Below are 57,671 nucleotides of genomic sequence, written 5' to 3' on the forward strand. Positions count from 1 at the left end.
TTCAACAGTGCATCTCCAATGGTAGCCGATATTCATTTTATCCGTGCTACAGATGGAAAAGTAAACGGAATGAGATCCAACTACCCTTTCGGAATCGTAGGGAACACTTCTTTCACCTCTAAAAACGGATCAAAATTAGGTACATCCGTATCAGCAGGATATTCAGGTACTGTATTTGAGCCCATTGATGCTTTCAAAGGAGATATTGCCAGAATGTTCCTTTATTTTGTAACAAGATATGAAGACAAACTTCCCAACTTCACTTCCGGTGATATGCTTGGTAATACAGCGTTCCCGGGACTACAGCCTTGGGCATTGAATCAATATTTAGCTTGGAATGCAATGGACCCTGTATCTGCGGAAGAAATTGCAAGAAACAATGCTTCTTATACGTACCAGGGAAACAGAAATCCTTTCATTGACCATCCTGAATATGTTACTCAAATCTGGGGATCTCCGGTAATTGATAATCAAGCCCCTACAGCAGCAACCAACGTTGTTGCCAATAACCCTACTTCAAACTCTATCGCTGTAAGCTGGACAGCCGCTACAGATAATATAGGAATAACTTCTTACCAGGTTTATGCTAACGGTATTTTAAAAGCAAATGTTTCCGGTACAACAACATCTACTGTGGTATCAGGATTAGCTTCACTTACTCAATATACTTTCTATGTAATTGCTAAAGATGCTTTCGCTAACTCTTCTCCACAAAGTACAACAGCTACAGAAACTACTCTTGACACTCCAGCCGGAGGTGGAAGCTGTGGAACTGAAGATTTTGAAATGATCACCGGTGCAGCAAACACTTATCTGACAGCCAACTGGACTAACAACGGAATTTCCTGGACTGCTACAGACTCAAGAGTTGACCAGACCATCAACAATAAAGCCATCACCATCAGAAATGGTAATTTAACAAGTTCTACTCTTTCAAGCGGAATCCAGAATTTAACTTTAACAACACAGCTGAAATTCTCTGGAAGCGCAGGAAACATCAATGTTTTTGTAAACGGTGTTAATGTAGGAACTATCCCTTACAGCAATGTTGTCACTACAACTACCCTTAACAATATCAACGTAAGCGGAAACGTTGTCATTAAGCTGACAAACTCTTCTACGACCAACAGAGTTGCTTTGGATGATCTTAGCTGGACATGTTTCGGTACATTAGGAACTGCTGAAACCCAAAAAGATAAATCAGAATTCACCATCTACCCTAACCCAGTAAGAAATAATGAATTATCTGTAAAAGGAGAAAATCTCAGCAAAATTTCAAAAGCTGATATCTATGATCTTTCCGGAAAATTAATTGAAACGATTGCCAATCCTTTCAGATATTCAAATAAAATAAACCTTAAAGGTGTTGTAAAAGGAACTTATATCCTGAAAACAGATAATTTCTCTACTAAATTTATCGTAGATTAATTATTAAAAAATATTTCAAACCAAGGCCGGATTTATCCGGTCTTTTTTTTACTTTTGATCTATGGATTCCAATAAAAAATTAGGATTGATAGGAAAAAACATTTCTTACTCTTTTTCTAAAAAATTCTTCGAAAATAAGTTCCAGAAGCTCATGCTGAAGAACTTCTCCTATGATATTTTTGATCTGAATGAAATCAATGAAGTGGAAAACCTTTTTGCTTCTCCGGATCTTTTAGGATTCAATGTCACTATTCCCTACAAAGAAAAAATCATTGATTATCTTGATGAATTAAGCGATGAGGCAGAAAAAATAGGTGCCGTAAACTGTGTTCTTATCCAGGACGGCAAAAAAACAGGTTACAATACCGATGCTTACGGATTTGAAAAGACACTTCTTTTACATAAAACCCCTTCACAGGACAAAGCCCTGATCTTAGGAAACGGCGGTGCTGCAAAGGCTGTGAAATATGCTTTAGATAAATATAATATTCCTTCTATAACCATTTCCAGAAACACGGAAATCAATTTCGAAAATCTTGATAAAGAAACCGTTGCGAAGCACAAAATAATCATTCAGTGTACACCGGTAGGTACTTTCCCGAATGTTAAAGACTGTCTGAATTTTCCTTTTGACGGGCTTTCTTCCGAGCATCTGATCATCGATCTTATTTACAATCCCAACTATACTCAATTCATCATCAATGCTTCTGAAAAAGGAGCAAAGACCGTGAACGGATATTATATGCTTGAACAGCAAGCAGAAAAAGCTTGGGAAATTTGGAATTTTCAAAAAAAATAACATAAATTAGTGCTTTAATTGGCCTTAAAGCTATATTTAAAGGATATAAACGCCATTCACATAAAAGATTTGCTATGACTACAGAAAACAACCTTTCTGAAAACGAAGAAAAGAACAATCCTAACGAAGTATCTCAGGACACATCAGAAAACACCGTTTCTCATGATGCAAACCGACATGAAGAAGATACAGAGCACCTGGAAGAACATGAAGAGGTAGAAATTTCCCTTACTGATGCTTTAAAGGAAATGGAAAAAATCATCAACACTCCGAACGCCGGTGAGAATTTTAAAAGATTCAACCTGCTGAAGGAAAAAGCAAGTCACTATATCCATGATGAAGTGGAAGATAAAAAGCATGAATATGTAGAAGCCGGAAATCCTGCTGAAAACTTCAGCTATGAGCATCCTTCTCAGACTAAATATTCTGCATTGGTTAATATTTTCAGGGAAAAACATGACAGCTTCCAGAAAGGACAGGAAGAAGAACAGAAGAAAAACCTTGAACACCGTCAAAATATTATCGAAAGACTTAAAAATCTATATACCAGTTCCGAACCGGGAATCAATCTTTTCAAATCCATCCGTGAAATTAAAGAAGAATGGTCAAAAGCCGGTCAGGTTGCAAAATCTGAATTCAAAATTCTTAACAACAACTACTTCCACCACCTGAACCAGTTTTATCAGATGCTGGATCTGAATAAAGAATTTCTGGAACAGGAATACAGCCATAACCTGGAAAAGAGGGAACACATTATAGCCCGTGCTAAAGAGCTGGAAAACGAACCGGTGATTCAAAAGGCTTTAAATGAGCTTCAATACCTTCATAAACTCTGGAAGGAAGAAGCTGAACCTGTTGCAGAGGAATTCCGTGAAAAAACATGGGAAGAATTCAAAGAAATTTCCAACAAAATTCACGAGAGAAAATCTGAGCTTTCTGCTTCTATTGAAAAAGAACAGACTGTAAATCTTGAAAAGAAAAACGAGATCATCGCTGAAATCAAGAAACTTTCTGAGCCATCAGAAACTCCTAATCACAACTACTGGCAAAATGCCATCAAAAGAGTTGAAGATCTGCGTTCTGAATTCTTAAAAACCGGAAGTGTTCCAAGAAAACTATCCAATCAAAACTGGAATGATTTCAAAACAACACTCAGAGGTTTTAATACAACGAAAAATAACTATTACAAATCATTGAAAGGTTCACAGCAAGCGAATCTTGAAGAGAAATTAAAACTGATCCAGACGGCACAGGACAATATGAACAATGAAGAATGGGACATTTCAGTTCCACTATTCAAAAAGCTGCAGGAAGACTGGAAAAAAGTAGGCCATGTTCCAAAGAGTATGACCAACAAAATCTGGGATGAATTCCGTGATGCATGTAATGGGTTCTTCAACAATTACAGAGAGAAAAGCAATACTTCTACAGACAACTGGAAAGAAAATTATAAAAATAAAAAAACGCTTCTTGATGAGCTGAAACTGGTTTCCAATGAAGAAGGCAGTATCGAAAAAATTGAGCAGATTAAAACTTCCTGGAACAACATTGGTAAAGTTCCGAGAGATAAAATTTCAATCAACTCTGAATTCAACAAGACGTTAAGAGAGAAATTGAAAATAAACAAAATCAACGAGCTTGAACTGAAAGAAGAAGGCCTGTCTGAAAACCAGCTTACTGACAAAGCAAGAAAGATCAAAAACCAGATTTCTGATCTTGAGGCTGAAATTGTAAAACTGGAAAACAACCTTTCTTTCTTCAACAAACCATCAAGAGAAAATCCTCTACTAAGAGACACTTACAACACCATTGATGAGAAAAAAGCTCATCTGGAAACATTAAAGCAGAATCTCCACAGCATTATCAGCGGAGATTAACAGATAACAAAATAACTAAAGGCGGAGCAAAGCAATTTGTCTTCGCTTTTTCTTTTTATAAATATGAACAACGACGAACTGTATATCAAAAGATGTATTGAGCTGGCTCAGAAAGCTCTTGGCAATACCTACCCAAACCCTCTTGTAGGAAGCGTGATTGTACACAACGGTGAGATCATTGGTGAAGGCTATCATCATAAAGCCGGAGAGAACCACGCTGAGATTAATGCCATCAATTCCGTTAAAAATAAGGATCTTATTCCGGAATCTACCATCTATGTATCTCTTGAGCCCTGTGCACACTATGGGAAAACTCCGCCCTGTGCATTAAAGATTAAAGAATTAGGATTTAAAAAAGTGGTTATTGGCGCGATGGATTCCCATGATAAAGTCAATGGTAAAGGAAAGAAAATCATCCAGGATGCAGGAATTGAAGCCGTTTCAGGAATTCTTGAAGGAGAATGCATTGAACTTAATAAAAGGTTTTTCACTTACCATGAAAAGAAAAGACCTTATATTATCTTAAAATGGGCAGAATCCGGTGATGGTTTTTTAGATAAAAATTTTAGACCAACGGCTGTTTCTAATACCCTAGTGAATCAGTTTGTTCACCAGTTAAGAGCTGATGAACATGCTATTTTAGTAGGAACCCAAACCGCTTTAAATGACAACCCGAGTCTTACCGTAAGAAATGCAGAAGGAACAAACCCTGTCAGAATTCTGATTGATTTTGATTTAAAAGTTCCTTCCAGTTATAACATTTACAATAATGAAGCAAAGACATTGGTTTTAAATACTGTAAAAGAAGGTACCGAAGGATCTGTTCAATTTATTAAAATCAACAGGGATAATTTCCTGCCTGAACTTATGGAAGTATTGTATAAAGAACAGATACAGTCTGTGATTATTGAAGGCGGCCGTTTTACGCTGCAGCAGTTCATCAATGCTGACCTTTGGGACGAAGCCATTGTCATCAAAAATGAAAATCTGAACCTCGAAAATGGAACAAAAGCACCTGAATTTAACCATACACCAGCTGCAATTGAAAATTTCAGAGACAATACGGTTTCTTTCTTCAGGCTAAAATAAAAGCACTTTGTCACCACTGAATGAAATAATTTCTTTACATTAGTTATACAAAAAAATTACTATGAAAAATTTAAAGAAAGTTTCAAGACAGAGCCTAAAGAAAGTGAACGGAGGAAACGCTCCTGAGTGCTGCTCATTCTATCCGCCTTCATTACAGCATTGCTGTGCAACACCTTCAAGTATGAGCTGTCCACCACCTTGGGCAGATGGAACATTCCAATGCTAATATTATTAAATTATATCAATTAACCAAACAAAAACAGTATCATGAATAACCTGAAAAAAGTATCCAGAGCCAGCATGAAAATCATTAAAGGAGGGGTTTTTGTAACATGTATACTCCCTAATGGCCAACCTACAAGATGTAGAGATCACTGCCCTCAGGATTTTTGCGGTCCGACAAGCTATATGTGCCTGATTCCAATGGATCTGTGTGGAGATGTAATGTAAGAGTGTAATTTTACATTTAAAAATAGATAAGCCGTCAAATTCTGACGGCTTAATTTATGATCATGATGCAGAATACTAAAGCATTTAATATTTTTGCATCATTAAAGCCGGAATACACAATGACGTTTGAATACAAAACCATAGAAAAACCCATAGAAAATACTCTTTTAAAGGAAAAAGGAAGCAAGTTTATAGGATTTGCCTTCCCGGTAATCAATGAAAAGGAATTAAAGAGTGCACTTGAAAAAATAAGGGAAGAACATCCGAAAGCTACTCACCACTGCTATGCCTTCAGAATGGGATTACATGGTGAAAACTACCGTGCCAATGATGACGGTGAGCCTTCCGGAAGTGCCGGATTACCTATTTACAATCAGCTGTTAGCTAACGAGGTCACCAATATTCTTGTGATTGTAGTCCGTTATTATGGAGGAACCAAACTAGGAGTTTCAGGACTGGTAAAAACATATAAGGAATCTGCAAAGATCACATTGGAAGAAGCGCAGATCATTACCCGTGAACTGGAAACAGAGATAGAGATTCAGTTTAATTTTAATCAGCAGAATACAATATTCACCCTGCTTTCAAAGTTCGATGCTAAAGTTTTGAATTTCGATGCTAACGAAAACTGTATCCTTACTGCCTCACTGAAGCTTGCCCAAAAAGAAAACATCTCAGAAAAACTCTCCGAGATGCAATATGTTTCATTTGAATTTAATGATTAATCTCTTCTTCCGCCAAGAAGTAATGATCCCCAGTAAAGAAGCTGTGCCAGAGACCCTAAGGCTGCTACCACGTAAGTTCTTGCTGCCCATTTCAGGCTGTCCTGTACTCCTGCAAATTCTTCTGAAGTTACAGTTCCTGTATCTTTAAGCCATTTCATAGCTCTGTTGCTTGCGTCATATTCCACAGGAAGGGTTACAAAAGCAAAAAGGGTTGTTACGGCAAACATAGCAACTCCAATGGCAAGAACGGTTGTGTTTCCATTGGGATTTTCCATTGTTCTTGATGCTGCCATTACCGCGATACCCGCTATAAGGACAAATTGCATCAGATTGGAGCTTATATTAACAATAGGAACCAGTTTTGAACGTAAATTCAACATAGAGTATCCTACGGCATGCTGTACTGCGTGTCCGCATTCATGGGCTGCCACTGCAGCTGCGGCTGCGTTTCTCTGCATGTAAACCCCTTCAGAAAGGTTCACTGTTTTATCTGCCGGATTATAGTGGTCCGTCAACTGCCCGGGAACAGATATTACCTGAACATCATTGATCCCGTTATCCCTCAACATTTTTTCCGCTACTTCTTTCCCCGAAAGGCCGTTTCGAAGGTGCACATTGGAATAATATTCAAATTTTGATTTCAACCTGGAAGAAACCCACCAGCTCACCAGCATTGAAATACCAATAATGATATAATAACCCGCCATTTTATATAGATTTTGTGTTTAATTTTTATCCATAATGATGTAAAAACTGTGCCAAAGTATAAGATATTATTATTTATATTTGCCCTTAAATTACCATCAAAAATTATGTCTAAGGTTTCAATTATTGAAGTAAAAACAGCCGGTCAGCTCAAGCAATTCGTAAAATTTCCGATGGATCTGTACAAAAATAATCCGTACTATGTTCCATCCTTTATCAAAGACGAAATAAAAATATGGGATGCGAATGAAAATCCGGCATTCCACTATTCCGAATCCAAGCAGTTTCTGGCTGTACAAGACAATAAAGTAGTGGGAAGAATTGCAGTAATTATCAACCATAAGGAGGAAAAAGAATTAGACATCAAAAAAGTGCGCTTTGGCTGGATAGATTTCATTGATGACACTGAGGTTTCTAAAGCGCTGATCAAGACTGCCATTGATTATGCCAAAGAACATAACATCAATAAGATTGAAGGGCCTATGGGATTCACCAATCTTGACAAAGCCGGAATGCTGACTATGGGATTTGATAAACTGGCAACAATGATTGGAATTTACAATCATGCCTATTACCCGAAACATCTTGAAAACCTTGGACTAGTCAAAGAAAAAGAATGGGTAGAATATGAGATGAATTTCCCGAAAGTACTTCCTGAAAAAGTAGAAAAATTCAGTGGACTGATCGCTCAAAAATACAAACTCAGCGTTCTTAAGTTCAAATCAAAGGAAGAGATCCTCCCTTATGTAGAGCCTATGTTCAAGCTACTGGATGAAACCTATAAGCATCTTTCTACTTATACTCCCATTTCTGATGAACAGATCAAAACATACAAAGAGAAATATTTCCCATTCATTGATAAAAATTATGTAATCTGTGTAGTGGACGAAAATCAACAGCTGGTTTCTTTCGCAATTACAATGCCTTCTTACTCTAAAGCTTTACAAAAATCAAAAGGAAAATTATTTCCTTTCGGATGGTGGCATTTCTTACAGGCCGGCAAAAAGAATGACCGGGCCAATTTTTACCTTATCGGGATTCACCCTGAATACCAGAGACGCGGCGTAACGGCTATTATCTTCAAAGAAATTTTTGTAAGGTTTACCAGTATGGGAATCAATTTCGCAGAAACTAATCCTGAACTTGAAGAAAATAAAAGTGTGCAGCTTTTATGGCAGGATTACAATCCGGTAAATCATAAAAGAAGAAGAACCTATTCGATGGACGTGAATAAGTAATGCCGTATCTTATAGAATGTAAAAAGTAACCCCAAACTTTAAACTCTAAACTTTGAACTTTATGAAACCGCAGCTTATTATTTTCGCTATTCTAATTGCTGGATTTATCAGTTATAACTTCTTTTTTCAATCACAGGATGACAGAACGAATACCGTCATCAACATCCTTTTTGCCAGTATTCTCTTCGGATACATCTCTTTTATGGCCTATTCGGTTTTAAGGAAAATGAAGAAATAAAATACGAAGCCGGCTTTTATTAAACCTACATATTTATTCCCCTAAAATATCTCCAATCCATACGATGGAATACATTTTTTGATAGCTGCTACAAAAAAAGGGAAAAAATACATAAAAAAAGCAATCCCCAAAAGCTAATTTTTATTGATTCTAAATTACCGATTTAACTCATTTTCATCCTACTTTTAAGCTGATAAATTTCATGCTTTCTTGTTTATTCGCTAAATTTGCAAATTGAGATAATAATGCAAAAATGAATTTACCTGAAAGTTATATTCCAATCCTTATCCAGGCTGGTGTAGCAGTAGGATTTGTAGCTGTTTCTTTGCTTGGGGCACATTTCTTGGGGCCACAGCAGAAAAAAGGAAACTCTGTAAAAAACCAAAGCTGGGAATGCGGGATTCCTGTAGAAGGAAATGCTAGAACACCGTTTTCTATCAAGTACTTCCTGACTGCGGTATTGTTCGTACTATTCGATATTGAAATCGTATTCTTTTATCCTTACGCAGTAAACTTTAGAGAATTCGGTATGGAAGGATTTCTTGCTGTACTTACATTCGTTGCCATCTTCTTCGTAGCGTTTTTCTATGTTTGGAAACGCGGTGCGCTGGATTGGGATAAATAAATTTTAACATTAAAAGATTGAATTTATTTGAGTCATTTAAAGATTGTAAAGGTCTTGTTTTTAATCTTTAAATATTTTAATCTTTAAATATTTACTAAAAATGTCAGATAAAAAACCAGTAATAAGAACAGATGCACCTGCTCCCGAAGGATATGAAGGAGAAGGGTTTTTCGCAACAAAACTGAGCAGTGTAATCGGGATGGCAAGAAAGTTTTCGCTTTGGCCGTTACCATTTGCTACCTCTTGTTGTGGTATTGAGTTTATGGCTACCCTGAACCCTACATATGATGCTTCAAGATTTGGTATGGAAAGAAACTCTTTCTCTCCAAGACAAGCAGATATGCTGATGGTTTGCGGAACTATATCAAAGAAATTAGGACCAGTCCTGAAAGAAGTTTACACTCAGATGGCAGAGCCGAAATGGGTAGTAGCAGTTGGAGCTTGTGCTTCAAGCGGTGGTATTTTTGATACATATTCTGTACTTCAGGGGATCGATAAGATTATTCCGGTAGACGTTTATGTTCCTGGATGTCCTCCAAGACCAGAACAGATCATTGAAGGGGTAATGCAGGTACAGGCTCTCGCAGAAAGCGAAAGCATCAGAAGAAGAGATATGCCTGAATATCAGAAATTATTAGATTCTTACAACATAAGCAACTAACGGAAATGACAAACGAATTTGTATTAGAAGCAATCACAAGAGAATTTCCGGAATCTGTCATTTCAAGCTCAGAACCTTATGGAATGCTGACGATTGAAGTGAAAAAAGAAGATATCAAGAAGATCATTCACTATCTTAAAGATTCATCTTTGGAATTTAACTTCCTTACAGATATCTGTGGTATTCACTACCCTGAGTTCCCTGAAAAGGAAATAGGCGTTGTATACCATTTGCATAATATGATGGCCAATTTCAGATTGCGTCTGAAAATATTCATGTCCAGAGAAAACATCGAAGTAGATTCTCTTACAGAACTCTATGCCGGGGCAAACTGGATGGAAAGAGAAACGTATGATTTCTATGGGATTAAATTTAAAGGACACCCGGATCTTAGACCTATTTTGAATATGGAAGATCTTGGATACCACCCAATGTTGAAAGAATATCGCCTTGAAGACGGTACGAGAACCGATAAGGATGATAATATGTTCGGAAGATAAAAATAATGCAATAAGCAGTAAGCAGTAAGCGATATGCTTAAAGCCTAAAGCCTATAGCCTAAAGCATTTAAATTATGAAAGATAACTCATTATCTAATATACTAAACCAGTACGAAAGTAAGGAACAGATTGACGGACAATTGTATACCCTCAATCTAGGACCCACCCACCCTGCTACTCACGGGATTTTCCAGAATATCTTGACGATGGACGGAGAGAGAATTCTTCACGCTGAGCAAACGGTAGGATATATCCACAGAGCATTTGAGAAAATTTCTGAAAGAAGAAACTACTCTCAGATCACTACTCTTACTGACCGTATGAATTACTGTTCTGCACCCATCAACAATTTAGGTTGGCACATGACAGTAGAGAAACTGATTGGCGTTAAAGTTCCAAAGCGTGTAGATTATATGCGTGTTATCTTGATGGAGCTGGCAAGAATCGGTGACCACCTGATCTGTAACGGGGTAACCGGAATGGACTCAGGAGCTATTACAGGGCTTACTTACATGTTCATCGAAAGAGAACGTATTTATGATATGTATGAGCAGATCTGCGGAGCAAGGATGACAACCAATATGGGGAGAATCGGAGGTTTTGAAAGAGATTTTACACCAAAGTTTCATGAGTTATTAAAAGACTTCTTAAAAACCTTCCCGCCAAGATTCAAAGAATTCTGTACCCTACTGGAAAGAAACAGAATTTTCATGGACAGAACCATCGGTACAGGAGCTATTTCTGCCGAAAGAGCATTAAGCTACGGTTTCACAGGTCCAAATTTACGTGCAGCAGGAGTAGATTATGATGTAAGAGTTGCACAGCCTTATTCTTCCTATGAAGATTTCGACTTTATTATTCCTGTAGGAACTTCAGGAGATACTTACGACCGTTTCATGGTTCGTCAACAGGAAATCTGGGAATCCATAAAAATCATCAAACAAGCATACGAAAATCTTCCGGAAGGACCATTCCATGCGGATGTTCCTGACTTCTATCTTCCTGAAAAGGCAGATGTTTACAGTAAAATGGAAGCATTAATCTACCATTTCAAAATTGTAATGGGAGAAACTGATGTCCCGAAAGGAGAAGTTTACCACGCCGTAGAAGGCGGAAACGGAGAATTAGGATTCTATCTTGTGAGTGATGGAGGAAGAAGCCCTTACAGACTTCACTTCAGAAGACCATGTTTCATCTACTATCAGGCATACCCTGAAATGATTACAGGTTCTGTAATTTCAGATGCCATTGTAACGATGTGTAGTATGAATATTATTGCGGGAGAATTAGACGCATAATTATAAGATAAAAGAAGAAAGATAAAAGACTTCTTTCTTCATATTTAAATATAAATTGAATTTAGAACACGAATTTCAGAGTCTATTCTCTCTTTTTCTATGTTCTTTAATCTTAGATAAAAAATGAGCGAAACAATAGCTTTTAAACCGGAAAGTTTAGCACAGGTACATAAAATTATCGCAAGATATCCTGAAGGAAGACAGAAATCTGCTCTTCTTCCTGTACTTCACTTAGCACAGAAAGAATTCGGAGGATGGTTAGATGTTCCTGTAATGGATTATGTTGCTGAACTATTAAGTATCCAACCGATTGAAGTATATGAGGTGGCTACTTTCTATACTATGTTTAATATGAAGCCGGTAGGTAAATATGTTTTGGAAGTTTGCAGAACAGGACCTTGTATGGTTTGTGGAAGTGAAAAAATCCTAGACCATATCAGAACCAAACTGAATATTAAGGATGGAGAAACTACTGAAGACGGCATGTTTACATTAAAGCCTGCTGAATGTCTTGGAGCATGCGGATATGCACCAATGCTGCAGTTAGGAAAATTCTTTCATGAAAATTTAACAATAGAAAAAGTAGACGAAATCCTTGAACTTTGCAGACAGGGACAACTTGCTTTAGACTAATAGAAATTTTAAATTCTAAATTTTAGATTTTAAATTATTCACTTAATGTTTAATCATAATTAATGCAAGAAGCCAAAAGCTAATTGCAAGAAGCAAATAACAATGAGTAAAAAACTTTTACTTAAAGACGCACATATAGAAGGTATTCGCTACTTTGAAACGTACCGTAAACAGGGAGGTTATACAGCAGCTGAAAAAGCCTTGAAAATGACTCCTGACGAAATTCTTGAAGAAGTAAAAGCTTCAGGATTAAGAGGACGTGGTGGAGCAGGATTCCCAACAGGGATGAAATGGAGCTTTTTGGCAAAACCTGAAGGCGTTCCAAGACACCTTGTTGTCAATGCGGATGAATCTGAACCCGGAACATTCAAGGACAGGTATCTGATGGAGTTCCTTCCTCATTTATTGATCGAGGGAATGCTCATTTCTTCTTACTGTTTAGGTTCCAATACTTCTTATATCTACATCCGTGGAGAATATTCATGGATTCCTGATATCCTTGAAGAAGCTATTGAAGAAGCCAAAGCAGCAGGATTTTTAGGTAAAAACATCCTGGGAACAGGTTTCGATTGTGAAATTTATGTTCAGAGAGGTGGTGGTGCATACATCTGCGGTGAAGAAACTGCATTGCTTGAATCCCTTGAAGGAAAAAGAGGTAACCCAAGGTTAAAACCGCCATTCCCGGCTGTAAAAGGACTTTGGGAAAGACCAACGGTAGTAAATAACGTTGAATCTATTGCTGCCATTGTTCCAATTATTGATATTACAGGTGCTGAATATGCTAAAATCGGAGTGGGAAGATCTACAGGTACGAAATTGATTTCTGCTTGTGGAAACATCAACAAACCGGGTGTATACGAAATCGATATGACCATTACCGTAGAAGAATTCATCTACTCTGATGAATATTGCGGTGGTATTAAAGACGGAAAAAAATTAAAGGCTTGTATTCCGGGAGGAAGTTCTGTTCCAATCGTTCCAGCTAACTTATTGCTGAGAACAGTGAACGGAGAGCCAAGATATATGAACTATGAATCATTGGCAGATGGTGGTTTTGCTACCGGAACTATGATGGGTTCAGGAGGTTTCATCGTTTTGGATGAAGACCAGTGTATTGTAGACCACACAATGACTTTAGCAAGGTTCTACAATCACGAAAGCTGCGGACAATGTACTCCTTGCCGTGAAGGTACGGGATGGATGTACAAGATTTTAAAGAAAATCGAGAAAGGAGAAGGAAAAATGGAAGATATCGATCTGCTTTGGGATATCCAGAGAAAAATCGAAGGAAACACGATTTGTCCGTTGGGTGATGCAGCAGCTTGGCCGGTTGCAGCAGCAATCCGTCACTTCAGAGATGAGTTTGAGTGGCATGTGAAAAACCCAGAGTTGTCTCAGACACAAAACTATGGATTGGCACATTATGCAGATCCTATCCCGGCTGTTGAAAAAAATGCTTAGTTAAAATGAAGAAGTTATTAGTTGTTGGCTTAATGATGTCAAATTTTGTATTTGCGCAGAACACGAAAAGTGATAGCACAAAATACAATAGATCTGTTGAAGAAGATTTAGCCTATGTGAGTAGCGAGAAGCAGGAAATTAAAGCCGCAAAAAAGGAAAAGCCTTTACCATTAAGCAAAAAAGGGCAGGTTTTCGTATTTTATGGATGGAACAGAGCGGCTTATAGCAATTCTGATATTCATTTTACCGGAAACGGGTACGATTTTCAATTGAATAATGTATCAGCACAGGACAGACCTACAAAATTTGGAATTGTCTATTTTGATCCAAGCTGGTTTACTGTAACGCAGTATAATTTCAGAATAGGATATTTCATTAAAGACAATTTAGCTTTGGTACTTGGAATAGACCATATGAAATATGTAATGGACCAGAACCAGACAGTGGGTTTCAAAGGACATATTTCAGATCCCGAATATGCAGCAATGGTTCAAAACGGGCAGGTTAATCTTGCAGATGAGAAGTTCCTTACTTTTGAACATACGGATGGACTTAATTATGAAAACTTAGGTCTTGAGAAATACAAAAATCTTGTTCATAAGAAAAATATAGATTTAGTATGGTCTTATGGAGCCGGAATCGGATTTATGTTTCCGAAAAGTAATGTAAAACTTTTTGGTAATGAGAGAAGTGACCGTTTTCACGTTGCAGGTATGGGAACTGATATCAGATCCAGTCTTAACTTGGTTTTCTGGAAAAACTGGATGCTGAGAGTAGAAGGAAAAGCGGGTTATATTAATATGTGGGATATTAAAACTACATTGAATAACAAACCTGATAAAGCACGCCAGGACTTTGTTTTCGGACAGATTCTAGGAGGAATTGGATATACATTTAATATTAAGAAATATAAATAACAAAGCCTATTGCTTAACGCATAAAGCTTAAAGCATATCATATGAGCGAAGAAGTTAAAAAATTCAAAATAACTATAGACGGACAGACTACTGAAGTGATGCCTGGTACTTCCATTCTGGAAGCAGCAAGACAAATCGGTGGAAAATCTGTACCTCCCGCTATGTGCTACTACAGCAAGTTAGAGACCAGTGGAGGGAGATGTAGAACATGTCTTGTAGAAGTTTCTAAAGGGTCTGAAGCAGATCCTCGTCCTATGCCGAAATTGGTAGCAAGCTGCAGAACGAATGTAATGGATGGGATGGAAGTGAAAAACCTTACTTCTGAGAAAGCTCAGGAAGGAAGAAAAGCGGTTACCGAGTTCTTATTGGTAAACCACCCGCTGGACTGTCCTATCTGTGACCAGGCAGGAGAATGTCATCTTCAGGATTTAGGATATGAGCATGGTGTAGACAGTACAAGAACAGAATTTGAAAGAAATACTTACGAAGCTGATGATCTTGGACCGAACATCAAATTGAACATGAACCGTTGTATTCTTTGTGCAAGATGTGTGTTGACAGCCAACCAGCTTACAGAAACAAGAGAACACGGTATTCTTTTCAGAGGAGATCACGCTGAAATTTCAACCTATTTAAATAAAGCTTTAGACAATGACTTCATCGGAAATGTTATCGACGTTTGTCCGGTAGGAGCATTAACAGACAGAACAGCTCGTTTTGCAAGCAGAGTATGGTTTACAAAACCAATGAACGCTTCTTGTAAATGTGATAAGTGTTCCGGAAAAGCTGTAGTATGGATGAAAGGTGACGAAATCGTAAGAGTAACTGCAAGAAAAGACCAATGGGGTGAAGTGGAAGAATTCATCTGCGATACATGTCGTTTTGAAAGAAAAGCACTATCAGACTGGAACATCGAAGGTCCTAGACATATCGACAGACACTCTGTAATTTCATTGAACCACTACGAAAAGCCTAAAGATGAGCTAAGAGTTTTAGACAATCCTATGGCTAAAGAAATCAGTGAAAAAGACGAAAAATAAAATTTGAAAATGAGTTAATTTGAAAATGAGGGTTTATTTTGGTGTGACAGTTATAACTTCCATCTTCCAGCTCCCATCTTCTAACTTTTAACATCTATAAAAATAAAAATGGATTTACTTACATTTAAACTTATACTTGTATTAGCACTTTTCCTGCTATCGCTGACGATTGCAGCCTACTCTACATGGGCAGAAAGAAAAGTTGCCTCTATCATGCAGGATAGAATTGGTCCCAACAGAGCAGGACCTTTCGGATTACTGCAGCCTCTTGCTGACGGTGGAAAGTTTTTCTTTAAAGAAGACTTCACCCCTGCTAATGCTGAAAGATTTCTTTTCGTATTAGGACCAGCTTTGGTAATGTTTATTTCATTGATTACAGGAGCTGTTATTCCGTGGGGTAAAAGTTTAAATATTGCAGGTACTTCTTTTGATCTTCAGGTAGCTAACATTGATGTTGGTGTACTTTTCATCATCGGAATGGCTTCAATCGGGGTTTACGGAATTATGATCGGAGGTTGGGCTTCGAACAACAAATATTCATTACTAGGTGCTATCCGTGCTTCTTCTCAGATGATTTCTTATGAATTGGCAATGGGATTAGCACTTCTTTCTATCATTATGATGACGGGAAGTTTAGACTTAAAAGAAATTACAGAAAGCCAGACTACTGGAAAATTATGGGGCGTTATTCCTTGGGGTTCCGGAATGAACTGGAATATTTTCTACCAGCCGATTGCTTTCCTTGTTTTCTTTGTAGCAGCTTTGGCTGAAACCAACAGACACCCGTTCGATTTACCTGAGTGTGAATCTGAATTGGTAACAGGATACTCTACAGAATATTCTTCCATGAAGTTAGGTTTATATATGTTTGGTGAATATGTGAACATGTTTATCTCTAACGCTTTCATGGTAGTTCTTTTCTTCGGAGGTTACAATTATCCTGGTATTGAATGGGTAACTCAGAACTGGGGTGAGAATACTGCAGGAATCTTAAGTATCGTAGCATTCTTAACGAAGACTGTAATCGGAATTCTGATCTTCATGTGGATCAGATGGACACTTCCAAGATTCAGATACGACCAGTTAATGCACTTAGGATGGAAAACATTAATCCCGATGGCATTAGTAAATCTATTGATTACAGGAGCTGTAATTTTAGCATTTGCAAACTAAGAAAATTTGAAAATGAGCTGATTTGAAAATTTGATAATGAAATCAAAGTTTTATCTTTAGCCTATCATATTTCAATCATCAATATTAAATAATTAAGATAGCAGACAAGATTAGTCTAAAATCTGGTGTCTAACATCTAATATCTATAATTAAATGAAACTTACAAACAGATCAAAAGTTGTTTCCAATAAAGAAATGACCCTTGCTGAAAAGATCTACATTCCTGCAATCCTTACAGGGATGGGGATTACACTTAAGCATGCTGTAAGAACCGTGGTAAAAGGTGCTCCCGCAGTATATTCGTATCCGGAAGTACAGAAGCCAAGAACTACCATCTGGAGAGGTCAGCACGTCTTGAAAAGAGACGAAGAAGGCAGAGAAAGATGTACTGCTTGCGGACTTTGTGCGGTAGCTTGTCCTGCAGAAGCCATTACGATGACTGCTGCTGAAAGAACAAAAGAGGAAAAAGGCCTTTACAGAGAAGAGAAATATGCTTCAGTATATGAAATTAATATGCTAAGATGTATTTTCTGCGGTATGTGTGAAGAAGCTTGTCCTAAATCTGCCATCTATCTTACTGATAGATTAGTAGATGTGGAAACCAACAGAGGTTCTTTCATTTACGGAAAAGATAAACTAGTTGAAAAAATAAATGAAAGGATTGATATCACGACAAGACAATCCGAGAAACAAAAAAATGCGGTAAAATAATGGATCAGTTTTTATTTTTCTTGGTGGCGTTTTTAGCAGTGGCAAGTGCAGTTTACTTTGTGTTTGCAAGAAATCCTCTCTATGCTATTTTGTCATTAATTGTTACAATGTTTTCAATTGCAGGAATGTACATTCTTTTAAATGCACAGTTCCTGGCAATTATCCAGATTATAGTGTACGCAGGTGCCATCATGGTACTTTTCCTTTACATCCTGATGATGCTTAACCTTAATAAAGGAGACGAAAGTAAGAAGAACAATACTTTAAAGTTTGTTGGAGTTTTTACAGCAGGTCTTCTTTTAGTAGGTGTGCTGGGAGTTTTCAGAGGAGTACAGGACAAGCACATTGTTGTTGAAAATGTAGACAGAGGTATCGGTCTTACAAAAAATCTGGGTAGACTTTTGTTTAATGAATATGTTTTACCGTTTGAGCTTGCTTCCATCCTAATTCTGGCAGGTATTGTAGGCGCGGTATTAATCGGTAAAAAAGATTTATAAAATTATGGGAGAAGTAAATACATTTATACAAAGCATCCCTTTGGACTACTTCATCATTCTTTCATCAGTATTGTTCTGTTTGGGAGTAATGGGAGTGTTGCTTAGAAAAAATGCTATTGTGATTCTGGGCTGTGTAGAGCTTATGCTGAATTCTGTAAACCTTTTATTGGCAGCTTTTTCAGCGTATAAAGGCAACGGCGACGGACAGCTTTTAGTTTTCTTCATTATGGTTGTGGCTGCTGCTGAAGTAGCAGTAGGTCTGGCAATTATTGCTATGCTGTATAGAAATACCCGTTCTGTAGATGTGAGTATATTTAATAAATTAAGAGGATAAGAATGGAGAATCTAGTATATGCAATAGTACTTTTACCACTTTTAGGGTTTCTTATTAACGGTTTATTCGGTAAAAATCTTCCAAAAATATTGGTAGGATCTTTGGCTACGGCAATGGTTTTCGGATCATTCTGTATCGCTGTAAGTCTTTTCATGAATTTCAATTCTGAAAGCCAGCCTGTAATCGTAAAAGCTTTTGAATGGTTTAGAGTCAATGGAGTTCAAATCAATTTTGGGTTCCAGATTGATCAGCTTTCTTTAATGATGGTGATGATCATTACGGGTATCGGTTCACTGATCCACTTATACTCTATCGGATATATGAGTCATGACAAAGGATTCTATAAGTTCTTTACTTATCTGAATCTTTTCATCTTCTCCATGTTACTTTTGGTAATGGGAAGCAACTACCTTATCCTGTTCATCGGATGGGAAGGTGTAGGTCTTTGTTCTTACCTGTTGATCGGATTCTGGTACACCAACGAAGAATACGGTAAAGCAGCAAGAAAAGCTTTCATCATGAACAGAATTGGTGACCTTGCGTTATTGATCGGTATCTTCATGATTGCTTCACAGACCAATGCTGTAGATTATCTTTCTGTAGCAGAAAACGCTTCAAAATTTGAATTAGACGGAACAGTGATCATCTTTATCACAGCGAGTTTATTCATCGGTGCTACCGGTAAATCTGCTCAGGTTCCATTATATACATGGTTACCGGATGCGATGGCCGGACCTACTCCTGTATCAGCGTTGATCCACGCGGCAACGATGGTAACGGCAGGGATCTATCTGGTAGTAAGATCCAACTTCTTATTTACTTTGGCACCTACAGTACAGGGAGGAATTTTATTCATCGGATTCTTAACAGCTGCTTTGGCAGGATTCTATGCACTTCGTCAGAACGACATCAAAAAAGTATTAGCTTACTCTACCGTTTCACAGCTTGGATTTATGTTCATTGCTTTAGGTCTTGGAGCTTATACAACAGCGATGTTCCACGTAATGACGCACGCATTCTTTAAGGCTTTATTATTCCTGGGTGCTGGTTCTGTAATCCACGCAATGAGCAACGAACAGGATATGCGTTTCATGGGAGGTCTTAAAAAATATATTCCTCTTACCCACGCTACATTCCTTATCGGAACATTAGCTATCTCAGGTTTCCCTTTACTATCAGGGATGATCTCTAAAGACGAAATTTTAGTAGCAGCTTTCGCTAAAAACCCTGTTTACTGGGTAATCTTATTTGTTTTAGCGGCAATGACTGCAACGTATATGTTCAGACTGTATTATTTGACATTCCACGGAGAGTTCAGAGGTACTGAAGAACAAAAACACCACTTACATGAAAGCCCGTCCAATATGACATTACCATTGATCGTATTGGCAATCCTTTCTGTAATCGGAGGTTTCATCAACCTGCCACACTTCATCGGTCACGGACATTATGCCAAACTGATGGAATGGTTAAAGCCTGTTCTTACAGAACAAAGCTACAGCCAGATGGAAGCTACTCTTTCAGGAGTACCTTTCAATACTGAAATGATCTTATTAGCAGCAACAATCCTTATGTTCTTCTCTGTATGGTTTATCGTTAGAAACACTTATGTAAAGAAGAAAAAAATGGCAGTTGCAGAAGAAAGCTATACCGGATGGGAAAAGCTTTCTGCTAAAAAATTATACGTTGACGAACTTTACAACGCATTGATTGTAAAAACTGTTGAAGGATTAGGACGCGGAGGAAAGATGTTTGATAAGGGTATCTTAGACCGTTTTGTAAACTTTGTAGGCGATGGTGCTGAAGACAGCGGAAAAGCCATGAAGCGTGTTCAAAACGGAAATGTAGAGACGTATATTCTTATCATGTCTTTAGCGGTGGGAATTATATTAATTGTTAACTTTTTATTACAATAATAATGTCTTGTTTATTATTAACATTATTACTATTACCTCTAGTAGGTTCGGGATTAGTTTTTGCGTGGAAGAGTAATTCCAGCAAATATTTGGCACTGGGAATTGCATTGGTCCAAATGCTTCTTACATTTTATATACTTTCGGATTTCGATTTTACTCCGACAGTAGATAGTGTATTGCAGCATGAGATCAATTATCCTTGGTCACAATTTATGAAGAGCTCTCTTCACTTCGGTATCGATGGGATGAGCATGCTTCTTTTATTATTGACCAACATTCTGGCTCCAATTATTATTTTATCATCTTTCAACGAAAATGTAAACTACAGAAATACATTCTATGGTTTGATTCTGCTGATGCAGTTCGGCCTTGTAGGAGTGTTCACTTCTTTAGACGGATTATTATTCTATATTTTCTGGGAAGTAACTTTGATTCCAATTTGGTTCATTGCCGGACTTTGGGGACAAGAGAATAAAAGGTTTGAATTCACTACGAAATTCTTCGTATATACATTCGTAGGATCATTATTTATGTTAGCCGGATTGATCTATGTGTACAACCACTCAGCATCATTCGCTTTAACAGATCTATACAATGCACAACTGAATGAAGTACAGCAGACTGTGGTATTCTGGTTTATTTTCTTTGCATTTGCAGTGAAATTACCGGTATTCCCTTTCCATACATGGCAGCCTGATACCTATACCTACTCTCCTACTCAGGGATCAATGTTGTTATCAGGGATCATGCTGAAAATGGCAGTATATGGGGTAATGCGTTATTTACTTCCAATCACTCCGCTTCCGATAGCAGGAATTTCAGGGCAGATTGTGATCATCCTTGCCATTGTAGGTATTGTTCACGGAGCATTGATTGCTATTATCCAGACGGACATGAAGAGAATCATTGCGTATTCATCTTTCTCTCACGTAGGATTAATGGTAGCAGGTATCTTCGCTTCTGCAGTAGTTACGCTAAGAGGAACTTTCAATGTGGAAGGAGCTGAAGGAGCTTTGGTACAGACTTTCGCTCACGGTATCAACGTAGTGGGATTATTCTACTGCTGTGATATTTTATACAAGAGATTTAAATCAAGAGACATCAGACAAATGGGTGGTTTAGCTAAAGTGGCTCCTAAATTTGCTGTATTGTTCCTGATCATTATATTAGGTTCAATGGGTGTTCCATTAACCAATGGGTTCATCGGGGAATTTATTTTGTTGAAATCTGTCTATGATTTTAATGGGACAGCAGCAGTAATTGCTGGTCTTACGGTGATTCTTTGTGCTGTATATTTATTGAGATTCTACGGAAAAGCGATGTTTGGAGAAGGAGATGAAGCAGTTTTAAGTACGGCAAAAGATTTATCAGGAGTAGAGTTTTCTGTATTGGCAAGTTTAGCGGTTTTTGTGATTTTACTAGGTATTTTCCCACAACCGGTAATCGACATGGTGAGTAGTTCGGTGAAGTTTATCTACCAATCAATGGTAAGTTAATTTGATATTTTAAGAAATGAGTGTTTTAATTATTGTTTTCCTAACGGCAGTTATTGCGTTATTTTCAGGAGTTTTTGAACAAGGAAAATTCGCAAGATACATTGGGATTTTGGGATTAATCATTGCATTGTATGTAAGTTTTATGCCGGAATGTTCGTTCTTCGACCATTACAAGCATATGTACGAATACAGTGGCAATACCGCATTATTCACTAAAATATCAATCGTAACAACTTTATTGTTATTCTTCCTGGGAGGTTTTGCGTTCAGCAACCACAGAAGCCACCAGTCAGAATTATATGCATTGATGCTATTTGCATTATGCGGAGGGATTATCCTTTTCGGATATCAGAACTTGGTGACGATGTTCTTAGGTATTGAGATTCTTTCTATTCCATTATATGTAATGGCTGGAGCTAACAAAACTGATCTTAGATCCAACGAAGCTTCTATTAAATATTTCCTTATGGGTGCATTTGCAACAGGTTTCTTACTGTTCGGGATTGCGTTCATCTATGGAAGTGCAGGAAGTTTTGACCTGTACAAGATTCATGATTTCGGAGTAGCTAATTCTGGGAATGTAATGTTCATCTTAGGAGTATTACTGATTCTTTGTGCATTGGCATTCAAAGTCGCTTTGGCACCTTTCCATATGTGGAGTCCTGATGTATATGCAGGTTCTCCTTCATTAATCACAGCTTTCATGGCAAGTGTGGTAAAGATCTCCGGATTCTTTGCGTTATTCAGACTGATGACTCTGGGTTTCACTGGAGTTACCCACGAATGGATCAACGTTTTAGGAGTATTCTTAATCATTACTTTACTTTTGGCAAACGTTATGGGTCTTGCTCAGACGAACGCAAAAAGAATGTTGGCTTATTCTTCAGTTTCCCACGCAGGATATATCGGGTTGGTATTCTTCGGAATGACAAGCCTTTCTACTTATAACCTTGCCTTTTATTTATTTGCTTATTCTTTATCTACCGTAGGTGTTTTCATGTGTCTGATCTGGGTAGAGAAATTAAAGAGAGAAACTTCTTTCGGAGCATTTAAAGGATTGGCGAAAACTGAACCTTTATTAGCAACAGCAGCAACGATCTCTATGCTTTCAATGGCAGGAGTTCCTTTAACAGCTGGTTTCATGGGGAAATTTGCTTTATTCTCCCAGGCTATGAACGGTGCAGCTTTCTTAGTATTGGTAGCTGTATTGGGTTCTGCCCTGTCTATCGCTTACTATTTAAGACTGATTATCGCAATGTTCTTCTTTAAAGAATCAACATTCAAATCATCAGAAAAAGTAACCCTTACTTATAATATCATCGCAGGAGTTATTATTGTTTTGATCGTCATCCTTGGAGTTTTCCCGGATTTGTTTGCAAGAATGTTCGGATTGTAAAATCAGAATTTTAAAATATTAAAAGCACAACTTTTCAGTTGTGCTTTTTTAATGATTAATAATCCCCGCTATCTGTCTTTCCAAAAAACAATAAAGAATTACAATATACGTTGCAGAAAATCCCAAATCACCTGTAAATTATATACAATAAAATAAAATTTCCAGACTAACAATATTCTGCTTTTTTCATAACTTTACTCTAAATTTTCAGCTCTTGTCTAATCTCTATAAAAAAGACTCTCCTTTTCAGGTTTATATATCATTCAAAAAATATTTGGATGTTCTGGAGCATATCCGGTATAATGACAGATTAGAGTATAGAGTCAACTATGCAGAATCTTTGATCGAGAGCACCACAAATTTTAAAGAGCTTAAAGAAGGTTTTCAGGACACTGCTTTTCTTGAACAACATGAAGACCTCATCAGACTGCTTCTTGCTGATCTTTTCCCGACAGGTCTTACCAGAAATGAAATAAAAGCAGCCAGTATCCCTCTTTCCAACATCACATTCAATTATACCGAAAGATTTAAAGATATTCTTAAAGATGCCGGAAAAGACTTTGAAATAGAACTCAGAAACATTACAGACAATGAGTTCTATGTATTCTGCTGCTGCCTGATTCTTCAGAGCTACTTCAAAAAAGATATTAAAAGTACTATCCCATTCTATTATGATATTCCCAATAAACAGGGAATCATGAAGCATTATAAGATTACGGTCAATTCAGATTTCACGGAAATTATCCCTACAGAAGAAGCTAAAATTCCATCTGATGATGTGTTGGATATGCTTTTGGAAAACCTGGATGATTTTAAGTTGTGGAAAAAGTATTTCCCTTCAGAATCCTGGATATTAAAAGGCTTCACTATCATTTCATTAGTAGACTGTACCTCAGAGGTGGCACTTTCTGATCTGAAATCAAGCATGATAGAGATTGATCCTGAAGATTTGAATCCCAATGAAAATCTGACGGAAATTTTCAAATCCTATTTTGATGTTTCGGAGCTCAGCTTCGGACTGATGACTTTTAATAAAAAGGAACAGAAACTGGACAAACTTCCCATTTACGACAGCCTTCTGACCAATCATATCCTTGATTTCTGGATTAACGCTTTCGACGAAGATACCCGTAAGAGTACGTTTAATAATTTAAATCACAATTCAAAACCTGTGGTTGTTTCCAATGTAAACAATCTGGATGAAAATGTAAAGCAGCTTCCTTCCTTTAGTATTTTAAAGGACAATAATGTCAACAGTTTCATGGTAATTCCTATCATGAAAGATGGAGAACTTCTTGCTATCATGGAGTTTACCTCTCCTGTTGCCGGAAGTTTTAATGGTTTAAAACTTAAAAAACTGGAGTTTTTCACTGATATGGTTCTTTTCTCTCTGAACAGATTCTACTTTGAGAAAAACTATCAGATAGAAGCTATTATCCAACGTGAATATACGACCATCCACGACAGTGTGGTGTGGAAATTCAGAAACGAGGCTGAGAAATATTTCACAGCATCTCTTGGTAAGAAAATATATACATTAAAACAGATTGCTTTTAAAAACCTTACTCCGCTGTTTGGTGTTTCGGATATCCGTTCTTCTTCCGAAAAACGTTTTAATCTGATGCTGCAGGATCTTAATCAACAGATCGAATGGCTGAATGAAATTTTAATACTCACCAATTCTGATTCAGAAAAATTTGTACTGGCACTGGATGTTTTTGAAAATGAAATCAACAATGAGATCAAAGCAGATACAGAACAACGTTTTCAGAGATTATTAAGGGAAGAAATTCATCCTTTTTTACAGGGAAAACTGGAAATAAGAACCTCCAGAGAAATAAAGGCAAAAATTAAAGACTATTTTTCACACATCTTCACCTCTACGGATCTGTTTTACCACCACAGGAAAAACCTTGATGATTCTATCACCCTGGTCAACCGAAAACTGGCAGATATGCTGGACGAAAGCCAGGTAAAAGCACAGGAAATTTTCCCACACTACTACGAAAGATTTAAATCTGATGGTGTAGAGCACAATCTTTACATTGGGACAACCATTGCCCCTGAGCTTCATTATACTTCAAAAGTAGTCCACAAACTGAGATACTGGCAGCTGAAAACCATTTGTAAAATGGAACTTGAATTTCAGTCGTTCAAAAAATATCTTCCCATACCGTTGGATATTGCATCACTGATTTTTGTGTACAATGAAAAAATAGACATCCGTTTCAGAATGGATGAAAAACGTTTTGATGTGGACGGAGCCTACAATTCCTATTACGAAATCATCAAAAAACGTCTGGATAAAGCCCATGTGAAAGATTCTTCAGAGCGCATCACCGCTCCCGGAAAAATCACCATCGTCTATTTCGGAATGGAAAACCAAAAAGAATATCTTGATTATATTTCCAAACTTCAGAAAAAAGGAGTATTACAGAATGACGTGGAATTTTTAAGGGTAGAAGATCTTCAGGGAATTACAGGATTGTTAGCGCTGAGGGTTTCTTTTACACTTCCACAGGAATAGAAATTATTTAATCTATAAAATAAGCATCCGGTTTCTTCAATTCGCCTTGGGGAATTCTAGCCTGCTCAAAAATAGAAAATTCAATAGTACGGCAGATACTGTTCAGCGCAAGGTCATTTTCTTCCTCACCAAAAGGCTCACCAATCTCCTGAATAATGGCATCAAGGGCGATAAAGGTATAACTGATCAGCAAAACAATTAAAGGCATCATCCAGCCCAAAGAATCTACCAGTCCGAAAGGAAGCCAGAAGCAGTACAGATATACAGTACGATGCAGAAGAACACTGTAGGCAAATGGTAACGGAGTATTATAAATTCTCTCACACCCTCCGGAAATATTAGAAAACTGATTCAGCTGATGGTCCATAGAGGTCATCACAATAGTATCAATATTTCCTTTTTTATTCTGTTCGTTCAGCCAGTCTGCAATGAACCCAAGGATAATACTGGGAATAAATTTTTTATTCTTCACCTGTTCCAGTTGTTCAGGAGAAAGAAGTCTCTCAAGATGCTCTGTTCCGGATTTATCTCTCAGCTGAAAGTTCAGCGACCAGGAAAATGCAGAGATGAGCTTAATGATTTTCTGTTTTTCTTCTTTGGCTGCAGGAGATGAATCGTTCACTAATGATAAAATCTGTCTCGTTAAAGATCTGGTTTCAATCACAAGCAGTCCCCAAAGTTTCCGTCCTTCCCAGAAACGGTCATAGCTTGCAGAATTACAGAACCCCATAAATATAGCAAGAGCCAGCCCTATCAATGTAAAAATCGTAGGGTTCAGATGTACTTTATAATCAAAGATTCTCCCTTTAAAAATGTAGATAGCCAAGGAAAACAGCGTGATGATACTAAGCTGAACAACAATTTTCTTTAATACAGAGCCTCTCCATATAAATAACATTTTCAGCCAATTCGTTCGCTGTCTGACTATCATTTGTGTGTTTATTGTTTAATTAAAGACTAAGAAAAGCAAATCCAAAAGACAGCACAGAAATTATAATCCCTGCCATAAAGACCTTATAAGTGATAGATAAAAGCTTATATTTCCGATCAAGTACCTTTCCAAGATAATACAGATCTTTTACCATAGAATCATAAATATAATCTCTGTCTTTGATCAGATCTTTCATCGCATTGTGGTAATCATCAAATAGCATTTGGTGAAAATTTCCAAAGAAAAGCAGATTCACTTTTCTGTTGGCAATATCATTAGCAGTGAAGGTTGTTTTGGTAACATTGGGCTTGGTAGACAATATTGCAAAGACAATCGTCAGTACGCTGGATAATAGCAGAATGAAACTTGGAAGGATTAGATGGGCATTCTTCGGGGTATCCAGCTTGGGAACCAGTACAGAAAGACAAACCGAAATAATCACGGCATTTACAGATAAAAGGATATTGGCTTTGCTGTCTGCAATGTCGCTCAGTCTTGTATGGTTGTTAAGCGTCACTCTGAACAATGTATCTACACTTCTGTCAGATTTTTCTTTATCCTTTTTACCTTCTGAATTTTCCTTTTTTTCCTCTTTTTTCTCTTCTTCTTTTTCCAGCTTCTTTTCGATCTTTTTAATGTTCTTCTTTTTCAGAGGCTCCCAGTTTTCTTTAGCATAATCCGTATAAAAAGTATGCTTATTTTTCAGCATATCCAGATTTCCGGCATTCCATTCTTCATTAGAGAAACATCTTACATTCGTCAGTTCCCATTCTTTTCTTAAAGCATCGGAAATATCATTATAGTCATGGCCTGCAAAATGACTGAAATCTGCATCTTTTACAATTTTTTCCAGTAAATTCTGAGGTTCATAATGTATTTTCGTAGCCAGAATCAGTTTTTCTACATCCGCAATATAATTTTCCGGATAATTTTCCTCCTGTAAAAAGGCTTTCATCAGTTCCACGCTCCTTTCTTCGTGGTTCAGGGCACACTCTATATACCCGGTATCATGAAACCATAATGCTACGAGTACTTTCTCCTGATCCTCTTCAGAGACAGGAGTATTTTTCATGATTTCCTCAGCCTTATTAACCGTATAGGCAGTATGGATAAAATTATGATAAAAATATACTGAAGATAACTTATCTTTGAATAAGATTTCAACATAATTTTTAGCTTTTTGTAGAATGCTCATTCCTGAAATTTTGTTAATGTAAATTTATGAATTTATCCTTTAAAACTCATCTAAAAAATACTTCTATTGTTCTTCGAACTGTAATGTCCGCAGGAGTCCTTTATTCCTGTGCTACCTATAACGTACAAAAGGGCAAAAACTTATTTGAAGTAAAAGATTCTGAGATAAAATCTGAAAATGATTTTAAACTTTTTCTGATTGGAGATGCAGGAAACGCAGATGAACCTCAGGCGCAAAAAACACTGAGTTTACTGAAAAGCAAACTGGATTCTGCCGACAGCAACTCTATGCTGATCTTTTTGGGAGACAATATCTATCCTAACGGGATGCCTAAAGAAACAGATAAAGAATATGCTTCAGCGAAAGAAAAACTGGAAAATCAGCTTGCCATAACCAAGAATTTCAAGGGAAAAACATTGGTAATTCCAGGAAATCACGATTGGTACAACGGACTGGAAGGATTGAACACCCAGGAAGGACTGGTAAAAACATACCTTAACGACAAGAAAGCCTTTCTGCCTAAAAACGGATGCCCTATTGATGATATCAACGTTTCTAAAGACATTAAGCTTATTGCGGTTGATACAGAATGGGTTATTGCCAACTGGGACAATTACCCGGGAATCAATAAAAACTGTAATATCAAAACCCGTGAGGATTTTTTCACAGAATTTAAAGATCTGATCATTAAAAATCAGGGTAAAAAAATTATTATTGCTTTACACCACCCCATTATAAGCAGTGGAACTCATGCAGGCTTTAATTCTGCAAAATCACATCTTTTTCCTTTAAAAAGTAAGGTTCCTGTTCCCGGGGTTGCAAGTTTAATCAATATCTTAAGAAGTTCTTCCGGAGCCAGCCCTGAAGACATCAATAACCAGCATTATGCAGATCTCGCCAACAGGCTGAAAAGCATCGTTCAGGATAATGAAAATATTATTTTCGTTTCCGGGCATGATCATAATCTTCAATACCACGAAGACGGAAACTTAAGACAAATCATCAGTGGTGCAGGTTCTAAGACAGACCCCTCTACCATTATAGAAAAAACAGATTTTTCTTACGGAGGAAGTGGTTTTGCTGTTTTGAATTTCAGGAAAGACGAAAGTACAGATGTTGAGTATTTTTCTACAAAAGATGCACAGCTTCAAAAACTGACTCATATTTCAGTAATTTCCAAACCTGACGTATTTGTCAATAATTTTCCCAATTCTTTTCCACAGACCTTTTCCTCAACTATCTACCCGGTACAGCTTACTCAAAAAAGAAAATTTTACCGCTGGCTTTGGGGAGATCATTACAGAAGCTATTACGGAATTCCGATTGAAGCGCCAACAGCCAATCTTTCAGAGTTAAACGGCGGCTATATTCCTTTCAGAGAAGGTGGCGGAAACCAGTCCAACAGCTTACGCCTGAAATCAGCGGACGGCCAGGAATTTGTGATGCGTGGAGTGAAAAAAAGTGCCATCCGTTTTCTTAACAATATGGCTTTCCAGAAAAGTACATTAGGAGAAGAGCTTGCAGATACATTCCCTGAAAAATTCTTATTGGATTTTTATACTACCAATCATCCTTTTACTCCGTTTACCATTGGAAATATGTCTGAGAAACTGAATATTTTCCACAGTAATCCAAAACTTTATTATATTCCTAAACAACAAGCTTTGGGGAGATATAATGAGAATTACGGAGATGAAATGTATATGATTGAAGAACGTTTTTCTTCTGACCCTAAAACATTGGCTTATCTCAACAACGCAAAAGATATCGTTTCTACAGATGATGTATTAAAGAACCTCAGCAAAAGCAATAAATATTCTGTTGACAGGGAATCCTACATCAGAGCAAGATTATTTGACATGCTTATCGGTGACTGGGACAGACATTCGGATCAATGGAAATGGGCAGAATATGAAGAGGGTGACAAAGTAGTTTATAAGCCTATCCCTAAAGACAGAGATCAGGCATTCAGTAAGTATGACGGAGCTGCATTTAAGCTAATTATGAATGTTCCGGCAATCCGCCATATGAAAACCTTTACAGAAGATATCAGCAGTGTAAAGTGGCTTGCTATGGAACCCTACCCGATGGATCTGGTCTTTTTAAAAGGAGCTGATCAGACGGAATGGGAAACCCAGGCAAAATATATTCAGGAACATCTTACTGATGCTGATATTGATGATGCTTTCCATAATCTTCCGAAGGAAGTACAGGACGATACCATTGCTGAAATTCAGAGAAAACTGAAAGTGAGAAAAACAAAACTTCAGAACTATGCCGCTCAGTACTATGATGTGCTGCAGAAAAAAGTACCTCTGGCAGGAACTGTAAATCCTGATAAGTTTGTCATCACCAAAAATGGACATTCGGTACTTGTACAGCAATATAAACTAGGCAAGAATAAAGATCAGAATGAACTCGTTTTCGAAAAAACCTATCATGATTCAAAGACAAAAGAACTGTGGATCTACGGACTGGAAGATGATGATATCTATGAAGTAACAGGAACCGGAAATCCCAAAATGAATATCAGACTGATTGGCGGATATAATCATGATACTTATAATGTTGCTGATGGAAGAAAAGTGAAGATTTATGACTTTAAATCTCAGAAGAATACCTATAACGCCGGTAATGCAACTAAAAATATCACTGATGATTATGACATCAACAGCTATAATTATAAACACCCGAAATACAATTCCGTTGCAGGATATCCAAATCTGGACTACAATCCGGATGACGGTGTCATTGTAGGTGTTCTGGCCAATTATACGGTTAATAACTTCATTCGCGATCCTTATACCCAAAAACACAGCTTAAAAGCTAACTTTTATACTGCTACTGCAGGATTCAGTCTTACCTATAAAGGGATATTTAAAAAGGCAATCTCAGGTTGGGATTTAAATCTGGATGCATTTTATACAACTCCAAGGTTTTCTCAAAACTTCTTCGGGCTTTCCAATGAAAGTGAATATGACAAGGAAGATACAGAAAGAGAATATAACAGAGCCAGAATTTCTAAATTCAACTTTGCACCTTCTATCTCTCAAAAGAGCTGGATGAATCTGAGCCATCAGTTTCAACTGACTTTTGAAGATAATAAAGTACAGAGAAAAGCTGACCGTTTCATTAATCAGTCACCGGATGTAAGACCAGGCGTATTTGACAGCCAGCAGTTTGTAGGAGCCAATTACACATTTGGTTACAAAAATGCAGATAATATGGCTTTCCCTACTCTTGGACTGGAATTTATGCTGAATGCTGATTGGAAAGCAACCCTTTCTGACTTTAATAAAAACTTCCTGACTTTAAAAGGAAAACTTGCCATTGATCACAGAATTGATAAAAAAGGAAAATTTGTTTTTGCCAATGCCAGCAATGTCATGTGGATGAATAACAATAATTTTGAATTCTATCAGGCAGCTGCTATTGGGGGCAATAATGGGATGAGAGCTTTCAGAAACGAAAGATTCTCAGGAAGATCTTATTTTACCAATAATTCAGAAATACGATGGGATTTCGGAAGGGTAAGAAACAATATTGTTCCTGCAAATATGGGAATCCTTATCGGATATGATATCGGCCGTGTATGGAATGACGGTGAAAATTCCAGAAAATGGCACCAATCTGCCGGTGCCGGTGTATGGCTGAGCATTGTAGAAATGATGTCCGCAAGACTTAATTATTTCTATGGCTCAGATGGCGGAAGACTTTCTGCAGGGATAGGAATGAAGTTTTAAAAACAACCAATTTAATGCATTCTATTCATATATTCAAAAACCCCACAGATTTCTCCGTGGGGTTTATTTTATTTTTTATGGTATTGGAAAGTATAATAATACCTGTCCGTTGGTATCGTATTTATAATTCCATATTTTTGTTGATGTTTTTGGAGGAATATTTCCATTAGCCGGATTTAAATTTTCAGTAACAGAGACTTTTTTTCTGAAATTATTAGCAGATAAGCTTTTCTCATACAAATCATTATTGAGCAGATAAAGTTTTTTAAATGGATTTGCAGCATTATCAAAATCAGAATATGTAATCGTAGTCAACTTATTATCTATTCCACCTATTCTTTCTATGAGCTCGCTTTTAATAAGGTTATTGTTGCTATAATAATAGGTCGTGAAATATTCGTAACCACCAGGACCTTCAAATTTCCAGTAAATCTTTTTTAATTTATCCTGTTCATAAGTATAAGTTTTGGTATCAGCTACAGAACCGGGGCCAGTTACATTATTTACGTAATAATGCTCTTGTTTTACAGGCCTGTTATTCTCCATGGTAAAACGATACTCATGATAGCCTTGAAAGTTGACTCCTTCCAATTCACTTACGATAACTTTATTATTGCTGTAAGACAGTGTAGTAATCTTATCGGGGAAAAACATATCCTCCATCTGCATAAATATTTTATAAAATCTTCCTTTGACATTGGTTAAATTTCCATTTTCAAAGGTAAATTCATAAAATTCTTTAGGATTAGGTGTTCCGACACCATCTACCCCATAAGCATAAGCTTTTTCAGTTTGTATAACTGGAGGCGGTGGTGGAGTGTCTGCCGGGATGTCATCACTGCTGCTGCATGAAAACAGACTTAATGCAACTGAAATGTAAAACAATTTTTTCATGGTTGGTTAGTTTATTTTTTATAAAAATATACAATTTAGTTTTAAAAAGATATTCATTAAGTTCTCAATATGAAAGACAACTCATATATTGTCATTATCCTTACTTTGCAATACAAACGTCAATTAACTTTGTAACATCTGACATTCATGATCTGTTAAAATGGAAAATATAACAATACCTGCCCGTTGGCATCGTAATTATAAGTCCATTTTGATTTTGATATTCCAGGCTGAGGAGGTATGCCTCCAGGATACTCTGCATATTCAATAACTGATTCCTTAGCTCTAAAATTATTTTTTGATAAACTTTTTTCGTAAAAGTCATCATTGACCAGATATAATTTCTTAAATGGATTTTTAGCATTGTCAAAATCTGAATACACGGTAGTTGTAAACTGCTTATTCTTACCTGATGTCTTTTCTAAAGTTTCGCTTTTAGAAAGGTTATTATTCCCATCAAAATAATACGTGGCAAAAAGTTCCTGATATCCTCGCTTTGTATATACATTTATTGTATTGGCTCCATAGGTATAGGTTCTTGACATTTCCAGTTCGGCATCAGTTCCATTCTTATAATACTGTTCAGCCTTAATGGGTCTGTTATTTTCCATCAGATAAGAAGTCGTTCTATAACCAGAAGTTGTTTCTGTTTCAAGGTAATCTATCTGTACCTTATTGTTTGTATAAGTTAACTGAGTAATTACATTAGGATAAAAAAATTGGTAATTAGCTGATACATTATAGTTTCTGCCAAGCATTTTCTTTAAAAGTCCATTTTCATAGAAAAACTGATAGTATTTTTCAGGACTGGCAAATGTTGAGCGCTGGTCCATCTCAAAAATATACCCTTTATCGGGTTGTAAATCTTCAGTTTGAATTTCAGTTACAACGTCATCATTAGTACTGCAAGAGAATAGACCTAGTACTAACAAAATATAAAAAAATTTCTTCATGGTTATTTAAATTGAATGTAAAAATAAGAAGAAGATATCTAAAAAGAAAACGTATACACATTTCCCCCTTCATCCTTCCCTTTCTCATCAGCAATCATTACTGTTTTATCATCCAGAAAAACAATAGCTTCCTTCTGGGAATTATGGTTCAGTGGAATTTTCTGAATTTTTGCAGCACTGAAATCGTTGGCTGTAAAGCCTGTAAGAACGTGTACATTTTTATGCGTCAGCAATACAATTTTATCCTTTGTACTGTTGATCGTAGCTGAAGTAATGGCTGCATCATTATAACCACCCTGAAGTTTTAGTCTTCCTACCAGCTTTGCTTCAAAATCACCTTCTTTATTAGGTACCTGGAATACAAGGAAAGTTCCATCAAAACCCTTACTTCTGTTTTTTGTGAATAAGTAGAAGTTGCCATCCATTTCTACAAAAGCCTCACAATCGTACAACAGGTTCGATTTTTTTGGTGGAAACTCCGTCTGCCCCTGGTAGTGGAATTTTGTAGTCTGAACGACCTTTGTTGTTGTCTGTGTACTGTTGGTAAGATCAGTTTTTAAAATCGCAAGATCGGTACGGTTATTATCATTGTTGCCAAAATCTCCAATATAAATATTTCCCTGAGCATCTGATATGATGTCTTCCCAGTCTGTATTTTCTATATTTTCTACAGGAACTTTTGCCAACATTTCACCTTTATCATTGATGCCGTATACTGCATTTTTATTCCCTCTGTCTTCTATCACCCAAATGATCTTCTTATCTTTTGATAAAGCAATTCCGGAGACTTCCTTCAACTTTTTCGGTAAGGAAAACTGGACTTTTAGCTCATCCTCGTTAGTTGGAGAATTCTGAGCTTTTGGATTGCAGCTCAATAAAAGTAAAGCAGGTAATATAAGAAAACGTAACATATTTATTTTTATTTTTTTAATTGAATATAAGAAACATTAATTGTTCCAATCAGAAGTTATGAAAGTTTTTTGGCCTTTTCCCACAGAACATCCATTTCTTCCAGAGACATATCTGCCAATTTTAAATCCTGTTCTTCGGCAAGTCCTTCCATCTTTTGAAATCTTGAAATAAATTTCAGATTGGTTCTTTCCAGAGCAGAATCGGGATTAATTCCTGAAATTCTTGCATAATTGATCAAAGAGAAAAATACATCACCCAGCTCCTGTTCTTTTTTATCCAAATCGGTTTCAGCATGAAACTCCTGAATCTCTTCATCTACTTTTTTCCAGGCATCTTCAGCATCATGGAATTCAAAACCGATTCCTTTTACCTTATCCTGAATTCTGTAGGCTTTTACCAAACTCGGCAAACTTTTCGGCACTCCTCCTAAAATGGATTTGTTTCCTTCTTTTAATTTTAATTTTTCCCAATTCTGTTTCACCTCTTCCTCATCTTTCACTTTAGTATCTCCATAGATATGAGGATGACGGAAAATCAATTTTTCATTAAGGGAATTGATCACATCTGCGATATCAAAGCTTTCTTTTTCTGAACCAATTTTAGCATAAAAAACCAAGTGAAGCAAAACATCTCCAAGTTCTTTTTTTATTTCCTGCAGATCATTCTGTAAAATTGCATCTGAAAGCTCATAGGTTTCTTCAAGGGTAAGATGGCGAAGTGACTCTAAAGTCTGTTTTTGATCCCACGGACATTTCTCACGCAGATCATCCATGATATCCAGTAATCTTCCGAAGGCCTCTAGTTTCTCCTGTTTCGTATTCATAAGTAATGGAAAATTCAATCTTATACAAATGTAAGGGATATTTTGGGTATGTGGTAGTGGTTTGGAATGAAAGTTAAGAGTTTGCAGGTATGGAGTACAAGAACGGATCGAGATGATATGTTTAATGTTTAATGTTTAATGTTTAAAGATAAAGACGAAATTTGAACTCAGTAGAAAATTTCCCTAACCCCTAATCCCTGCTACCTATAATCTGTTACCTCCCACCTAACAAACAAAAAGCCCTGTCAGAAAATTTCCTGACAGGGCTTCGTATTTTTAATTCAAATTGAATGAATTATCCTTGTTTTCTGTGTGTACTTTTTGGAGCTGATTTTGCAGCTGAAGTAGCTTTTACTTTTGGTGCAGCAGGTTTTTCTGCTTTTGGAGCTTTTTTAGCTTCTTTTTCAATGTTTAGTTCTTCCGCCGGCTCTCCATCCAAAGTTTCAGGTTCTGCCTTTACAAAACTATCAGGAGTAATATATCCCGCTTTATGAAGAACATTGTACCACTGAGCCAATTTCTTGATATCAGAAGAATATACTCTTTCTGTATCATAGTTAGGTAAAGATGCCAACATAAAATCTTTCAGATCTGCATCAGAAGATTTGTGAGAAATTGTTTCTTTGTAATCGTTGTTTTTAGCAATATTTTCAAAAACCTCGAACAAAGGAACTTCTTTTTCAAATGTAAACATGGCAATATTATCCAACAAACTTACCTGGCTTGAGTTTCCAATACTTACTTTTTTCTTACTGGTAACATCTTCAATGATGAATCCGTTTCTTAATTGAGAAACTAATTTGTAAAGTCCTGGCTTTCCAGAAATTGAAATTATTTTTTCTAACAGCATAATTTTATTTTTTGTAAATTCTGCAATCAGCTCTAAGCTTTTTGCTTTATATTATTTCTTTTATCCTTATTTAAATTATTTTGGAAATCTCATTTTGTAACCAATGTTTACGTCACCCTGAGAGATTTTTGTCAGCTTACCTTTTACCAGTTTCTTTTTCAGAGCACTCAGATGGTCAGTAAACAATACCCCTTCAATGTGGTCATATTCATGCTGAATTACGCGGGCTCTAATATCGGAAAAAGTTTCTGTATGTTTCACAAAATTTTCGTCATAATATTCAATAACGATTGTTCCTTTTCTTTTTACATCTTCTCTTATATCCGGAATAGAAAGACAGCCTTCATTGAACTTCCATTCTTCACCGGATTCTTCAAGAATCTGAGCATTAATAAATACTTTTTTGAACTCTGCCAACTCATCTTTAATGTCTTCATAATCCTCATCTTCGGCAAGAGGTGTCACATCTATTATAAATACACGGATATCCAAACCGATCTGAGGCGCTGCAAGACCTATGCCATTTGCGCTGTACATCGTTTCAAACATGTTATCTATCAGTTCCTGTAATTCGGGATAATCTTTGTCTATATCTTTTCCCACTTTTCTCAAAACAGGATCCCCAAAAGCTCTTATCGGTAAAATCATCTTAATCTTTGTTCTAAAAAATTCTGCAATATGATGGTTGCACTTACTTTATCTATTAATCCTTTTTCCTGCCTCTTTTTTTTGTTTTTTCCACTTTGAGAAATAAAAAACGAAGCCATTTTGGACGTAAATCTTTCATCAAAACGATGGACTGCAATATCCGAAAATTCTTTTTTAAATTCTTCAATGAATTTTAAAATATCGGTTTCTACTTCCGAAACGTTTCCTTTCAAATCTATGGGAAGCCCAACTACTACTTCATCTACCTTATTCTCATTGAAATATTTTTTCAAAAATTCCATTAAAGAACGGTTCTCTACAGTCTCCAGCCCACTGGCTATAATCTGCATATCATCTGTTGCAGCGATACCACAACGAGCCTTTCCGTAGTCTATTGCAAGGATTTGTCCCATAAGTCTGCAAATTTAGTAAAATTTACTGATTTTATTCATAACGCAGTTTTTTTATATAAATCATGTTTTATTCCATTATTTTTTTTATAATTTTAATCTTCCAAAAAACAATTATATGAAGAAACTCATCCTCGTAAGACATGCAAAAAGCGACTGGCCGGAGGAAACGGAGGACTTTGACAGACCATTGGCAGACAAAGGTTTGACAGACGCTATGCACATGTCCAGATTCCTTAAAAATAATAATATTTCCATCGACCATTTTGTGTCAAGCCCCGCGGTACGTGCACTGAATACATGTAAAATTTTTAATCAGGCGTATCAGCTTAACTGCTCTACCGATGAAAAATTGTATAATCCATCGGAAAGGAGTTTTGAATCTGTAATTTATGACCTGGATGATACCCTGAATTCAGTTGCTTTTTTCTCACATAATAATGGAATTTCCAATTTTGCCAATTCCATTTCTGAAGATATTTTTCATTTTCCCACGTGCGGAGTCGCTGGTTTTGAAGTAGACTGTGAGTCATGGTCAGAATTTGACGGTGCCAAAAAGAAACTTCTGTTCTTTTATGAACCGGGGAAAATATAATCTTACGTCTCTGTTTTTTTATGCAGTTCTATTCACCCTTCTTTTTTCATGCCAGAAACAGAAGAAATCTTATTTTGAATCGATAGCACTGAATGATATAAAACTCCCGGCTTCTCCCAAACCCGGAAGCTGGCGGTATAACCATGATGAGCATTTCCAGACATTTGAAGATTTTCAGAAATTAAAAAAAATAAATCTGTACCGTAAACAATATTTTTTTACAGACAAAACATTCTCCTCCATCGGAAAGGTAACATTTTTTTGATAGCCAGTGAGTTTTGGCTGAAGCCATCATCAGGTGTAAACATAAAAAAACGGGCTAAAGCCCGTTTCTATTGAATTATATCATTTTTAGAAAAAATCTGCATTATCAGCTCAATCTGCGAGAAAACAAAAAGAACAGACCAAAGCCTGTTCTCCATTGAATATTTTCTACAATTTTATATTTTACTTCTTTTTCAAATCCAGATCATCAAAATCAAAACTAAAATCTGTCACATCAGAAATCGCCTTCAATGTTGCAGATTCTGCCTTTCCGTTTTCGTCATAACTGAAAATAATATAAGCATCTGCATCATAGCTTCTGTCATCCCATTTGATAATGAAAGAATTGTTGGAATATGGAAGCAGCTCCCCTTTCAGTCTTGGAGAATTTTTACATGAAATTCTGTATGTATTTCCTTGTGGTGTAATTTCCACATCACCAAACCACACATCATTATAAATTCCTGTAAACTGCTCTGCTTTTGGCTGAAGAGATTTCTCTTTTTTGAATGCTTCTGATTTTGCAAAGGCATCTTTCTTTTGTTTATTAAAGTCTGCTTCCATTTTAGACATTCTGTCGCCATATGTTTTCAGCCAGTTTCTGTCTGCTACACCAAGGTAAGAATCTTTCACCGTATTGGTAATGGTATTGAATGCAGCTCCGGACTGCTGGTTCGTCAATACTACAATTCCCAGCTTCATATCCGGAATTAAGGTAAACTGGGTAACAGTTCCGATGAGCCCGCCGGTATGCTGTACCTGCTTATGACCTTTAACATCGCTCAGGAACCAGCCCAAACCATATCCGTAGAAGCTTGTATCGTATGGATTTTTTGCTGCAACTCTATCAGGGATCTGAAGATTCCACAGTTGCTGAACATTTTTATCTGAAACTAATTTTTTACCGTCCTTGGTGGTGAAATTATTCAACAGACATTCTGCCCAAGCTGTCATATCCTTAATATTACTCATAATTCCCCCTGCCGCATTTCCTGTTTCATTCCAATCGTGTGGAACGGCAATTGCTTTTCCGTCTACAGGAGCGTGAGCATCAATTTTATTCGTTACAGCCTTCGCTCTGTTATAGCTCCCGAAACTTGAAGTCATTCCTACAGGTTTCATAATTCTTTGTTCAATAAATTCTGCCCAGCTTAATCCGGAAACTCTGTGAATTACTTCTCCGGCAACAATAAACATGATATTATTATAATCTAATTTTGTTCTGAATGGATTTTCAGGTTTCAGGTATCTTACATTGTGAACAATATCATTCACCGTTAAATTACCCCCTTCCGGAAAAAACATAAGATCGCCCTGTCCAAGGCCCAATCCGGCTCTGTGTGTAATAAGATCTTTTATCGTTACATTTTGAGAAACGTATGGATCATACATTTGAAACTCAGGAATATATTTTGAAACTTTATCATCCCAGTTCAGTTTTCCTTCATCTGCTAAGATTGCTAATGCTGTACACGTAAAACCTTTAGAATTGGAAGCAATTCCTACCAATGTATTATCATCCATAGGCTGTTTGGTCGTAAGAGAACGTACCCCAAAACCTTTGGAATAAATCATTTTCCCATCTTTTACAATTCCTACGGACATTCCCGGAACATCAAAAGTTTTCAGGGTATTTTGGATCAACTCGTCCAGTTTTTTTTCTTCAACCTGCGCATTGGCCAGTCCTACGGTCAAAAGAAAAATGAAAAAAGAAAGTTTCTGTTTCATTGTTTATTTTAATTTTCCCAAATTTACTAAATATTAAGTGATGCTAATTTTAGCATGATTAAAAGTTCACTTATTTTACTGATAAATCTGTTGTATTCATGAAAAAGCTTATTTATATCTGTATTTTCTCCCTTTTCGCAGTCAGTGGTATCAAAGCCCAGGACAGAACTTCCAATCCTTTACTTTTACAAACCTGGAATCTCAGTAAAATGGATACCTATATCTATACCTATGAAAAGCAGGATGGTTTTGAGGCAAGAAGAGAAGGAATCCGATTTCAGAAAAATGGAAAAATCACAGGAAACCTGATTAAATCTACATTAAAATATGATACTCTGGAAGAACCGGCTACAAAAAATGAAAAACCAGACCGCTACATCGGGAGCTGGAAAAAAGCTTCAGATTCTACAGTAACTTTAGTATTTCCTTCCAATACGAATATGACCGGTACTTTTGTTATTTCAAAGCTTACGGAGAATCAACTGAAACTTAAAAAGGTTTTCAGTGCGGATATAGAAAAGAAACTGGATTCTATCCGAAGAACAAAAAATATTACCGACTGATACTCTTAAATCATCCATTGAAAGTAATCAGCTCTGATAAGTTTATTAAAGCTTCTTATATTTGCAGTCTTAAAAAAATTTAAAATGGCAGTAAACAGATTATTGGCTTTCTTCTTATTGATGATAAGCTGTAATTTATATTTTTCTCAGGACATTACCATCAAGGATGATAAAGTTTTGTTAGATGGAAAGCAGATTCTGAAAGCTGAAAAAATCAATGTAGCCCAATATTCATTTTTTTCCATGAAGGATGATGAAGAAATTCTTCTTTACCGGTATATGGATAATGAAACACCAAGCTATGTAAGTGATGATTATTTTATTCTGAATTTTCTGTCTGAAAAAACAAAAGTAGAATCAACAGATATAGCTAAAATTGCCAATTTTATGAATTCTAAAAAGGGAATGGAAAAACTGGTAAAATGGTTATTAAAAGAAAGAGTGATCAATAATAACGGAGAACTGAATCCCGACCGTGTAGCGATATTCAAAGATAAATACCACGAAAATATTACAGAAAGAACCCTAAGATAATGACAAAGATCCTTCTCCTTTCCGACTCGCATTCTTATATTGATGACCGGATCCTGGAATATGCTTCTCAGGCTGACGAAGTATGGCATTGCGGAGATTTTGGAAATCTTGACGTCATTGAGCAGCTGGAAAAGATAACCCCCCTGAAAGGAGTGTATGGCAACATTGATGATGCTAAAATCCAGGCTGAGTTTCCGGAAGTCAACCGTTTCTTTTGTGAAAAGCTGGAGGTTCTGATGATTCATATCGGAGGTTATCCCGGCAAATATACCCCGCTTACTAAGAAAGAAATTGCAGAAAAAGCTCCTAAATTATTTATCTCAGGACATTCGCATATTCTGAAAGCAATGTATGATGAGAAAAACAACCTGCTGCACCTTAATCCCGGTGCCTGTGGAAAACAGGGCTGGCATAAGGTAAGGACAATGATGCGCTTTGTGGTAGACGGTGAGGAAATCAAAGATCTGGAAATTATTGAACTTGGACCGAGAGTGTGATGATTGAGAGAGTCTGAGCGTAAAGGAGTTTGTCTTCATACGTTTTACTTTCTACCTTTGCACCAATAATTGGCTCAGAGAAGTCTTGAAAAATATGAAAATCGGCGATAAAGTTTCGGTAGTAGATGAAGATTTAAGCGGAGTGGTAACTTCCGTGAAGGGAAATATTGTGGTTTTTAAAGATGAATATGGTTTTACCCACCAATATCCCAAAGAAAAACTGGTTCCGAAGGATTCAGATCTTTATGAAAATATCAGAGTGGTAAGAAAAGCTGAGCCTAAAAAAACCATTTCTAAGAAACATCAGAAAAATCATTTGGTTTTAGACCTTCATTTTCATAATTTGGTAAAGAATCCCAATGACTATGACAGTTTTGAAAGATTGTTTATACAAAAGGAAAAACTGATTGAGGTGATTGAGTTTTGCAGAAAGAACAACCTGAAGAGGCTGGAAATTGTTCACGGCATTGGTGACGGGACTTTGCAGAGGATGGTTCGGGATGTATTGGAAAGCCAGGTCAATATTGATTTTTATAATAAGGAAATACTTCACCATCAATCGGGTGCGGTAATGGTAGAATTTCACTAAATTTGCAGCAATTGAAATATGAACGTACTTAATTTACTTTTTACCAAAGACGGACTGATCTCCCAGATTGTTAAAAACAAAAACATTCTGGAGGAAAAATCTTATTTCGTTACTGAAGAAACCCCAGCCAATATTATTGAGCAAAAGCTGGACGAAGTTCTTATTAAGCAGCGCTATGATGAGATCCAGGTGATTTCAGCGTTTAATCATTTTACCCTGATGCCTGAAGGTTTTTCTGAGCATGAGGCCGGATTTGATCTTATAGCCTTCAATGCTCCCGCAGATAAAGAACGGGAAGAACTGATGCTTTCTATCAACAAAAAATTCAATATTCAGTTTTATTATACTTTCCCGAAAAATTATTATAAAAAAATAAAGGAGCTGGCAATACCGGTTCATTTTAATTTCTCCGGAGAAAAGTTTCTAAGTTCAATTAATAATAAAACCAGCAAGGAAATTCACATCAATCTTTATCATAATCAATGTGAGTTTTTTGCGATTGACAATAAAAAAATCATTCTTTATAATAACCTCGATGTCAACTCAGAAGTAGATTTTCTTTACTTCATTATGTTTACATTGAGTAAGATAGGTTTTGGAATCAATGAAACCAGCTTTTATGCTTATGGAGAAACTACGGAAAATGAAACATTCATTTCCGAGCTTCAGAAATTTGTTAAAAACCTGAAAATTGTTTTTGACAATATTCCAAACAAGAATTTTATACTTAACTAGATTGCAGGCTGCAGGTAATAAGGGGTAAAGCCCAAACAAAATCACCTGCCATCTATAATCTATTACCTAAACCCTAACAAAAAATATGTTCAGAATAATATCAGGCAAATGGAAAGCCAAGAAAATTGCCGCCCCTAAAAACTTTGATGTAAGGCCTACCACCGATTTTGCGAAAGAGGCTCTATTCAGCATTCTGGAAAACAAATACGATATGCAGTCGATCTCCGTTCTTGATCTTTTTGCAGGAATTGGCTCTATTACCTTTGAATTTGCTTCCAGAGGATGTCAGAATGTTACTTCTGTAGAAATGAATCCAAAGCATACAGCATTTATCAATTCTACAGCTTCTGAGCTTGACATGGCACTTCAGATCAATGTACAGAGAGGTGACGTATTTGACTGGCTTAAAAAATTCAGAAATAAAAAATCTTTTGAGATCGTTTTCTCTGATGCTCCTTTTGAAATGGAAGAGAAAAAGTATTACGAACTGATTTCTCTGGTTTTAAACAATAAATACCTGAAAGAAAACGGAGTTCTTATTGTGGAACACCAAAGCCGTATGAAGCTGGAGCATCCCAACCTAATAGATACCCGAAAATACGGAAATGTGAGTTTCAGTTTTTTTGAACCGAATAAAGAAGATAATCAGGAACTTTAATTCCTGATTATTTTTTTTGATCTTTCCGGAGCTGTTCTTCCCCAATCTGTAATTGCTTCCAAAACGGGAAGAAGAGTTTTTCCAAAGTCTGTTAAGGTATATTCTACCATTAACGGAGGTTTTTCTGTAAATACCTTTCTGTTAATAATATCATCTTCCTCCAGCTGCTTCAGCTGAAGACTGAGTGTCCTTTCCGTAATGGTAGGGATTATTTTTCTTAGTTCATTATATCTTTTCGCACCGTCTATCAGGTGAAATAAAATCACAGCCTTCCATTTTCCGCCTATAAACCTCATGGTAACACTGGTACAGCATGGGTATGCTTTATCATCTATTGTATACATTTTTATACTATCCTTTTTTACCGTTATTGCAAAGTTAATAAACTTAAATTAATTTTGTAACTATAAAAATGATAGTATAAAATTATGAACTTTTTAGACCAAATGAAAAAAAGGTATACTGTAAAAAAGTATAATCCTCAAGGAAAAATCAGTGAAGAACAGATTGAAGAACTTAAAGAAATCCTGAATCTGAGCCCATCATCCATCAACAGCCAGCCATGGAATTTTATTTTTGTAAATGATACAGAGCTGAAAAAACAATTAGGTGATAAATCTTACTTTAATAAGGAAAAAGTCTTGGATAGCAGCCATATCATTGTCTTTCAGGTGATCAAAAACATCGAACACTTTGAAAAGCAGATCGAAGAAAATCTTCCTGAAGGATCTGTCAACTATTACCGAACTATGGTAAAGCCTAAGGGAGAAGAAGCTATAAAATCCTGGCTTGGACATCAGGTATATTTATCATTAGGAGTGCTTTTATCCGCCTGCGCAGCAATGGGAATAGATTCTACTCCAATGGAGGGAATTGAGCCTGAAGAGTATGATGTGATTCTTAAGAATGAAAAATATGAAACATTATTTGCTGTAGCAATTGGAAAAAGAGATGATGCGGATGCTAATCAGCCTAAGTTCAACCCTAAGAAAAGACTGAATGCTGAAAAAGTGATTGTGGAAGCGTAAATTTAAATTAAATACGAATCTCACAAGTTACTTCACAAAAGACATTCATAAAAAAGTCTGCTTCTCACAGAAGCAGACTTTTCATTTATAATACTTTCAATTCTAAATCGATTGTTTTCCCGAAAAACTTCTTAGAGATCTTTTCAAAGTTCTTGGTTAGATCAGAAAGATAGAAGTGATAATTCGGTTTAGGGTTGTTATCATTTAAAAGATTGTACTTATCCAGAATAATCTTCAGATGATTGGCAACAATATTCGGAGAGTCGATGACACGAACTCTGTTTCCGTAATACTGTTTAATTTCATCAATTAAAAGAGGATAATGGGTACAGCCTAAAATAAGGGTTTCGATGTTCTTTAATTTACTGTTACTTAAATAATTATAAATAATAGCATGGGTAATAGGATGATTTTTAAATCCCTCTTCAATGGCAGGAACCAACAATGGCGTTGCCAGTTCATCTACTTTGATCCATTTATTATGCTTTCGGATACTCTTTTTATAGAGCCCGGAATTCACAGTAGCTTTGGTCGCAATAACTCCTACATTATTGTGGATTTCATAAGATACTTTTTCAGCGACAGGGTTGATAACGTCTATCACAGGAACTTTTCCCGCAACAGACTGCATCACTTCATTCAAAGCATTAGCTGTTGCCGTATTACAGGCAATTACAATCGCTTTACAGTTCTGCTGCAGCAGAAAATTGGTAATCTTTGTAGAGTATTCAATGATGGCTTCCTTGGATTTTTCTCCATAGGGAAGGTGTTTTGTATCTCCAAAGTAAATCAGATCTTCGTGAGGAAGAAGTCTTTTGATTTCTTTGGCAACGGTAAGGCCTCCCACCCCACTGTCGAAAATTCCGATAGGCTGGCTTGGTGAAAGATGTGAATAATCTTGTTTTTTAGTTTTCAAATGAACTGAAATTTTATACAAAAATAATGAATTTTATGGCATATTCGTATACATACGGACATTATACAACAAACAAATCCGAAGCAATTCCGTCAGCCATAAACCAATGTTTCTCAGGAATTTTTAAATGGTCATTTTCAATAATTAAAATACCTTCTTCAATTTTCGTCTTGATTTCTGTCTGAAAATGTTCCAGTAATCTGTCTGAAAATTTATTTCTTAAGCTTGAAAGGTCTACCCCCCAGATAGTGCGCAGACCAATCATGATCATTTCATTGAACTGATCTTCATTAGAAAGAATTTCCTCCTCTTTGGCCAGCAGTTTATCATTAAGCTTTTTAATGTATTGCTGATTATTAGCCACATTCCAGCTTCTTACATCAAAGCCGTTATAAGAATGTGCTGAAGGTCCTATCCCCAGATATTCCTGATATTTCCAATAGGAAGAATTATGACGGGAGTAGAATCCTGGTTTGGCAAAATTGGAAACTTCATAGTGTTCAAAGCCATTATCTTTTAAAAAGTCAGATAAATAATAGAATTCTCTGTTCTGTTCCTCTTCTTTCGGACTTTTTACCTTTCCTTTTGAAATCCAGTTTTCCAAAGCTGTTTTGGGTTCTACTGTCAGAGCATAAGATGAAATATGAGGAACCTCCAATGCTATTGTTTTGTTCAGATTTTCTTTCCAGATCTCAAGATTGGAGGTTGGTGAACCGTAGATCAGATCAATACTCAGGTTTTCAAAGCCAAAATCCTGTGCCCGTTTGATGGAACCTTCTGCTTCTGATGCAGTGTGGGCTCTGTTCATTAATTTTAAATCTTCTTCAAAAAAACTTTGGGTGCCTATAGATAATCTGTTCACTGGTGTTCCGGCTAATTGCTTTAAAAAACTTTTATCCAGATCATCCGGATTTGCTTCCAGCGTAATTTCAATATCTTTTTCAAAACTGAAATACCGTAACGCTTCATCAATTAAGGAATTGATTTCGTCCACGGAAAGAATAGAGGGTGTTCCCCCACCAAAATACAGGGATTTCAAAGCTCTGTTATGCAATTCATCTTTTCTTAGCAGCATTTCGGTTTTCATTGCACGAAGCATATCATCCTTGAAATTCAGGGAGGTTGAAAAATGAAAGTTACAATAACTGCATTTTTGTTTACAGAACGGAATGTGAATATATATCATAAAAAAAGCTCTGAAATTTTTCAGAGCTCAAATTTATTTAAATTAAATTAATTAGTATCTAAATCCTCTAGCATTAATAAAGTTGTCAAAGTTATAACCCAGACCAATCATGAAGCTGTTTCCACCATAGCTTTGGATATCAGATATTCCAAGGTTATAAGTTGCTCCGATCATGAATTTGTTGAATCTCACTTTTACAATTGGAGAGATACTCAGGTTCTGATTATCAAATCTGTTCTGAACCGTTCTGTAGCTTACCCCGAAAGAGAATGCGTTGATATCATTAGAGAAAGTCGCCATTAGGTTCCAGTCGATCATTCTCGTTGAGTTCGTATTAAGGTTAATTAATGCTGATGGTGCAATTGTAATATTATCAGCAATATTCCAGTTATATCCTAAGTTTAAGAAGAATTTAATTGGAGAAGGCTCGTAGTTGTTTACGATAGAAGCATCATTACTTAATGCAATATCATTTACGGAAACACCCCCGAATAACCCTCTATAGGTAGCAGCCAAACCGAAGTTTGCATACACCATGAAGATGTTACTTTCTTCACCTCTCAATAACGGGTCACCTCCTTCTTCAGTATTAATTTTAGAATAATCAAAGTTCATGTTATAGAAGTTAACACTTGTACCAAAAGAGAACTGGTCTTTTCTGTCTCCTTCACTACTTAGAGGAATAAAATAAGAAGCACCAGCTGTGATTCCCCCTGCAGAAATAGGTCCGTTACTATCTCTGAACACGGAAATACCAGCACCTACTCTATCAAAGATATTCGCATTAATCCCGATTGACTGTACATTCGGAGAATTGTTGAACTTTGAAAATTGTTGTTGATAATTGGCGTTGAGCTGTACGTAATCTGTCTTTCCGTATTGAGCTGGGTTGAACAGGAACTCACCATCCAAAAGATATTGCTGATAGTATGGTAGTGATTCTTGTGCTTTGTATGCATTTGACAAAAGAGCTAAACATACGATAGCATATAGTTTTCTCATAACAAATCTTGATTTCAATTCAACAAATATAAAAAAATTCTCAATATATTTTTAGTTTTCCAAATAATTTCTCCATTTTTTTACAGCATCCGCCATATCTTTGGGCATTGGGCTCTCAAAATATAATTCCTTTTTTGTCGTTGGGTGTATAAATCCGAGGGTATGTGCATGAAGGGCATGTCTTGGCAAAATTTCAAAAACATTTTTAATAAATTGCCTATATTTTGGAAGATTTACTCCTCTTAGAGGCGTATGTCCTTCATATCTTTCGTCATTAAACAAAGTATGCCCGATATGTTTGAAATGCGCCCTGATCTGATGGGTTCTTCCCGTTTCAAGTTTACATTCTACCCATGTCATGTATTTGAATCTTTCGAGGACTTTATAATGGGTTACTGCATGTTTTCCATGGCTGCCATCTTCATAAACAGACATCTGCATTCTATTTTTAGGATGTCTTCCGATATGGCCTCTGATTGTACCTTCATCATCCTGAGGGTTCCCCCACACAAAAGCCCAGTATAGCCTCTTGGTAGTTCTGTTGAAGAATTGCTTCGCCAGAAAACTCAATGCATACTCATTCTTAGCAATCACCAGCAGTCCGGAGGTATCTTTATCAATCCTGTGAACAAGCCCTACCCGGTCAAGATCAGACTTTGCTCCATTCTTTTCAAAATGGAAGGCCAGCGCATTCACCAATGTACCGTCCCAGTTACCGTGTCCCGGATGTACTACCATTCCAGCTTCTTTATCTACCACTACAAGATCATCATCTTCATAGATAATATTAACGGGGATATCTTGTGGAATAATAACATTGGCTCTAGGCGGATGGGCAAGCAATACGGAGATCTGATCTCCCGGTTTCACACGGTAATTCTGTTTTACAGGAGTTCCGTTCACCACAACGTTTCCGGCTCTGCAGGTCTGTGAAATTTTATTCCTTGAAGAATTCTGTCTGTAGATCAAAAGGAACTTATCAATTCTTAATGGCTCCTGTTTATTGTCAACAGTGATATTAAGATGTTCATACAATCCCTTATTTTCCTCATCAATATCGATGTTTTCAATACTGTTGGAATCTAATAATTCTTCATCTAAAAAATCTTCGTTATCTTCTGACATTGTTTTATATTTTTTACACAAAAGGCCTCAACATTTTGCAGTTGAAGCCTGTATTTTTGATATTAATCTGATTTTATTCTACGACTACCTTCTTGGCTTTTGGCTTTTGAGCAGGCTGTTGTGTCGTTGTTGAAGCAGCCGGTTTAGCTGTATGTCCTGTAGCAGGGGCAGTAGTAGAAGTTTTAGGCTTCTCAGTTGCTGATGCTGCAGGTTTAGAAGTCACTGTCTGCGTCTTAGGAGTCTCAGTTTTTGGCACTTCAGGTTTTGGAGTTTCTCTTCTAGGTACCGGAGCAGGTACTACAGGAGCATCATAACTTGGTTCATTATGTACTTCTTCATATCGTACCGGAGGAAGTGAAGTATCTACCTTCATACGGTAAATAGAATTCAGCTGCTCTATTTTCGCTCTTAATTCTGCCGGAGTTTTCTTGCTGGCCCAAAGGTCAATCTGCATTCCCTGGTCACGCACATCTCCTGAAGCAGGATCCTGATAGTAAATAATATCGGATTCGTCATTGCTTCCATCTTCATGCTCTACCAATCCAACTTCAAACATACTTTTGGTAATAACAGATCTCGCTTCTTTCACCGTAAGTCCTACTACATTTGGAATGGAAATGTTTCTCATAGGCCCTGAACCTACTACTACATCGATAATAGAAAATCTAGGTAAACGCGCTCCCGGATTTACAGCATTTCCTTTATATAAAATTCTTAAAAGAGCATCCTTCTGAATACTCGGTTCATATATGGTATCTCCAATTTTAAGACCCACCTGATCCAGTCTCTGGAAGGCCAGCCCTGAATATTTATTGATAACATCCGGAACGGCAATGGGAGCCCATGTTCTCGGGTTTACTGTAAGGTGTACAGTTCTTCCGTCCTTTACACGGGAACCCGGTGCAGGATAAACCTGAAGAACCTGGAATGGTCTGAATTTAGGATTATAGTTGGCACTGTCTACTTCATATTCTAATCCTGTATCATCTAAAATTTTAACAGCGTCATGTATAGATTTATTAACAATATTAGGAACAGGTATTTCCTGACCGTGATTTGTATGGTGTTCCAACCAGCGGAATGTGAGCCATACCAACCCTGCAAAAACACCGATGGCTATTACTAAATTCAGTAAAACTTTCCAATTGAAAAGTGATTTAAGCATACTTAAAAATACTTTAATTATAACCGCAAATATAGCTAATAATTTTAGAATGGACTTTTTATTTAACACAATTCATTTTTGATCTTAAAATTTGCAGATTTCCCATATTGCATTGCATAAAATGTTTAAATTTGCCTTAATTGATACTATATGGTTATGAACAAAAAAAGTGTTGCCGTAGTAATGGGAGGCTATTCTGATGAATATGTTGTTTCTTTAAAAAGCGGACAATTAATTTATGATTCTTTAGACAGAAATCTCTATGATGTATATAAAGTAGTAGTCCTTAAAGATGAATGGTATTTTTTAGGAGAAAATGATAAAAAATACGAGATCAACAGAGGTGATTTTTCTGTAACTTTAGATAATGGTGAAACCTTAAAATTTGATGCCTGCTTCAATATCATCCATGGCACTCCGGGAGAAAACGGAATTCTTCAGGCATACTGGGATGCAATAGGTCAAAAATATACAGGATGCGATTTTTACCAGAGCGCTCTTACATTCAATAAAAAAGATACTCTTGCCGTATTATCAAAGTATGGAATTCCTTCCGCGAAAAGCATCTATTTAAGAAAAGGCGAAGAAATCAATGTAGATGAGATTGTATCAGAATTGAGTCTTCCGTTATTTGTAAAACCTAACCAGTCCGGATCTTCTCTGGGAATCACTAAAGTAAAAGAAAAATCTGAACTGATTGCCGCTACTGAAATCGCATTCAAAGAAGATAATGAAATTCTGATTGAAAGTTTCTTAGACGGAATGGAAGTTTCTGTGGGTGTAATCGATTTTAAGGGAGAAACCATCGTTCTGGGAATTACAGAAATTGTTCCTACCAACGAGTTTTTTGATTATGAAGCAAAATATGAAGGTGCTTCTGAAGAAATTACCCCAGCAAGAATTGATGAAGAAACCACAAAAAGAGTGGAAGAAATTGCTAAAAGAGCATACAATTCATTAGGAATGAGCGGTTTTTCAAGAAGTGAATTTATTCTGATGAACGGAATTCCTTATATGCTTGAAATGAATACCAATCCGGGATTCTCTCCTGCAAGTATTCTCCCACAACAGGCAAGACACTATGGAATTTCCATTATGGATCTTTGTGGAAATGAAGTTGAAAAAGCTTTAAATAAATAAAATAGATATTAGAAATTAGATGCTAGAAGCCAATTCAAAGTCTCAAGCAGATAATTCACTAATCAAAATCATAACTCGTACAACATGAAAATTGCTGTTTTCCCAGGGTCATTTGACCCGATTACACTAGGACATTACGATATTATAGAAAGAGCGGCCCCGTTATTTGATAAATTAATCATCGCCATAGGGCAGAATTCTCAGAAGAAATACATGTTCCCTCTTGAAAAAAGAATGGAATTTATCCAGAATTCTGTAGCAGAATTTCCCAACGTGGAAGTAGATTCATTTGAAGGCTTAACGGTAGACTACTGTTTTGAAAAAAATGCTCAATACATTATCAGAGGACTAAGAAACCCTGCCGATTTTGAATTTGAAAAAGCAATTGCCCATACCAACAGAACTTTAGCCCACAAAAAACTGGAAACCGTATTCTTACTGACCTCCTCAGGGAAATCATTCATCAGCAGCAGCATCGTAAGGGAAATCATCACCCACGGCGGCGAATATGAACTGATGGTTCCGGATTCGGTAAGAGTGGAGAGATAAATATATTAGCAATGAATGATAAGTAATGAATAGTTTTGATAGAATAGATTTTCAGGGAAAGAACCAAAAACTTTTCTATTGCTATCATTAAAACATTTTCTTCATTACCCTATTCTGATGATATTTCAATAATAAGGAAACAGATTATCAGATCAGCAACTTCTGTAGCAGCTAATTACAGAGCGGTGTCCAGAGCAAGATCAGAAAAAGAAAAGTTTGCTAAAATGTGTATAGTAGTCGAAGAAATTGATGAAACTCAACTTTGGCTTGAAATTATTGAAGAATTAGAATATTTAAATCCAGAAAAAATTTTACATTTAAAAGCAGAATGTGAAGAACTTGTAAAGGTTATGACTAAATATAAGTTTAAACTTTCTCAAGTTTAAATGGCATAGTTTTTATTACCCATTGCTCATTACTTATCATTCATACTCATAATATATGCACGAACAGTTCAATTTTGCGATAGAAGTCCTGGGGACCATTGCTTTTTCCATGTCGGGAAGTTTTGCAGCCATGCAGAAACGGCTTGATCCGTTCGGAGTGCTTATTATTGCATTTGTAACTTCCGTGGGAGGAGGAACTGTAAGAGACTTATTACTTGACATCCCTGTATTCTGGATGCATGATATCCTGATGTGTACCCTGATTCTGGTGACCAGTATTTTTTCAATGATATTTAAATCTCTTGAGAAAAACTTTAAGGTAACTTTATTTATCTTCGACAGCTTTGGTCTTGGATTATTTACCATTATCGGTGTTCAGAAAGGGTTAAATGCAGGAATTCATCCCATGATCTGTATTGCATTAGGAACCATAACCGGTTGTTTCGGAGGAATTATCCGGGATATACTGCTCAACAGGATTCCTTTGATTTTCAGAAAGGAAATTTATGCCACGGCATGTATCGTGGGCGGAGCAGCATTTCTGCTGATGACCAAATACACTCCGCTTTCCTATACTTTTGTACAGATTTTCACTATTTTGCTGATTGTTGCAATACGAACTCTTGCTGTAAAATATCAATGGCAGATGCCCAAATTTTATGGTTATGATCAGAATTCGGAAATGTAAAGGAAAGTACTTCTCAAAAGACACTTTTTTGAACTGCAATACATTCAATAATAATTATAAAAAAAGTCCTGAAAAATCAGGACTTTTATATTATATTTTTTTATTGACTAGAAGAATTTCCCTCTGTTTCTCATATTCGGGTTATGCATATGCTTCTGCATAGTCGGCATTTTCAACTGATCTTTCATCATTTTGATCTGATCCGTCATCATTCCTGCGCTGTCTAATCTTTTGGCTTCTTCCAGTAATTTCTGACCTTCCTGTTTTCTTCCTTTAGAAATAGCTGCTGCTGCAAGATTCAAGGTAGCCATAGCTCTGTCATGTTTCATATTCAAACCATATTCCAAAGCTTTCTTCATGAAAGGTTCTACTTTTGCAGGGTGGTCCTGAGCTTGTGTTAATCCTAATAAATAGTGAAAATATCCATATTGAGTTTTATGAAGCTGTCCTTTGTAGTCAGTTATTTTTGACAACCACTCGCCGGCTTTTTCCATATTCTGTTTTCTCAGTTGCCAGAATGCCAACAGGATATATTCATTTTTAAAGAATAATAAGATTGGGATTGCAGCTAAAAGAAAAACAACAATACCCCATCCAAGATTTCTTGTGAAAATCATCAGATAAAGTCCTGCCAGGATAAGAAGTGCTGCTATTGCAATTTTTATGTACTTATTCATTATTAAATTTTAGAAGTGCAAAGATAATAAATTTAAGGCTTAAAGTTCAAAAAGTCAATTGTGAATGGTCAATTCGCTGCGCTTGTTAATTTTTGTAAATGTGAAAATTCACGATTCACTGTGCGAAGCAAAAATTCACTATTGACATTTATGCTTCTTTTTTAATTTTTTCAAACGTCTGGAAACAGAAATCATAGCCATTCTTTTCATCTTTCTCATGACAGGTTTCGTTGGTCATTTTCCAGATTTTCGGATCTATTTTCGGAAAGAATGTATCTGCTTCAAGATCTGCTTTCACTAAAGTAACTTCAAGTTTGTCTACAACCTCCATAGTCTGTTGATAGATATTACCTCCGCCGATAACAAAAACTTCCTCGTCAATCTTTTTGGCAAACTTCAATGCTTCCTTTATGCTTCCTACAATAAGGATTCCTTCCTCAAACCAGTCTTTTTTTCTTGATACAACAATATTGGTACGGTTCGGAAGAGGTTTCCCAATACTTTCATATGTTTTTCTTCCCATGATAATCGGATGCCCTGAAGTAATATCTTTAAAATGTTTTAAATCTTTAGGAAGATGCCAAAGCAACTGATTTTCAAAACCAATTTCATTTTTCTCTCCCATTGCCACCACTATTGTTGTCATTCAAATAATTTTTTACAAAATTAGCACATAATTTGTATATTTGGTTAGCACAAAAAATTTAAAAAAATAAACTATGAAAAATAAAGGATGTTTGGGCGCCGGAACAATTGGTATTGCCCTCCTTATTATTGTTGCTGTTTTATTCTTCTGGGGAAAAAGCGGATATAATAATTTCGTAACCAAAGAACAGACGGTCAACACAAAATGGTCAAACGTAGAAACGGTGTATCAGAAAAGAGCAAACCTTATTCCTAACCTGGAAAGAACTGTGAAATCGTATTCAAAATTTGAGCAGGAAACGTTAACGCAGGTTGTAGAAGCACGTTCTAAAGCTACTTCTATCAACATTGATCCTACCAACATGACTGATGCTGATATTGCTAAGTTTCAGGCAGCACAGGGTGAGTTATCCGGAGCATTGAGCCGATTGATGGCTGTAGTAGAGTCTTATCCTAACTTAAAAGCAGACCAGCAGTATATCAACTTCCAAAGAGAATATACCGCTATTGAAAACAGTATCAGAACAGAAACTGTTTATTACAACGAAGCTGCACAGGATTACAACACTTCTATCAAGACTTTCCCAAATAATATTTTGGCGAATTTCACCAACTTTAAAGAAAAACCTTATTTCAAAGCTGAAGCAGGAGCTCAGAAAGCCCCTGAAGTATTCAAATAAATAATGGGTAATTTCCTAACAAATCAACAGATCGCTTCCCTTGTGGAAGCGATTCAGTCTGCGGAAGATCACTCTACAGGAGAGATCAGGGTACATATTGATTCCAATACAGAAAACCGTGATGCTAAAACTGCATTTGACGTTTTCAAAAAACTCGATATGGATAAAACCGCTGAAAGGAATGCTGTGCTTTTCCATGTCAATTTCGAACAGAAATATCTGACCATCATTGGAGATATCGGAATCCATGAAAAAGTAAAACAGTCTTACTGGGATCATCTTCACGACTATATTACTGCTGAATTTGCCAAAGGACATTATTACCAGGCGCTGAAAAGTGCCATCCTGGAAACAGGACTTGAACTCAAAAAACATTTTCCTGTTGAAGGAGAAAATCCAAACCAACTCCCAAATGAAATTACGTTCTCTTAAAATAGTATTTTCATTTTTACTGCTTTGCTTTTACACTTTTGTATCAGCACAATATACTATTCCTGAAAAACCAGCTGTTCTTTATCCTGTTTTTGATGAAGCCAATCTGCTTTCTCAGCAGGAAAAAGATGCTCTGAATAATAAGCTGATCAAGTTTGCAGATACCACCTCAACGGAAATTGAAGTAGTGATCATACGCTCTACCAAAGGAGAAGATATCAACTTTCTGGCAACCATGTTCGGGCAAAAATGGAAAATCGGAAAAAAAGGAGTAGATAACGGTGTAGTTTTCCTTATCGCAACAGAAGACAGAACCATGTCTATCCAGCAGGGACGTGCGGTAGAACAATACCTTACCGCTTCGGTAGCAGGACAGATCTTAGATTATATCGTAACACCTAATTTCAAGAAAGGGCTTTGGTACGATGGAATAAACGGGGGGACCTCAGCCATTATGGAAGCTGTTCAGGGCAAATTCAAACCTGTAGCAACAACAGCTCCTTCCGGCAATGGGAGTGCTTTTAAAGTCCTTATCATTGCTTTTGTTATTTTCATCATTATTGCTATCCTTTTTGGAAACAGAGGCGGCGGACGTGGTGGAAATAATGATGACGATGATGATGTGATCATTACAAGAAGAGGACGCAGAAACTATCCAGGTGGTTTCTTCCCATTCCCTGGCAGTTTCGGAGGCGGAGGCTTTGGCGGAGGAAGTTCCGGAGGCGGCGGAGGCGGATTTGGAGGCTTCGGTGGTGGCGGAAGCTTTGGAGGCGGTGGTGCATCCGGAGGTTGGTAAATCAGTCGATCATTTTCAGAATATATAAACAGATCAGGTCATCACGACCTGATTTTTTATTTAAAAACCTAAAATAACATGGATTCTTTAACTTTTATTAATGTTAAATTGATTTTTTCATATTAAAAAATTAATAAAAGCATCAAAAAACTAACTTTTATTTAATATTTTTTCGCTATATTTACTGAAAACAGGATTATGAAGAAGACGCTGGTAGTATTTGCACACCCTTATCTGGAGCACTCCAATTCGAATGTAGAGCTCATCAATTTCTACGTTCGCCACCAGCATTATACCCTAAGAGATCTTTACGAAGAATATCCTGACTTTCATATTGCAGCCTTCAGAGAAAGAAAGCGTCTTAAAAACTATGAACGCTTTGTCTTCCAGTTTCCTTTAATATGGTTTGGGATGCCCCCTCTTCTCAGATTATGGATTGATGAAGTTTTCGACAGAGACTGGCTTAAAGAAGGTGAGCATAATCCTCTGGAAGGAAAAGAAGTTTATATTCTGGTAACCACCGGGGGAAAAGAAAGATCTTTTAGCAAAACCGGAACCTATCAATATACAATCGATGAGCTGATCAGCGGACTGATTGTTTCTTTAAAGGTTTTCAAAGCAGATATCAAACATATCAAGATCGTATACGAAGCCAATAAGCTGTCTAAAAAAGAAATTATCCTGCATAAAAAAGAATTTACAGAACTCCTCAATCAATAAATCTATGGAATCCAGCTTAGCGATGAACACATTAATTTTTCTGGGTGTAGCTATTATTATGGTTCCATTGGCCAGGAAATTAGGGTTGAGTTCTGTAATCGGCTATATTTTAGGAGGAATCATTATAGGCCCATATGTACTCCGATTAACAGGGAAAAATGTAGATGATATCATGCATGCCAGTGAGTTTGGAGTAATCATGCTTTTGTTTTTAGTAGGTCTGGAACTTGAACCCCGGAAATTCTGGGAAATGCGAAAGAAAATAATGGGTCTCGGGCTTTCTCAAATGGGGCTCACAATTCTATTGCTTTTCTTAGTATTTATAAGTGTAGGCTGGAGAGTAGACAAAGCTATAGCTGTTGCCATGTGTTTTGCATTATCTTCTACAGCAATTGTTCTGCAGACTTTACAGGAAAAGAATAACCTCAAGACCACAGCCGGAGAAGCCTCGTTTTCTACTCTATTGTTTCAGGATATTTCTGTGATTCCTATCCTGGCAATACTCCCTCTTGTAGCTAACTATAAAGCTAAACATCATGATAATGAAATTCAGATTCTGATCCAAAAGCTGCCGGAATGGCTGCAGGCCAGTACTGTAATTTTTGGAGTAGCTCTGCTTATTTTATTGGGCAGATATGTCTTTGTTCCTTTTCTACGCTACGTTTCAAAATCAGGAATGACAGAGCTGTTGACAGCCTCATCCCTATTCCTGGTTATTGGTGTTTCCGAATTGATGGTTGTCATCGGTCTTTCTCCTGCATTGGGGGCTTTCCTTGCAGGGGTAATGCTTGCTAACAGTGAATTTCGTCATGAACTGGAAGCGCAGATTAATCCTTTCAAAGGGCTTTTATTAGCTGTTTTTTTCGTTAGTGTTGGCTCAACCATTAATTTTAATATTATCCAGAAAGACCCTTTATTTATCTTCAGTACTGTGTTTGCTGTACTGGCTGTAAAATTTGTTGTTTTATATACCATCGGAAAGTTTTTCAGGATAGATACTCCACAGAGTCTTTTCTATGCGTTTGCTCTTTCTCAGGTAGGAGAATTTGCATTTGTACTGCTCAATTATGCGTCAGATCTTTATCTGTTAGGCCCTGAAATGAATGCACAGATGATGGCTGTGACTGCAATTACGATGTGCATTACCCCTATTCTTCTAATCATCAACGATAGGTTTATCACTCCGAAATTCATTAAAGAAATTCCTGAAGAGGAACATGATTTTAATATTCTTGGAAGTGATATAATCCAAAAGAAAATTATCATTGTAGGTTTTGGGC

At 36.6% G+C, this 57,671-nt stretch carries 62 protein-coding genes (2 of these 62 only partly in view); 43 read left to right on the top strand and 19 right to left on the bottom strand.

What is annotated here, in order from left to right:
- The 7 genes from FW781_RS17005 to FW781_RS17035 all read left to right on the top strand — a co-directional run.
- Positions 1 to 1,428: the 3' portion of an endonuclease gene (locus FW781_RS17005; RefSeq protein ID WP_149388502.1), read on the top strand. 363 nt of this gene lie to the left of the window's left edge; the window shows 1,428 of its 1,791 coding nt (coding positions 364-1,791); its start codon lies beyond the left edge, outside the window; the stop codon is at positions 1,426 to 1,428.
- Positions 1,429 to 1,489: 61 nt separating this feature from the next.
- Positions 1,490 to 2,227 carry a shikimate dehydrogenase family protein gene (locus FW781_RS17010; RefSeq protein ID WP_149388503.1) on the top strand — a complete coding sequence of 246 codons (738 nt, stop codon included), beginning with the start codon at positions 1,490 to 1,492 and terminating at the stop codon, positions 2,225 to 2,227.
- Positions 2,228 to 2,301: 74 nt separating this feature from the next.
- A complete protein-coding gene (locus FW781_RS17015; RefSeq protein ID WP_149388504.1) occupies positions 2,302 to 4,104 on the top strand; it encodes a DUF349 domain-containing protein in 1,803 nt (600 codons plus the stop codon).
- Positions 4,105 to 4,167: 63 nt separating this feature from the next.
- Positions 4,168 to 5,193: a bifunctional diaminohydroxyphosphoribosylaminopyrimidine deaminase/5-amino-6-(5-phosphoribosylamino)uracil reductase RibD gene (ribD, locus tag FW781_RS17020; protein WP_149388505.1), complete on the top strand. Its 1,026-nt coding sequence runs from the start codon at positions 4,168 to 4,170 to the stop codon at positions 5,191 to 5,193.
- 61 nt (positions 5,194 to 5,254) lie between these two features.
- Positions 5,255 to 5,419, top strand: a complete 165-nt coding sequence (locus FW781_RS22510; protein WP_172625753.1) for a bacteriocin-like protein — start codon at positions 5,255 to 5,257, stop codon at positions 5,417 to 5,419.
- A 41-nt stretch (positions 5,420 to 5,460) separates the two neighbouring features.
- Positions 5,461 to 5,643 (top strand): bacteriocin-like protein, encoded by a 183-nt coding sequence (locus FW781_RS17030; protein WP_149388506.1) that lies wholly within the window; start codon positions 5,461 to 5,463, stop codon positions 5,641 to 5,643.
- Between the two features lie 65 nt (positions 5,644 to 5,708).
- Positions 5,709 to 6,368, top strand: a complete 660-nt coding sequence (locus FW781_RS17035; RefSeq protein WP_172625757.1) for an IMPACT family protein — start codon at positions 5,709 to 5,711, stop codon at positions 6,366 to 6,368.
- On the opposite strand, the gene FW781_RS17040 is transcribed toward FW781_RS17035, so the two are convergent.
- Positions 6,365 to 7,075: a zinc metallopeptidase gene (locus FW781_RS17040; protein ID WP_149388507.1), complete on the bottom strand. Its 711-nt coding sequence runs from the start codon at positions 7,073 to 7,075 to the stop codon at positions 6,365 to 6,367. The genes FW781_RS17035 and FW781_RS17040 overlap by 4 nt on opposite strands.
- A gap of 105 nt (positions 7,076 to 7,180) precedes the next feature.
- Here FW781_RS17040 and FW781_RS17045 point away from each other — a divergent pair, with 105 nt between their 5' ends.
- From FW781_RS17045 to FW781_RS17125, 18 genes are all read left to right on the top strand, one after another.
- Entirely contained in the window at positions 7,181 to 8,311 is a 1,131-nt protein-coding gene (locus FW781_RS17045) for a GNAT family protein (protein WP_149388508.1), read from the top strand.
- A gap of 61 nt (positions 8,312 to 8,372) precedes the next feature.
- Positions 8,373 to 8,549, top strand: a complete 177-nt coding sequence (locus tag FW781_RS22515; RefSeq protein WP_167510753.1) for a hypothetical protein — start codon at positions 8,373 to 8,375, stop codon at positions 8,547 to 8,549.
- A gap of 253 nt (positions 8,550 to 8,802) precedes the next feature.
- Positions 8,803 to 9,174 carry an NADH-quinone oxidoreductase subunit A gene (locus FW781_RS17050; RefSeq protein WP_047377762.1) on the top strand — a complete coding sequence of 124 codons (372 nt, stop codon included), beginning with the start codon at positions 8,803 to 8,805 and terminating at the stop codon, positions 9,172 to 9,174.
- A 100-nt stretch (positions 9,175 to 9,274) separates the two neighbouring features.
- Positions 9,275 to 9,835 carry an NADH-quinone oxidoreductase subunit B gene (locus tag FW781_RS17055; protein WP_002983540.1) on the top strand — a complete coding sequence of 187 codons (561 nt, stop codon included), beginning with the start codon at positions 9,275 to 9,277 and terminating at the stop codon, positions 9,833 to 9,835.
- Between the two features lie 5 nt (positions 9,836 to 9,840).
- Entirely contained in the window at positions 9,841 to 10,335 is a 495-nt protein-coding gene (locus tag FW781_RS17060) for an NADH-quinone oxidoreductase subunit C (protein ID WP_047424001.1), read from the top strand.
- 74 nt (positions 10,336 to 10,409) lie between these two features.
- Positions 10,410 to 11,633: an NADH dehydrogenase (quinone) subunit D gene (gene nuoD, locus FW781_RS17065; protein ID WP_149388509.1), complete on the top strand. Its 1,224-nt coding sequence runs from the start codon at positions 10,410 to 10,412 to the stop codon at positions 11,631 to 11,633.
- 123 nt (positions 11,634 to 11,756) lie between these two features.
- Positions 11,757 to 12,266 carry an NADH-quinone oxidoreductase subunit NuoE family protein gene (locus FW781_RS17070; protein ID WP_047377758.1) on the top strand — a complete coding sequence of 170 codons (510 nt, stop codon included), beginning with the start codon at positions 11,757 to 11,759 and terminating at the stop codon, positions 12,264 to 12,266.
- 102 nt (positions 12,267 to 12,368) lie between these two features.
- Complete coding sequence (nuoF, locus tag FW781_RS17075) at positions 12,369 to 13,727, top strand: NADH-quinone oxidoreductase subunit NuoF (RefSeq protein WP_105684342.1); 1,359 nt, start codon at positions 12,369 to 12,371, stop codon at positions 13,725 to 13,727.
- A gap of 5 nt (positions 13,728 to 13,732) precedes the next feature.
- A complete protein-coding gene (locus tag FW781_RS17080) occupies positions 13,733 to 14,644 on the top strand; it encodes a hypothetical protein (RefSeq protein ID WP_149388510.1) in 912 nt (303 codons plus the stop codon).
- A 41-nt stretch (positions 14,645 to 14,685) separates the two neighbouring features.
- Positions 14,686 to 15,684 (top strand): 2Fe-2S iron-sulfur cluster-binding protein, encoded by a 999-nt coding sequence (locus FW781_RS17085; protein ID WP_047382170.1) that lies wholly within the window; start codon positions 14,686 to 14,688, stop codon positions 15,682 to 15,684.
- Between the two features lie 108 nt (positions 15,685 to 15,792).
- Entirely contained in the window at positions 15,793 to 16,857 is a 1,065-nt protein-coding gene (gene nuoH, locus FW781_RS17090; protein WP_105684411.1) for an NADH-quinone oxidoreductase subunit NuoH, read from the top strand.
- 153 nt (positions 16,858 to 17,010) lie between these two features.
- Positions 17,011 to 17,568, top strand: coding sequence for a NuoI/complex I 23 kDa subunit family protein (locus FW781_RS17095; RefSeq protein WP_047382163.1), 558 nt, complete (start codon positions 17,011 to 17,013; stop codon positions 17,566 to 17,568).
- Positions 17,568 to 18,065, top strand: coding sequence for an NADH-quinone oxidoreductase subunit J family protein (locus tag FW781_RS17100; protein ID WP_047377753.1), 498 nt, complete (start codon positions 17,568 to 17,570; stop codon positions 18,063 to 18,065). The genes FW781_RS17095 and FW781_RS17100 overlap by 1 nt, the downstream gene beginning before the upstream one ends.
- Positions 18,066 to 18,069: 4 nt before the next feature.
- A complete protein-coding gene (gene nuoK / locus FW781_RS17105) occupies positions 18,070 to 18,399 on the top strand; it encodes an NADH-quinone oxidoreductase subunit NuoK (RefSeq protein ID WP_002983557.1) in 330 nt (109 codons plus the stop codon).
- A gap of 2 nt (positions 18,400 to 18,401) precedes the next feature.
- Positions 18,402 to 20,315: an NADH-quinone oxidoreductase subunit L gene (gene nuoL, locus FW781_RS17110; RefSeq protein WP_149388511.1), complete on the top strand. Its 1,914-nt coding sequence runs from the start codon at positions 18,402 to 18,404 to the stop codon at positions 20,313 to 20,315.
- 2 nt (positions 20,316 to 20,317) lie between these two features.
- Complete coding sequence (locus FW781_RS17115) at positions 20,318 to 21,811, top strand: complex I subunit 4 family protein (protein ID WP_149388512.1); 1,494 nt, start codon at positions 20,318 to 20,320, stop codon at positions 21,809 to 21,811.
- Between the two features lie 16 nt (positions 21,812 to 21,827).
- Positions 21,828 to 23,207: an NADH-quinone oxidoreductase subunit N gene (locus FW781_RS17120; protein WP_149388513.1), complete on the top strand. Its 1,380-nt coding sequence runs from the start codon at positions 21,828 to 21,830 to the stop codon at positions 23,205 to 23,207.
- Positions 23,208 to 23,421: 214 nt separating this feature from the next.
- A complete protein-coding gene (locus FW781_RS17125) occupies positions 23,422 to 25,734 on the top strand; it encodes a GAF domain-containing protein (RefSeq protein ID WP_149388514.1) in 2,313 nt (770 codons plus the stop codon).
- 7 nt (positions 25,735 to 25,741) lie between these two features.
- Here FW781_RS17125 and FW781_RS17130 read toward each other — a convergent pair whose 3' ends face one another.
- Entirely contained in the window at positions 25,742 to 26,665 is a 924-nt protein-coding gene (locus FW781_RS17130; RefSeq protein ID WP_149388515.1) for a bestrophin family protein, read from the bottom strand.
- Positions 26,666 to 26,684: 19 nt separating this feature from the next.
- A complete protein-coding gene (locus tag FW781_RS17135; RefSeq protein WP_149388516.1) occupies positions 26,685 to 27,860 on the bottom strand; it encodes a Pycsar system effector family protein in 1,176 nt (391 codons plus the stop codon).
- 26 nt (positions 27,861 to 27,886) lie between these two features.
- Here FW781_RS17135 and FW781_RS17140 point away from each other — a divergent pair, with 26 nt between their 5' ends.
- Entirely contained in the window at positions 27,887 to 31,603 is a 3,717-nt protein-coding gene (locus tag FW781_RS17140; RefSeq protein ID WP_149388517.1) for a metallophosphoesterase, read from the top strand.
- A 75-nt stretch (positions 31,604 to 31,678) separates the two neighbouring features.
- On the opposite strand, the gene FW781_RS17145 is transcribed toward FW781_RS17140, so the two are convergent.
- From FW781_RS17145 to ruvX, 7 genes are all read right to left on the bottom strand, one after another.
- Positions 31,679 to 32,497 (bottom strand): hypothetical protein, encoded by an 819-nt coding sequence (locus tag FW781_RS17145; protein ID WP_149388518.1) that lies wholly within the window; start codon positions 32,495 to 32,497, stop codon positions 31,679 to 31,681.
- Between the two features lie 155 nt (positions 32,498 to 32,652).
- Positions 32,653 to 33,450 (bottom strand): hypothetical protein, encoded by a 798-nt coding sequence (locus tag FW781_RS17150; protein WP_149388519.1) that lies wholly within the window; start codon positions 33,448 to 33,450, stop codon positions 32,653 to 32,655.
- A 38-nt stretch (positions 33,451 to 33,488) separates the two neighbouring features.
- On the bottom strand, positions 33,489 to 34,361 hold the full coding sequence (locus FW781_RS17155; RefSeq protein ID WP_149388520.1) for a hypothetical protein: 873 nt from the start codon (positions 34,359 to 34,361) through the stop codon (positions 33,489 to 33,491).
- Between the two features lie 56 nt (positions 34,362 to 34,417).
- On the bottom strand, positions 34,418 to 35,185 hold the full coding sequence (gene mazG / locus FW781_RS17160) for a nucleoside triphosphate pyrophosphohydrolase (RefSeq protein ID WP_149388521.1): 768 nt from the start codon (positions 35,183 to 35,185) through the stop codon (positions 34,418 to 34,420).
- A 295-nt stretch (positions 35,186 to 35,480) separates the two neighbouring features.
- Complete coding sequence (locus FW781_RS17165; RefSeq protein ID WP_149388522.1) at positions 35,481 to 36,035, bottom strand: DUF5606 family protein; 555 nt, start codon at positions 36,033 to 36,035, stop codon at positions 35,481 to 35,483.
- A gap of 75 nt (positions 36,036 to 36,110) precedes the next feature.
- Complete coding sequence (gene def, locus FW781_RS17170) at positions 36,111 to 36,683, bottom strand: peptide deformylase (protein WP_149388523.1); 573 nt, start codon at positions 36,681 to 36,683, stop codon at positions 36,111 to 36,113.
- On the bottom strand, positions 36,680 to 37,096 hold the full coding sequence (gene ruvX / locus FW781_RS17175) for a Holliday junction resolvase RuvX (protein ID WP_149388524.1): 417 nt from the start codon (positions 37,094 to 37,096) through the stop codon (positions 36,680 to 36,682). Before ruvX ends, def begins: the two co-directional genes overlap by 4 nt.
- A gap of 115 nt (positions 37,097 to 37,211) precedes the next feature.
- Between ruvX and FW781_RS17180 the strand changes: the two genes are divergently transcribed.
- A complete protein-coding gene (locus FW781_RS17180) occupies positions 37,212 to 37,688 on the top strand; it encodes a SixA phosphatase family protein (protein ID WP_047377738.1) in 477 nt (158 codons plus the stop codon).
- Between the two features lie 447 nt (positions 37,689 to 38,135).
- On the opposite strand, the gene FW781_RS17190 is transcribed toward FW781_RS17180, so the two are convergent.
- A complete protein-coding gene (locus FW781_RS17190; RefSeq protein ID WP_149388525.1) occupies positions 38,136 to 39,680 on the bottom strand; it encodes a serine hydrolase in 1,545 nt (514 codons plus the stop codon).
- Positions 39,681 to 39,778: 98 nt separating this feature from the next.
- Between FW781_RS17190 and FW781_RS17195 the strand changes: the two genes are divergently transcribed.
- The 6 genes from FW781_RS17195 (at position 39,779) to FW781_RS17220 (ending at position 43,256) form a co-directional block, all read left to right on the top strand.
- Positions 39,779 to 40,243 (top strand): hypothetical protein, encoded by a 465-nt coding sequence (locus FW781_RS17195; RefSeq protein ID WP_149388526.1) that lies wholly within the window; start codon positions 39,779 to 39,781, stop codon positions 40,241 to 40,243.
- A gap of 84 nt (positions 40,244 to 40,327) precedes the next feature.
- Entirely contained in the window at positions 40,328 to 40,777 is a 450-nt protein-coding gene (locus tag FW781_RS17200; protein WP_149388527.1) for a hypothetical protein, read from the top strand.
- Entirely contained in the window at positions 40,777 to 41,274 is a 498-nt protein-coding gene (locus FW781_RS17205) for a metallophosphoesterase family protein (protein ID WP_149388528.1), read from the top strand. The genes FW781_RS17200 and FW781_RS17205 overlap by 1 nt, the downstream gene beginning before the upstream one ends.
- A gap of 94 nt (positions 41,275 to 41,368) precedes the next feature.
- On the top strand, positions 41,369 to 41,863 hold the full coding sequence (locus FW781_RS17210; protein ID WP_149388529.1) for a Smr/MutS family protein: 495 nt from the start codon (positions 41,369 to 41,371) through the stop codon (positions 41,861 to 41,863).
- An 18-nt stretch (positions 41,864 to 41,881) separates the two neighbouring features.
- Positions 41,882 to 42,598: a DUF3822 family protein gene (locus FW781_RS17215; RefSeq protein ID WP_149388530.1), complete on the top strand. Its 717-nt coding sequence runs from the start codon at positions 41,882 to 41,884 to the stop codon at positions 42,596 to 42,598.
- Between the two features lie 85 nt (positions 42,599 to 42,683).
- Positions 42,684 to 43,256 (top strand): RsmD family RNA methyltransferase, encoded by a 573-nt coding sequence (locus FW781_RS17220; RefSeq protein WP_149388531.1) that lies wholly within the window; start codon positions 42,684 to 42,686, stop codon positions 43,254 to 43,256.
- Here the strand turns inward: FW781_RS17220 and FW781_RS17225 are convergent.
- A complete protein-coding gene (locus FW781_RS17225; protein ID WP_149388532.1) occupies positions 43,253 to 43,600 on the bottom strand; it encodes a winged helix-turn-helix transcriptional regulator in 348 nt (115 codons plus the stop codon). The genes FW781_RS17220 and FW781_RS17225 overlap by 4 nt on opposite strands.
- 84 nt (positions 43,601 to 43,684) lie before the next feature.
- Between FW781_RS17225 and FW781_RS17230 the strand changes: the two genes are divergently transcribed.
- A complete protein-coding gene (locus FW781_RS17230; protein WP_149388533.1) occupies positions 43,685 to 44,284 on the top strand; it encodes a nitroreductase family protein in 600 nt (199 codons plus the stop codon).
- 85 nt (positions 44,285 to 44,369) lie between these two features.
- Here the strand turns inward: FW781_RS17230 and murI are convergent, their stop codons facing one another.
- The 5 genes from murI to FW781_RS17255 form a co-directional block, all read right to left on the bottom strand.
- Positions 44,370 to 45,200: a glutamate racemase gene (gene murI / locus FW781_RS17235; RefSeq protein ID WP_149388534.1), complete on the bottom strand. Its 831-nt coding sequence runs from the start codon at positions 45,198 to 45,200 to the stop codon at positions 44,370 to 44,372.
- Between the two features lie 61 nt (positions 45,201 to 45,261).
- Positions 45,262 to 46,386 carry a radical SAM family heme chaperone HemW gene (hemW, locus tag FW781_RS17240; protein WP_149388535.1) on the bottom strand — a complete coding sequence of 375 codons (1,125 nt, stop codon included), beginning with the start codon at positions 46,384 to 46,386 and terminating at the stop codon, positions 45,262 to 45,264.
- A 51-nt stretch (positions 46,387 to 46,437) separates the two neighbouring features.
- The gene (locus FW781_RS17245; RefSeq protein ID WP_047377725.1) at positions 46,438 to 47,388 is read right to left on the bottom strand and encodes a PorP/SprF family type IX secretion system membrane protein; all 951 of its coding nucleotides are present in this window, start codon (positions 47,386 to 47,388) and stop codon (positions 46,438 to 46,440) included.
- 51 nt (positions 47,389 to 47,439) lie between these two features.
- Positions 47,440 to 48,513 (bottom strand): RluA family pseudouridine synthase, encoded by a 1,074-nt coding sequence (locus FW781_RS17250; protein ID WP_172625754.1) that lies wholly within the window; start codon positions 48,511 to 48,513, stop codon positions 47,440 to 47,442.
- Positions 48,514 to 48,586: 73 nt separating this feature from the next.
- Complete coding sequence (locus FW781_RS17255; RefSeq protein ID WP_149388536.1) at positions 48,587 to 49,678, bottom strand: PASTA domain-containing protein; 1,092 nt, start codon at positions 49,676 to 49,678, stop codon at positions 48,587 to 48,589.
- 156 nt (positions 49,679 to 49,834) lie between these two features.
- On the opposite strand from FW781_RS17255, the gene FW781_RS17260 reads away from it, so the two are divergent.
- The 4 genes from FW781_RS17260 (at position 49,835) to FW781_RS17275 (ending at position 52,441) form a co-directional block, all read left to right on the top strand.
- Complete coding sequence (locus FW781_RS17260; RefSeq protein ID WP_149388537.1) at positions 49,835 to 50,818, top strand: D-alanine--D-alanine ligase; 984 nt, start codon at positions 49,835 to 49,837, stop codon at positions 50,816 to 50,818.
- A gap of 84 nt (positions 50,819 to 50,902) precedes the next feature.
- Positions 50,903 to 51,367: a pantetheine-phosphate adenylyltransferase gene (gene coaD, locus FW781_RS17265; protein WP_047098871.1), complete on the top strand. Its 465-nt coding sequence runs from the start codon at positions 50,903 to 50,905 to the stop codon at positions 51,365 to 51,367.
- 86 nt (positions 51,368 to 51,453) lie between these two features.
- Positions 51,454 to 51,753, top strand: a complete 300-nt coding sequence (locus FW781_RS17270; RefSeq protein ID WP_262884124.1) for a four helix bundle protein — start codon at positions 51,454 to 51,456, stop codon at positions 51,751 to 51,753.
- A 55-nt stretch (positions 51,754 to 51,808) separates the two neighbouring features.
- A complete protein-coding gene (locus FW781_RS17275) occupies positions 51,809 to 52,441 on the top strand; it encodes a trimeric intracellular cation channel family protein (RefSeq protein WP_149388539.1) in 633 nt (210 codons plus the stop codon).
- Positions 52,442 to 52,548: 107 nt separating this feature from the next.
- On the opposite strand, the gene FW781_RS17280 is transcribed toward FW781_RS17275, so the two are convergent.
- Together FW781_RS17280 and FW781_RS17285 are read right to left on the bottom strand one after the other, a co-directional pair.
- Complete coding sequence (locus tag FW781_RS17280) at positions 52,549 to 53,118, bottom strand: DUF2892 domain-containing protein (protein ID WP_149388540.1); 570 nt, start codon at positions 53,116 to 53,118, stop codon at positions 52,549 to 52,551.
- 148 nt (positions 53,119 to 53,266) lie between these two features.
- Complete coding sequence (locus FW781_RS17285) at positions 53,267 to 53,764, bottom strand: dihydrofolate reductase (RefSeq protein WP_149388541.1); 498 nt, start codon at positions 53,762 to 53,764, stop codon at positions 53,267 to 53,269.
- 73 nt (positions 53,765 to 53,837) lie between these two features.
- Here FW781_RS17285 and FW781_RS17290 point away from each other — a divergent pair, with 73 nt between their 5' ends.
- The 5 genes from FW781_RS17290 to FW781_RS17310 form a co-directional block, all read left to right on the top strand.
- Positions 53,838 to 54,443, top strand: a complete 606-nt coding sequence (locus FW781_RS17290; RefSeq protein WP_050019459.1) for a LemA family protein — start codon at positions 53,838 to 53,840, stop codon at positions 54,441 to 54,443.
- Positions 54,444 to 54,875, top strand: a complete 432-nt coding sequence (locus FW781_RS17295) for a TPM domain-containing protein (protein ID WP_149388542.1) — start codon at positions 54,444 to 54,446, stop codon at positions 54,873 to 54,875. It begins immediately after the preceding gene.
- The gene (locus FW781_RS17300) at positions 54,856 to 55,671 is read left to right on the top strand and encodes a TPM domain-containing protein (protein ID WP_149388543.1); all 816 of its coding nucleotides are present in this window, start codon (positions 54,856 to 54,858) and stop codon (positions 55,669 to 55,671) included. The genes FW781_RS17295 and FW781_RS17300 overlap by 20 nt, the downstream gene beginning before the upstream one ends.
- A 198-nt stretch (positions 55,672 to 55,869) precedes the next feature.
- On the top strand, positions 55,870 to 56,391 hold the full coding sequence (locus FW781_RS17305) for an NAD(P)H-dependent oxidoreductase (RefSeq protein ID WP_034693331.1): 522 nt from the start codon (positions 55,870 to 55,872) through the stop codon (positions 56,389 to 56,391).
- A gap of 4 nt (positions 56,392 to 56,395) precedes the next feature.
- A protein-coding gene (locus tag FW781_RS17310; protein ID WP_149388544.1) for a monovalent cation:proton antiporter-2 (CPA2) family protein crosses the window boundary here: on the top strand, positions 56,396 to 57,671 show its 5' portion. The gene runs 614 nt beyond the window's last position; only the first 1,276 of its 1,890 coding nucleotides appear in the window; its start codon is at positions 56,396 to 56,398; the stop codon falls past the right edge of the window.

Origin of the sequence: Chryseobacterium panacisoli (assembly GCF_008274625.1) — a bacterium.
Lineage (GTDB): Bacteria > Bacteroidota > Bacteroidia > Flavobacteriales > Weeksellaceae > Chryseobacterium > Chryseobacterium panacisoli.

What these genes read in the sequence shown, in the direction of transcription:
- FW781_RS17305 (WP_034693331.1), top strand. Translation starts at nt 55,870, where the DNA reads ATGAAGAAGACGCTGGTAGTATTTGCACACCCTTATCTGGAGCACTCC.
- FW781_RS17205 (WP_149388528.1), top strand. Translation starts at nt 40,777, where the DNA reads ATGACAAAGATCCTTCTCCTTTCCGACTCGCATTCTTATATTGATGAC.
- FW781_RS17300 (WP_149388543.1), top strand. Translation starts at nt 54,856, where the DNA reads ATGAAATTACGTTCTCTTAAAATAGTATTTTCATTTTTACTGCTTTGC.
- FW781_RS17150 (WP_149388519.1), bottom strand. Translation starts at nt 33,450, where the DNA reads ATGAAGAAATTTTTTTATATTTTGTTAGTACTAGGTCTATTCTCTTGC.
- FW781_RS17285 (WP_149388541.1), bottom strand. Translation starts at nt 53,764, where the DNA reads ATGACAACAATAGTGGTGGCAATGGGAGAGAAAAATGAAATTGGTTTT.
- mazG (WP_149388521.1), bottom strand. Translation starts at nt 35,185, where the DNA reads ATGAATACGAAACAGGAGAAACTAGAGGCCTTCGGAAGATTACTGGAT.
- coaD (WP_047098871.1), top strand. Translation starts at nt 50,903, where the DNA reads ATGAAAATTGCTGTTTTCCCAGGGTCATTTGACCCGATTACACTAGGA.
- FW781_RS17275 (WP_149388539.1), top strand. Translation starts at nt 51,809, where the DNA reads ATGCACGAACAGTTCAATTTTGCGATAGAAGTCCTGGGGACCATTGCT.
- FW781_RS17015 (WP_149388504.1), top strand. Translation starts at nt 2,302, where the DNA reads ATGACTACAGAAAACAACCTTTCTGAAAACGAAGAAAAGAACAATCCT.
- FW781_RS17210 (WP_149388529.1), top strand. Translation starts at nt 41,369, where the DNA reads ATGAAAATCGGCGATAAAGTTTCGGTAGTAGATGAAGATTTAAGCGGA.
- nuoH (WP_105684411.1), top strand. Translation starts at nt 15,793, where the DNA reads ATGGATTTACTTACATTTAAACTTATACTTGTATTAGCACTTTTCCTG.
- FW781_RS17200 (WP_149388527.1), top strand. Translation starts at nt 40,328, where the DNA reads ATGGCAGTAAACAGATTATTGGCTTTCTTCTTATTGATGATAAGCTGT.
- FW781_RS22510 (WP_172625753.1), top strand. Translation starts at nt 5,255, where the DNA reads ATGAAAAATTTAAAGAAAGTTTCAAGACAGAGCCTAAAGAAAGTGAAC.
- FW781_RS17085 (WP_047382170.1), top strand. Translation starts at nt 14,686, where the DNA reads ATGAGCGAAGAAGTTAAAAAATTCAAAATAACTATAGACGGACAGACT.
- hemW (WP_149388535.1), bottom strand. Translation starts at nt 46,386, where the DNA reads ATGATATATATTCACATTCCGTTCTGTAAACAAAAATGCAGTTATTGT.
- FW781_RS17070 (WP_047377758.1), top strand. Translation starts at nt 11,757, where the DNA reads ATGAGCGAAACAATAGCTTTTAAACCGGAAAGTTTAGCACAGGTACAT.
- FW781_RS17230 (WP_149388533.1), top strand. Translation starts at nt 43,685, where the DNA reads ATGAACTTTTTAGACCAAATGAAAAAAAGGTATACTGTAAAAAAGTAT.
- FW781_RS17040 (WP_149388507.1), bottom strand. Translation starts at nt 7,075, where the DNA reads ATGGCGGGTTATTATATCATTATTGGTATTTCAATGCTGGTGAGCTGG.
- FW781_RS17135 (WP_149388516.1), bottom strand. Translation starts at nt 27,860, where the DNA reads ATGAGCATTCTACAAAAAGCTAAAAATTATGTTGAAATCTTATTCAAA.
- FW781_RS17060 (WP_047424001.1), top strand. Translation starts at nt 9,841, where the DNA reads ATGACAAACGAATTTGTATTAGAAGCAATCACAAGAGAATTTCCGGAA.
- FW781_RS17140 (WP_149388517.1), top strand. Translation starts at nt 27,887, where the DNA reads ATGAATTTATCCTTTAAAACTCATCTAAAAAATACTTCTATTGTTCTT.
- def (WP_149388523.1), bottom strand. Translation starts at nt 36,683, where the DNA reads ATGATTTTACCGATAAGAGCTTTTGGGGATCCTGTTTTGAGAAAAGTG.
- FW781_RS17245 (WP_047377725.1), bottom strand. Translation starts at nt 47,388, where the DNA reads ATGAGAAAACTATATGCTATCGTATGTTTAGCTCTTTTGTCAAATGCA.
- FW781_RS17280 (WP_149388540.1), bottom strand. Translation starts at nt 53,118, where the DNA reads ATGAATAAGTACATAAAAATTGCAATAGCAGCACTTCTTATCCTGGCA.
- FW781_RS17100 (WP_047377753.1), top strand. Translation starts at nt 17,568, where the DNA reads ATGGATCAGTTTTTATTTTTCTTGGTGGCGTTTTTAGCAGTGGCAAGT.
- FW781_RS17220 (WP_149388531.1), top strand. Translation starts at nt 42,684, where the DNA reads ATGTTCAGAATAATATCAGGCAAATGGAAAGCCAAGAAAATTGCCGCC.
- FW781_RS17035 (WP_172625757.1), top strand. Translation starts at nt 5,709, where the DNA reads ATGCAGAATACTAAAGCATTTAATATTTTTGCATCATTAAAGCCGGAA.
- FW781_RS22515 (WP_167510753.1), top strand. Translation starts at nt 8,373, where the DNA reads ATGAAACCGCAGCTTATTATTTTCGCTATTCTAATTGCTGGATTTATC.
- FW781_RS17010 (WP_149388503.1), top strand. Translation starts at nt 1,490, where the DNA reads ATGGATTCCAATAAAAAATTAGGATTGATAGGAAAAAACATTTCTTAC.
- FW781_RS17050 (WP_047377762.1), top strand. Translation starts at nt 8,803, where the DNA reads ATGAATTTACCTGAAAGTTATATTCCAATCCTTATCCAGGCTGGTGTA.
- FW781_RS17250 (WP_172625754.1), bottom strand. Translation starts at nt 48,513, where the DNA reads ATGTCAGAAGATAACGAAGATTTTTTAGATGAAGAATTATTAGATTCC.
- nuoL (WP_149388511.1), top strand. Translation starts at nt 18,402, where the DNA reads ATGGAGAATCTAGTATATGCAATAGTACTTTTACCACTTTTAGGGTTT.
- FW781_RS17115 (WP_149388512.1), top strand. Translation starts at nt 20,318, where the DNA reads ATGTCTTGTTTATTATTAACATTATTACTATTACCTCTAGTAGGTTCG.
- FW781_RS17095 (WP_047382163.1), top strand. Translation starts at nt 17,011, where the DNA reads ATGAAACTTACAAACAGATCAAAAGTTGTTTCCAATAAAGAAATGACC.
- FW781_RS17225 (WP_149388532.1), bottom strand. Translation starts at nt 43,600, where the DNA reads ATGTATACAATAGATGATAAAGCATACCCATGCTGTACCAGTGTTACC.
- FW781_RS17255 (WP_149388536.1), bottom strand. Translation starts at nt 49,678, where the DNA reads ATGCTTAAATCACTTTTCAATTGGAAAGTTTTACTGAATTTAGTAATA.
- FW781_RS17120 (WP_149388513.1), top strand. Translation starts at nt 21,828, where the DNA reads ATGAGTGTTTTAATTATTGTTTTCCTAACGGCAGTTATTGCGTTATTT.
- nuoF (WP_105684342.1), top strand. Translation starts at nt 12,369, where the DNA reads ATGAGTAAAAAACTTTTACTTAAAGACGCACATATAGAAGGTATTCGC.
- ribD (WP_149388505.1), top strand. Translation starts at nt 4,168, where the DNA reads ATGAACAACGACGAACTGTATATCAAAAGATGTATTGAGCTGGCTCAG.
- ruvX (WP_149388524.1), bottom strand. Translation starts at nt 37,096, where the DNA reads ATGGGACAAATCCTTGCAATAGACTACGGAAAGGCTCGTTGTGGTATC.
- FW781_RS17165 (WP_149388522.1), bottom strand. Translation starts at nt 36,035, where the DNA reads ATGCTGTTAGAAAAAATAATTTCAATTTCTGGAAAGCCAGGACTTTAC.
- FW781_RS17290 (WP_050019459.1), top strand. Translation starts at nt 53,838, where the DNA reads ATGAAAAATAAAGGATGTTTGGGCGCCGGAACAATTGGTATTGCCCTC.
- FW781_RS17260 (WP_149388537.1), top strand. Translation starts at nt 49,835, where the DNA reads ATGAACAAAAAAAGTGTTGCCGTAGTAATGGGAGGCTATTCTGATGAA.
- FW781_RS17030 (WP_149388506.1), top strand. Translation starts at nt 5,461, where the DNA reads ATGAATAACCTGAAAAAAGTATCCAGAGCCAGCATGAAAATCATTAAA.
- FW781_RS17155 (WP_149388520.1), bottom strand. Translation starts at nt 34,361, where the DNA reads ATGTTACGTTTTCTTATATTACCTGCTTTACTTTTATTGAGCTGCAAT.
- FW781_RS17055 (WP_002983540.1), top strand. Translation starts at nt 9,275, where the DNA reads ATGTCAGATAAAAAACCAGTAATAAGAACAGATGCACCTGCTCCCGAA.
- FW781_RS17190 (WP_149388525.1), bottom strand. Translation starts at nt 39,680, where the DNA reads ATGAAACAGAAACTTTCTTTTTTCATTTTTCTTTTGACCGTAGGACTG.
- nuoD (WP_149388509.1), top strand. Translation starts at nt 10,410, where the DNA reads ATGAAAGATAACTCATTATCTAATATACTAAACCAGTACGAAAGTAAG.
- FW781_RS17145 (WP_149388518.1), bottom strand. Translation starts at nt 32,497, where the DNA reads ATGAAAAAATTGTTTTACATTTCAGTTGCATTAAGTCTGTTTTCATGC.
- FW781_RS17080 (WP_149388510.1), top strand. Translation starts at nt 13,733, where the DNA reads ATGAAGAAGTTATTAGTTGTTGGCTTAATGATGTCAAATTTTGTATTT.
- FW781_RS17045 (WP_149388508.1), top strand. Translation starts at nt 7,181, where the DNA reads ATGTCTAAGGTTTCAATTATTGAAGTAAAAACAGCCGGTCAGCTCAAG.
- FW781_RS17215 (WP_149388530.1), top strand. Translation starts at nt 41,882, where the DNA reads ATGAACGTACTTAATTTACTTTTTACCAAAGACGGACTGATCTCCCAG.
- FW781_RS17180 (WP_047377738.1), top strand. Translation starts at nt 37,212, where the DNA reads ATGAAGAAACTCATCCTCGTAAGACATGCAAAAAGCGACTGGCCGGAG.
- FW781_RS17195 (WP_149388526.1), top strand. Translation starts at nt 39,779, where the DNA reads ATGAAAAAGCTTATTTATATCTGTATTTTCTCCCTTTTCGCAGTCAGT.
- nuoK (WP_002983557.1), top strand. Translation starts at nt 18,070, where the DNA reads ATGGGAGAAGTAAATACATTTATACAAAGCATCCCTTTGGACTACTTC.
- FW781_RS17130 (WP_149388515.1), bottom strand. Translation starts at nt 26,665, where the DNA reads ATGATAGTCAGACAGCGAACGAATTGGCTGAAAATGTTATTTATATGG.